Origin of the sequence: Brevibacillus sp. FSL K6-2834, assembly GCF_038592925.1 — a bacterium.
Taxonomy (GTDB): domain Bacteria; phylum Bacillota; class Bacilli; order Brevibacillales; family Brevibacillaceae; genus Brevibacillus; species Brevibacillus borstelensis.
Genome location: NZ_CP151945.1, coordinates 2,559,249 through 2,616,919 on the forward strand (window position 1 = coordinate 2,559,249; position 57,671 = coordinate 2,616,919).

A 57,671-nucleotide genomic window follows, 5' to 3' on the forward strand; every position below is an offset into this window, starting at 1 on the left:
CCATGCTATCGTAAGTGAAACCGTACGTCCCGGTTCAGTCTCCCAGGTGACGCTTAGCCCTCGCGGCAAAGCATTGGGATACGTCCGGCAAAATCCGATGGAAGACCGGTACTTGTACACGAAGGAAGCCTTGGAAAAGCAGATTATGGTATGCTTGGGCGGGGCCGTGGCTGAGGAAATCTACTACGGCGGCCGCAGCACAGGCTCCAAGAACGACTTCGAGCAGGCGCTGAATATGGCACAGGAGATCGTGCAGAGCGGCATGTCCGGATTGGGCATCGTTCACCTGCAGTACGTGGCCAAGGAACGGGTTCACGACGAGGTGGAGCGCATACTCGAAGACCTTCTGGAGAAAACCCGAACGCTGCTAAGCAAGTACGACTCTGTTTTTCAAGAGGGTCTTCATACGTTGCTTCAAGCGGAGGTTTTGCATGGCGATGCTTTTCGCAGCTTGCTTGCCTCTGTATCCACCCCTGAAAAGGAGCTGGCGGTATAACGCCGGCTTCTTTTTTTTCTTTGCATTATTTTATATTGACGGTGCCCAATGAGCGGTCTGGTGAATATCCTACAGAAGGACATGGACGATTTCAGGAGGGAAGAATATACCATGGCGAAGGTGAACCGTCGAAAAGTAAGCAAACCGTTGGGGAAAAGGTCAGATAGGCTGGAACTCCCTTTGCTGCACAACGATATTGACGTGGACTGGCTCGAGGATTTGGAGTCAGACCGGCAGTTGGCCAGCGGGGGACAAGAGTCATTTACTGTATCAAGCGTGAAAAAGGAGCCTGTCAGTGTCAATCCGCCTCTGCAAAAAATCCCGAAACAGCAAGTCAATTCAAACCAGACGACTTTTTCCAAAGTCCTCAAGGAACGTCGGGATGAGACGAACAATTCGGTGGTCTATACGGATGATTTGACCGATCAGGCTGTCACTACCGAAAAAATCGCCAATCGGGCAGTTGACGCTTCCAAAATCAAACCGGGAACGATCGACAACAATTTGCTGAAAGATTACGCTGTGGACAGTTCCAAGCTGGCAGACAGGGCAGTAACGTCGAACAAGATTGCACCTGAAGCAATCCAATCCACACATATCGGCAAGAATGTGATCGGTGGCGACATGCTCCAGGACCGTTCCATTTCGGGCGACAAGCTGCAAAACAACAGCATTACGTCTGAGAAGCTTGCCGACAAGACGATTGACGCAATCAAATTTGCTGAAAGTTCCATTCAGACGAAGCATATCCAGGAGCAGGCCATCACGACAGAGCTCATCCAGGATCAAGCGATTACCGCAGAGAAAATCAAGATGGGTACCATCCAAAAAGGAAATTTGGCCAACTACATTATCAACTCTGTCAAATTGGAAGACAACGCTGTCAGCAATGAAAAAATTCGCGATGGAGCAGTCACCGGCAGCAAAATCGACGAGGATGCCATTGAGTCGCACCATATCAAACGCGGTGCGATCCAGCACGAACATTTGAATGACAGAGCCGTTGACGCCAGCAATATCATGCCGGGCAGCATCCAGGACCAACATCTGGCTTCCTTCAGTGTCCAATCACAGCACTTGTCGCCAGAGTCGGTTACGGGCCAAAAAGTGGCACCTTATGCCATCACAACCGAACACCTTGATGAGAACAGCGTGACCTCAAGCAAACTGGCTAAAGAATCGGTAGCCAGCGTTCATTTGCAACCATCCGTCATTCAAACGGCCCATCTCCAGGACAACAGTGTCACACATAAGAAAATAGGCGATGCCCAGGTCACGACCGCAAAGCTTGCTGACAAGGCAGTGAATGCCGACAAGTTGGCCCCGCGTTCCGTGAACAGCCACCACATAAACGAGGGAACGATCGATGCAAAGCATTTGGCTGACGGTTCGATCACCAAGGATAAACTGGCGAAGGGCGTGATCGATGCCACCCATTTGGGTGAACGGGTTGTCAGCAATATTCATTTGAAGGACAATATTGTGCAAACGCATAATTTGGCCGACCACGTCATTACGACCTCCAAGCTTGCGGCAGAATCCGTGTCGACCGACAAAGTGACGGAGCTGAGCATAACGACGACCAAACTGGCTGACGGCGCCATCACCTCCGCGAAACTGGCCAGCGAATCGGTCAAAGCAAGACATCTCTCCCGAAATATCGTTACAGAGGAGAAGCTGGCCGACAAAGCTATACAGTCAAGGCATCTGACGAATAACGCCGTTCAAACCGAGCACTTGCAAAATCAAGCAGTCACGTCTGAAAAGCTTGCACCCAGCAGTGTAACGCGGGAAAAACTGGTTGCTCGCAGCGTGGACGGCACCAGGCTTGAGCTGCAGTCGGTAACAGGTGGCCATGTAGAGAAAAACACCCTGAGCGGAGAGCATCTCATCGCTGGCGCCATTACGTCCGACCATCTGGCTCCAGGGAGCGTACATGGCATTCACATTGCCAACAAAGCCGTCGACTCGCAGCATCTAAAACCGCTTTCCATTACGACAGAGAAGCTTGGCGAGGAAGCAGTCGTTACTTCGAAAATAGCGATACGCAGCGTAACCGGAGAAAAGATCAGCCTGTTTGCGATCTCGACTGATCACATCGAGGATCGGTCGATCACGAGGGACAAAATTACGCCAGGAGCGATCAGAGCAGAACACCTCCTGGATAATTCTATCGGCAGCGAGCAGTTGATGGAAAGAAGTGTAGGCGCCAAACATCTGAAGACCGAAAGCGTAGCAGGCGAACATATCGTCGACGGAGCGATCACGGCTAACCATCTGGCGGACGGCACCGTTACAATGGATAAACTGGCGTTTGTTCCGGTGGAGACCAGCAGGCCGCAAGGGGTCACTTTGCAGCAATTCGGGTTCCTTTCCTTCCGGATCCCTGCCAGCAAAAAGTCAGTTGACGTAACGATACGGCTCGACGCTCCGTTCGCAAATGCCGACTATTGTCTGGTGGCAATGACAAACCGGATGGGCTGCCATGTTTCCTTTAAATACGGCAATCGGACTTCTGCAGTAGTCACTGTGTTTCGAAATCGCTCCGGACAAGAGGAAAAAGGAGTGATTCAGTGGATTGCAGTCGGAGAGAAAGGTGGCACCATCACCGGTGAGATGAGGGAATATTTCGAGCAGGAGCTGGAGGAGAATGATCTGCTCGAAGCACTCGAAGAGGATGGCGAGATCGCACAGGAAGAGTTAAGTGCAGAAGATAAGGACGAGGAAGAGAATGCCGTCCTGTATGTGCATGATGATGGCGAGCATGAGTCAAACGGGGACGCTGATCAGGAATTTGCAGATGAGGATGCCATCGAGTCCAGGAGGGCAGCGCAAAGACATCGGAACAAGGGCCGCAATCGGGAGGAATTAACCATTAGCGAAGAGATTGATGAGGATTACGAAGACTAAATCGAAGCGCAGCCATTCAGAGTGTGGGCAACAGACCGTCAACTCTTTGCGTGGCTGTTGACGAATAGGAGTGTCGGACAGATATACAGGCAAAGGCCAGGCTCCCGGCGGAGCAGGGCCTTTTATTTTGGTGCGCCCAGCATGGGCGATAGCTATAGGGTGAAAGTCCCGAACGGGGGTTGGCTGTACCAACCGTTAGCTCAAGGCAAGGGTGTCGACCGCGAGGTCGAATCTGAAGGAAGCCGGCGGCAAAATCCCGACCTGAGGTACACGAACCCAATTTGAGGCTGTTGTATCCGGGCGAGTCTGCCAAACAAGACAAAGCCCCATACAGCCAAGGGATACAGTAGTAAACTTGGGCAGGTACATGGGATGAAAGTTATCGTTCTTACCTGGGGAGGTCTGCATGAAACGCCTTCAACTGTTGGTAACCGTCTCCGTAAGGAGACGCTGAACATGCAGAAGTCAGCAGAGGCCATAGTACCCGAGTAGAGGACGCTTGAATGGGGAAGGGCCGAACATCAAGCCAGCATGCGATCCATGTCTTTTGATACGGTACGTCGAAGCAGAATTCTGTCAAGGAACTACTTTTGAAGAGCAGGGGTGAAGCCCCGAGGGTACAAAAGAGGGCTGAGTATCGTACAGCAAGCACGGAGTCCGCATGTGCGAAGGAAGGAACATCATTATGGATTTGCTGGAAAAAGTCTTATCACGGGAAAACTTACGGATGGCACTCCAACGAGTGGAGGAAAACAAAGGTGTCGGTGGAGTCGATGGTGTTTCAACCGAACAACTACGCGATTATCTACGTGAACACTGGCAAGCCATCCGCGAGAAGATGGAAAGGGGAACCTATAGACCTTCACCTGTTCGCAGAGTCGAAATCCCGAAACCTGACGGTGGTGTAAGGTTATTAGGCATTCCCACCGTGGTAGACCGCTTTATTCAGCAGGCCATCCTCCAAGTGTTAACGCCGATCTTCGACCCCACCTTCTCGGAATCTAGCTATGGGTTCCGTCCAAAACGTAGCGCTCACATGGCAGTAAGGAAAGCGCAAGCGTATATCTCCGAAGGATATCGTTTCGTGGTGGACATCGATCTAGAGAAATTCTTTGATCGCGTAAATCATGATATTCTAATGAGCCGTGTGGCTCGAAAAGTTCAGGACAAGAGAATTTTAAGACTGATTCGTTCCTACTTGAATGCGGGGATCATGATAAATGGCGTCTGTACAACATCAAGTGAAGGAACACCGCAAGGTGGGCCGTTAAGCCCACTTTTGGCAAATATCCTACTTGATGATTTGGACAAGGAACTCGAAAAGAGAGGCCACCGTTTCTGCCGCTACGCAGACGATTGTAATATCTACGTGAAAACAAAACGGGCAGGGGAACGAGTAAAGAAGAGTATTCAAAACCACTTGGAGAAGGTACTAAGGCTAAAAGTAAATGAGGAGAAAAGCGCGATAGACCGACCATGGAAACGAAAATTCTTGGGCTTTAGTTTTACCTTTGCAAAACAGACAAGGATTCGCATCCACCCCAAATCCCTCCTCAAGCTAAAAGAGAAAATCCGCACGATCACGAATCCGGTGTGGAGCATCTCGATGGAGAAGCGGATTGAAAGAATAAATCAGTACCTCATGGGCTGGATTGGATATTTCGCCCTTGCAGACGCGAAGGGCATTCTACAATCCATTGAGGAATGGACAAGGCGCAGGCTCCGTCTTTGTTTGTGGATGCAGTGGAAACGCGTGAGAACCAGATATCGAGAACTTCGTTCTCTTGGCATATCTCACGTAAAAGCCATTGAAATTGCAAATACCCGCAAGGGTGCATGGCGTACCACAAAATCTCCGCATATACACAAAGCCCTCGGCATTGCCTACTGGCAACAACAAGGGCTGAAAAGCTTAGTGCAACGATATTCTCAAATTCGTCAAGCTTGGTGAACCGCCGTATACCGAACGGTACGTACGGTGGTGTGAGAGGACGGGGGTTAGTCGCCCCCTCCTACTCGATTATAATGGAGTCCGGTTTTTTGCTTTGATGAAGGGCTATAAAGTTGTCATAAAAATATTATGGTAAACTAACAGGCGCAGACTCTCATTGAATTCAACTACGCTGAATAGTATAATTGATTCGATATCAAGTAGTATGGATTTTGTGTTGCAATGGCAAATGGAGGGAAACAAGCCGATGATGACGACCATTGCCCAGTTGGGGCAGCATGTGGGACAAGAAGTACGATTGGGCTGTTGGCTTTTTAACAAGCGCAGCAGTGGAAAAATACAATTTTTGCAGCTGCGCGACGGCTCCGGATTCATTCAGGGAGTAGTCGTCAAAGCAGAAGTATCGGAAGACGTATGGGAAGCAGCATCGCAATTGACACAGGAGAGCTCTTTGTACATAAACGGCATCGTTCGGGCAGATGACCGTGCGCCGAGCGGCTATGAATTGACCGTGACCGGCATTGAAATTATTCAAATCTCCCACGATTACCCGATTTCGCTGAAGGAGCACGGGGTTGACTTCCTGATGGACCACCGCCACCTGTGGCTGAGAAGCCCTCGCCAGAGAGCGGTTATGTCGATCCGTTCCGAAGTGATTCGTGCGGTAAACGAATATTTTCACCAAAACGGCTTTTACAAAGTAGATCCGCCGATTTTGACTCCTACCTCTGCGGAGGGGACGACAAACCTCTTCCATACGAAGTATTTTGACGAGGACGCCTATCTTTCCCAATCCGGCCAGTTGTACATGGAAGCTGCTGCGATGGCTCTGGGACGGGTATACTCCTTTGGTCCGACCTTCCGTGCCGAAAAATCCAAAACGCGCCGTCACCTGATCGAGTTTTGGATGATCGAGCCCGAGATGGCCTTCGTCGATCACGAAGAAAACCTGCGCATTCAAGAAGAGTTTGTGTCTCATGTCGTACAGTCTGTTTTGAAAAACTGCCAGCGCGAGCTGAAAACACTGGAGCGCGACACGACCAAGCTGCAAAATGTCGTCGGACCGTTCCCGCGGATTTCTTATGATGACGCGATCAAACTGCTTCAGGAAAAAGGAAGCGAGATCAAATGGGGCGATGATTTCGGCGCTCCTGACGAGACGGCGATTGCCGAGCATTTTGACAAACCGGTATTTATTACCCACTACCCGACAGAAATCAAGGCGTTCTATATGAAGCCAGATCCGAACAGACCAGAGGTTGTCCTCTGTGCCGATCTGATCGCACCGGAGGGATATGGGGAAATCATTGGCGGAAGCCAGCGTATTGACGATCCTGTCCTTTTGGAAGAGCGGTTCAAAGAACATGAACTGTCTGAAGAAGCGTATAAATGGTATCTCGATCTGCGCAAATACGGGACTGTGCCTCACTCCGGATTTGGTTTGGGACTGGAGCGCACAATCGCCTGGATTTGCGGTTTGGACCACGTCCGCGAAACGATTCCGTTCCCGCGCATGCTTTATCGCCTCTACCCGTAACCCGCTGCTTTTTTGGCGGTTACACGCTCAGTATCTTACACCCTGCTGCCGGAGGGCGGCAGGGTATTTACGTTCTTCAAACCAACGCGAACAGCACGCCAGCATGCAATCATGGCGATGAGGTGAAAATGTCTCATGGAATCACAACTATTACAGATTTTGCAAGAAGGAGCCACATCGATTTCCAACCTCCTTTTAAAAATGTACAAGCAAACATCGCTCTCTGATGAAGAAATGATTCTCATTATCCATTTGTTATCCTTTCAGCAAGAGGGAAATCGCTTTCCGACGATTCAGGAGCTGGAGGATCGGATGTCGATGTCATCAACCAGACTGATCCAGACATTGCAAAAGCTTTTGAAGGAAGAATGGATCAGCATTGACGAATACATCGATCCCGAGACAGGGATGCGTCATGAGCTGTACAATCTGACTCCCTTGTATCGCAAGCTTTATCAAAGCTGGCGGGAGCAGCGCAGCGTATCCCGGATGATTGACCCGGTGGTAGAGCCTTTTGCCGAAATGGCCAGTACATTGGAAGGCGAGCAGACGGGATTGTACACCCGCTTTGAACAGGCGTTTGGCCGTCCGCTATCGCCGTTTGAGCTGGAGACGATCCACATCTGGACCAATCAGGACGGTTATTCGGATGAACTGATTCTGACAGCATTGCGGGAGGCAGCTACGGTCGGCAAGCTGCACATCCGCTATATCGACCGAATTCTTTTGGAATGGCAAAAGCAAAAGATAACAAGCGTCGAAGAAGCAAGGCACTATAGTCTCCGTTTCAGGCGCCATACGCCTGTAAGCGATCAGCGTCAGCCGCTGTGAGGAAATCCCTCGCAGCGGTTTTTTCTTTTCCCCTGTACATGTACCTATTTGGGATCTTGTTCATACCATAAAAAGAGCGAAAGCTGTCGGAATGATTGACTTGGTCAAGCGAATCTTGATGTCGGATTGGTCTGGAGGTCATGAAGCATGGAAAAGCGAAAAAAAGGTGAGACCACACATTGGATTATGCCGGGAGTGTTTTCTGGCGAATTCGTGGTGGATGAAGCTGTTGAACGCGTTCAATTGAAAAAACTGGGAGACCAACGGGACGCCGCGGAAACGCTGTGGAAAGAGAGGGCGGAAGAAATTCAAAAAGAGCTTGCGGCTCTCAAAGAAGCGGTGTCACGCTGGGAAGAACGGTTTAAGGTACTGCAGGAAGAGCAGAAGCGCGAGCGAGAGTACCTGTACCAGGTCGTTCTTTCTTTAAAACAGGAGTGGGAGCGGGAGCGAAATGAAAATCGCCATCATTAGTCCCGGCCCCTTCTCTGTGCCGCCGGTCAAGGGCAGCTCAGTAGAGCATGATATCGATGAAGTGAGCAAGATGTTTGGGCCGGAGCATCAAGTGACCATCTACACGCGAACGTGCCCGACCTACCCTCGTTCGAGCTTTGAAGAGGGGAGAGACATTATCCGTTTTCCTTATAAGGGTCCCGGCCCTTATCTCAAGCGAATCATCGGCGATTTGAAAAGACGAAGTCCCGATGTGATCCTGGTGGAGAATCGCCCCAATTTCGTGCCTGCTTTGCGGAGAAAATTTCCATCAGTTCCGATCTATGTGAATATGCACTCTCACGTATACGCCGCCAAATGGTTTATCAGTCCGGAGAAAATGAGACAAATCGTACGGCTCGCAGATGGGTTTATCACCAACAGTGAATATCTGCGTCAGCATTTTATAGAAAAGCATCGTATCCCCCCAGACAAAGTCCATGCGGTTCACCTGGGGGTAGACGTGACGCCTTATCAGCTAGCAAAAATCAATTTCGGAGTAAGAAATTTGCGGCGGAAGCTGGGACTCAGACATGATGATCGGATCATGTTCTACGCAGGCAGGCTGATGAGGGCAAAAGGCGTCCACGTCCTGCTCAAGGCATTCCGGAAGGTGTGCGAACAGGATCCAAAGGCCAAGCTCATCATCGTGGGAGGAACTGGCTATGGAAGCAATCGAATGAACCCGTATGTCCGGTATTTGCACCAGCTGGCGAAACCACTGGGCGACCGGGTGAAATTTGTGAACTTTATCCCGAGCCAGGAGATGCCCCTGTACTACCAGATCGGCGATATTGTGGCAACGCCTTCCGTCTGGCAAGAGCCGTTTTGCCGGGTCAACCTGGAAGCGATGGCATCCGGAAAGCCGGTGATTACGACACCGAGAGGCGGGATCGGGGAGGTCGTCATACACGAGGACTCGGGTTACGTGATCTCTCCCAAGGAATGGGAAAAGGAACTGCCCAGGATTTGGGATGAGCTATGGAGCATTCCTCACTTGCGAAATCAGATGGGAAAACGCGCATTGGTCCGGGCGAAGCAATTTTCTTGGTACGCCACAGCCCAAGGCTATTTACAGGCTTTTGAAAAGGGGGCTGACAAACGGGCAAGAGTCGCAGCAGCTTACAAAAAGGTCGGATAAATCGGGCGCGAATCAGACTGGGTGGTCGCCCTTTCTGCCCCGGTTGTGGACTTCTGCCCTGTCCAGATACGGCGGGACGCATACCTTATAAGTATCGCTAGAAGCACAACTGGGGAGTGATTTTTGTGAAAGGGTTAATCTTATGCGCCGGACGTGGCACGAGACTCCATCCATTTTCCTATTCGCAACCAAAAACCCTCCTCCCTGTGGCTAATCAACCGGTTCTATTCTACTGCATTCGCAAGCTGATTGAAGTGGGTGTCCGTGACATCGGAATCGTCATTCACCCTTCCCAAGTGCAGATTTCAGGATACGTAGGCGATGGTAGTCAATTTGGGGTTACCATTACCTATATCGAGCAGGAATCGCCGCTTGGGATTGCTCATGCAGTGAATATTTCACAGCCATTCCTCCAAGACGAACCGTTTATCCTTTTGTTAGGCGATAACTTGCTTATGGATTCCTTGCACAATCTCGTTCGCAGATTCCAGGACAATCGTGCAGACGGAATCGTCATGCTGAGCGAGGTAGAAAAGCCGCAGGACTACGGGATCGCAGAGGTACACGAGGGGCGTCTTATCTCCGTGGTGGAAAAACCTGTTGTGCCAAAAAGCAATCTCGCAGTGATTGGTGCTTACTTATTTACAAGGCCGATCTTTGAGGCGATCGCCTCGCTGAGCCCTTCTTCTCGCGGAGAGTACGAGATTACGGATGCGATCCAGACGATGATCGATCGTGGATCTTTCATTGCGCATACGACAACAAACGGGAAATACACCGACGTAGGGACGATAGAGCGTTGGCTGGAGGCGAATCGGTGGATGCTTTCCCGGGAGTTGGGAGAAAAATTGGCAATCGGAGAGGGCAGCGTCGTACAACATTGCGAGATTGTCGGTCCGGTTTTAATAGGGAAAGGATGTCATATCGAGAACTGTCGGCTAGGGCCGTACGTTTCCATTCAGGATGGTGTCCAGATATCGAATTGTACGCACATCGAGAACAGTATTTTATTGGAAAACAGCTCTATTCATGATGTGTCATGGCAAATGAAAGACAGTGTCTTCGGACGCGAGTCTTTTTTCAAAGGAAGCAGTGATCGAAAAGCCAGTATGTTTATTTTGAGTGACAAATCCTCCATCCAGCTTCCCTCTACGGGAGGTGACAGTGAATGACCAATCCAACTCCGTTGTTTACCGTAGTGATTCCCGCTTACAATCGCGCCAAATACATTCGCAAAGCAATTTCCAGTGTCATGAAGCAGACGTGCAAGGACTGGAAGCTGCTGATCATGGATGATGCGTCGACAGACAAAACAAGACATAAGGTAGAACGCTATCTGTTCAATCCAAACGTTCAATATTACCGGATGGAAGAGAACTCGGGCATCTCCAAAGTGATGAACAAGGCTTTGACAATGGTTGATACGCCTTTTCTGGTTCAGCTTGATTCTGATGACTGGCTTCCGAAACGCTCCCTTGCGATCTTGAAAAAGCATATCCTGCGCGACAAGAAGAACAAGCGCGCACTCTTCTATGGAAACGTCAAAATCTGGCGTGTGAGAAGAGGCAAGTACGTCAATCCATTTTTGGTCAAACACAAGCAGTTCAACACGAAATATCAATTTCTCAAATACAACCATTGGATGGTGGCTCCCCGCTGTTACCGCGTTTCGGCCCTGCAAAAGGTGGGGGGCTGGGATACTTCCGACAAGTATGAAGGCAGGATCATGGAGGACAGAAGGATTATCCTCCGCCTGATCGAGCGGTATCGGGTGAAGTGGATTAATCGAAAGCTGTACAATCGGACCAAACACAGAGGCCAGTTGACAGACAACAAGATGAAGCGGAAGCGCAACGAGCTGCGCAGAAAAACGTTCCGGTATTATCTGAAACGCTGGGGCAACAAGTACAAGGCCGTATACGGTTATAAGAACGGGTACTTGATTATCAAGCGATTGAAAAAGAAAAAGGGAAGGAGGAGACGGCGGCGATGAGAAAGGTGCTCATTACAGGCTGTGCTGGATTTATCGGGTCCCATTTGACTCAGCGCCTGCTGCAGGAGGGTCATCATGTCGTCGGAGTCGACGGTTTTATCGACAACTATGATGTGGCCTGTAAATTACGCAATCTCTCGCTGATCGGTCAACATTCCCTGTTTACGTTTCACTCGGCCCTGCTATCGGAAAAGCGCTGGGAGGAATGGCTGGATGAGGTTGATCTGGTATTCCATCTGGCTGCTCTTCCGGGCGTCCGTACCAGTTGGGGGAAGGCATTTTCCGACTATCTGGCACACAACCTGCTTGCAACACAAGAATTGCTCGATGCCTGTACGCGTCTAAAGACTGCTCCAAAGGTGATCATTTCCTCCTCGTCCTCTGTGTACGGAACGATGCGGGAAGGAATGACCGATGAGCAATCCCCCATTCATCCGATTTCCCCTTACGGCGTCACCAAGGCGGCCATGGAGCAGATTTGTCGTGTCTACGTCGAGGCGTACGGTCTTCCTGTCGTCATGCTGCGATACTTTACCGTCTACGGCCCGAGACAGCGGCCGGATATGGCTTTTCACCGATTTTTCAAGCAATTGCTGCGCGGTGAGCCGATAACCGTTTACGGGGACGGTCTTCAGAGCCGCGATTTTACATTTGTCTCGGATGCGGTCGAGGCCAATCTGCTGGCGGAAAAATACGCTGGACCAGGCGACGTGTACAACATTGGCGGGGACAGGGAAATCAAGCTGATGGAAGTGCTGGAGCTGATGGGCCAACTGACCTCTACAGTACCGGCTGTTGTGCATTTGCCTGCGATCGCGGGAGATTCCCGGCGAACAAGCGCCGACATCCGATTGGCCCAATCCAAACTCGGCTACCACCCGAAGGTGAAACTGGAAGAGGGATTGCGATTGCAGCTGGAAGATATTCGAGCCCAGTTAAAAGGGTAAAACGGGAGGTTTGACATGCAACGGGTACTAGTCTACCGCCGCAAGTTTCTCCCTAAAAGCGAAACGTTTATTTATGAGCAATTGATCGGACACAAGCGCGTACAGACTGCCGTATTGGCCCGGCAAAAGCACTTTAACCGAAAGCAGTTTCCGTATTCCCCGGTATATGTGAAAAAGCGGTTCAAGGGACTTGCCCAGTGGTTGAAAAAAAAGAAATTCGGCTGTTTGCACGCCAGGTTCGGTCCGGCTGGAGTGGAAATACTTCCCTATGCCCGCAAGGCAAAGCTGCCGTTGATCACCTCCTTTCACGGCTTCGATGCAACGAAGCGCGTCAGGGAAAGCAGCTCCTACCGCCGTCAATTAAAAAAGCTGTTTCGCAAAGGAACAGCTTTTACCGTCGTCAGCGACCATATGAAAAAACGTCTCGTTCGGCTCGGTTGTCCGAAACACAAGATCACATTGATTCGCTCCGGCATTGACTTCAATAAATTCCCGATGCAACCGCAGCATCCTGTAAAAAATGGGGCTTTTCGTCTTTTGAGCGTCGGTCGTCTGACGGAGAAGAAGGGAATGGATACGCTGATCAAAGCGTTTTCCCGTGTGGTGCGTCAATACCCGAACGCGACGCTGACGATTGTCGGAGACGGTGAAGAGAAACAAAAGCTGCGGCGAATGATTAAAAAGCGAAATCTTGGCGGGAGCGTCAAGCTTCGCGGCGCGATGCCCCATCGGGAGGTCCAGCGAGAGCTGGCGAACTGCCATCTTTTCGTGATCGCATGCAAGACAGCCAAAAACGGCAATCAAGAGGGGATTCCCAATGTTTTGATGGAAGCGATGGCAAGCGGACGTCCGGTCATCTCGACCTATCATGCCGGTATTCCGGAATTGGTTGAGCACGAGGTTACCGGTTATCTGGTGCCGGAAAAGTCCCCCGGCCGTTTGGCAAAGATGATTCAGCATGTGTTGGGCCGAACGGATGAGTGGCCAGCCATTGCCGCAAGGGCCAGAGCCAAGGTAGAAAGCAATCACGACATTCAAAAACAGCGCGCCAGGCTGGAAGATTTATATGTGAGCGTGCTGAAAAAACGATGAGGTGAAGGAATGAATGTAGCCGTCATTGGAACGGGTTATGTCGGATTAAACACGGCTGTTTCCCTTGCCTTGCACGGTCATCGAGTCGTCGGAATCGACGTGGACGAAGAAAAAGTAAAGCAATTAAAGCAGCGACACTGCCCCATCTATGAGCCGGGGCTGGAAGAGGCCATGCGATCCGTGATGGATCAGGGGAATCTTCACTTTGACCATACATTGAATGGGGAAGCCAAGGAAGCGGACATTTTGTTTATCTGCGTGGGGACCCCTGAATCGGCAGACGGTTCGGCTGATCTCGGGTATCTGTTTGCCGTGGTAGAAGATGTGAGGGCCGTGTACGCCAGCAATCCGGTGAGACGAGGAGTCGTCATCAAAAGCACAGTACCGGTGGGGACGGGAGACCGGGTGGCGGAGCTTCTCGGAGATTGCAAGGAGCTCCACGTCATTTCGAATCCGGAGTTTTTGCGCGAGGGAAGTGCCCTGCAGGATGCCTTGAACCCGTCGCGCATCGTGATCGGAGCAGAGTCGGCGGCAGCGTTTTCCTTGATGGATGAACTCTACGAAGGCTATTCTTGCCCTATGGTAAAAACGACCCGCCGAACTGCCGAGCTGATCAAGTACGCGTCCAATGCGTTTCTTGCCACACGCATTTCCTTCATGAACGAATTGGCCCGGCTCAGTACGGTATTGGGCACGGACATCGAGACGGTCGCACGCGGGATGGGGCTGGACAGCCGGATCGGCCCCGAGTTTTTGCGAGCCGGGATCGGTTATGGCGGATCATGCTTTCCGAAAGACACCATAGCCCTCTTGCAAGTGGGAAAAAGAAACGGAGTGAAATTGAGCATTCTCGAACAGGTGCGAGAAGTAAACCGCACACAGCCGGAATGGTGCGTTCAGCTTATCCGTGAACAATTGGGCGGCTTGCATGGGAAACGGGTTGCCGTTTTGGGGCTGTCTTTTAAGCCGGATACGGACGACATCCGTGAATCGCGGTCACTCCCTATCATCAAGCAGCTGCTGCACGAAGGGGCAATCGTTTCCGCGTATGACCCGATCTCGATGGAGACGGTGGCAAAGCTGTATCCACAGGTCAGCTATGCAGACGACATCTACGCCACGCTGACTGGTGCAGATGCAGCATTGCTCGCTACGGAATGGAAGCAATGCGTGAACCTCGATTGGCAAAAAGCAAAAGCCGTGATGGCCAAACCGGTGCTATTCGACGGAAGGAATGCCTGGCCGTCGGAGCTTGTCAAGCAGTACGGTTTTGCCTATCAGGGAGTGGGAAGAAGCTGACTTTGCCTCCATGGAAAGTCGGCTTCTTGCTCGTATATTGATTTGAACCCGGTGCAAGAATACGCTACGATAATACATATGGATTGTTTTGCCACCCGAAACGAATGCGAGGAGTGAGTGATATTGAATAAAAGCAAAACGTTGCCAAAGCGCAATGAGGTGCCTGCGGAATTCAAATGGCGTTTGGAAGATATATACGCGAGCGACAGCGATTGGGAAAAAGACGTGCAAACAGTGAAGCAACTGGCCGAGAGAATCGCTACCCAAAAAGGCAAGCTGGGCAGCTCCGGACAACAGTTGCTCGAAACGCTGCGCCTCCAGGATGAACTGCTGAAGACGCTTGACCAGGTATACGTTTACGCCCGGATGCGCCGCGACGAGGACAATACGAACAGCACCTACCAGGCGCTGACGGATCGGGCGACGACGCTCAGTACACAAGTATACGGAGCCATTTCGTACATACAGCCGGAGATTTTGGGCATTCCGCAAGAAGAGCTGGAGAAATGGCTGAAAGAAGTGCCAGGTCTCGAGCATTACCGCATTCTTCTGGAGGAAATCACGCGGTTCAAACCGCATACGCTTTCGGCTGAAGAAGAGGCGATTATGGCCAATGTAAGCGAGCTTGCTTCCGCGCCCTCCAAAATTTACGGCATGCTGAACAATGCAGACATCAAATTTCCGATGATCACGGATGAAAACGGGGAAGAAGTCGAACTGACCAAAGGCCGCTATGTGCAGTTTATGGAAAGCAAGGACCGCCGCGTCCGCCGTGAAGCGTTCGAGGCTCTGTATGCCACATACGGGAAGCATCGCAATACGATTGCAGCCTCCCTCACGTCCGCAGTCAAGGCTGACGTGTTTTACGCCCGCACGCGCAAGTACCCGTCGGCCATTTACGCGGCCCTGTTTGCCGACAACGTCGATCTGTCCGTCTACGACAACCTCATTTCTACGATTCGCGAGCATCTGCCGCTCATGCATCGCTACATCGCGCTGAGAAAGAAAATGCTGGCGGTAGATGAGCTGCACATGTACGATTTGTATGTTCCCATTGTCCCTGAGGTTGATATGAAGATCCCGTACGAGCAAGCCGTGGAGACGATCAAGGAAGCGCTCAAGCCGCTCGGAGATGAGTACGGCAGCGTGCTGGCTGAAGGGTTTTCAAATGGCTGGGTCGATGTCTACGAAAACGAAGGAAAGACGAGCGGAGCGTACTCCTGGGGTGCGTACACATCTCACCCGTACGTCCTGATGAACTACCAGGACAACGTCAACAACATGTTTACGCTAGCCCACGAAATGGGGCATGCCCTGCACAGCTACTACTCCCATAAGGAACAGCCGTACACCTATTCGGACTACAAGATTTTTGTCGCAGAGGTGGCTTCCACGCTGAATGAAGCTCTGCTCATGGACCATCTGCTGGAAACGACGACTGACAAGCAGCAGCGGATGTATTTGCTCAACTACTACCTGGAGCAGTTCCGCGGGACTGTGTTCCGGCAGACGATGTTTGCCGAATTTGAAAAGCTCGTGCATGCCAAGACAGAGCAGGAAGAACCGCTTACCGCAGACAGCTTGAGCGAATTGTACAGAGAGCTGAATGTCGCCTACCACGGTTCAGATATGATCGTTGACAAGGAAATCGATCTGGAATGGGCGAGAATTCCTCACTTCTATCGCAACTTTTACGTCTATAAGTACGCTACCGGCTTCTCGGCAGCGACCTCCCTCGCCAAGCAAATTCTTGAGGAGGGCAAGCCCGCTGTAGACCGCTATCTGCAATTCCTCAAAAGCGGAAGCTCCGACTATCCGCTGGAATTGTTGAAGAAAGCTGGCGTGGACATGACGTCTCCGGAACCGATCCGCGAAGCGTTGGCTGTGTTCGCAAAGAGACTGGAAGAGATGGAACAGCTCATCGGCCAAGCATAACCGCTATTAGGCAGCAAAAACGATAAACGAGTGTAAAACCAGGGAATTGTCCCTGGTTTCAGCCTGTAGACAAAGTTCCGTAAGGAACAGGGTCTGCAGGCTTTTTTGTTGAATATAGAACATGTTACGTTTTCAAAAGTTATTTTTTAGAGGTGGCATTATGCTTAATAAGCAAGAGGCCGAAGGGCGTTATCAGATATCTGCATTCTCGCTAGATGAGTTGGTGCCAGAAGATCATCTCGTAAGAAAAATTGAAAATGCAATCGACTTTTCGTTCATCTATGACTTGGTGGAAAGCCTTTACTGTCATGACAATGGCAGACCCAGTGTTGACCCTGTAGTCTTAGTTAAAATTGCTTTCATCCAATATATTTTTGGAATTCGTTCCATGCGACAAACGATTAAAGAGATCGAAACCAATGTTGCCTATCGGTGGTTTATTGGCTATGATTTCAGTCAGCCCATTCCCCATTTCACGACCCTAGGCAAGAACTATGTTCGCCGTTTTCGGGATACTCAACTCTTCGAGTCGATCTTCCTTCGAATATTGGAGGAGGCGGTTCATCATGGATTCGTGAAGCCTGATGTGCTTTTCATTGATGCTACGCATGTAAAAGCCAGTGCGAATAAGCATAAATACGTGAAAGAAATCGTTGAAGAACAAGCGAAGAAATATCAAGAGCTGCTGGACGAAGAAATCAATCAGGATCGTATTGCACATGGAAAGAAGCCCCTTGAAAAAAAGACAGAAACTTCGAAGAAGGAGGTGAAAGTCAGCACAACTGACCCGGATTGCGGATTGTTTGTAAAAGGGGAAAAGGAACGTGTATTTGCTTATAGTTTTCATACAGCATGTGATCGAAATGGATTTGTGCTTGGTGCCAAGGTAACGCCAGGCAATGTGCATGACAGTCAGGTTTTTGAGGATGTTTTGAATCAAGTGCGAAAGACGTTTGCACAGCCTCAAGCTGTGGCAGTGGACTCGGGATACAAGACGCCTTACATCAGTAAAACACTCCTTGATGACCAGATTCGCCCCGTTATGCCCTACACAAGACCACGCACCAAAGAAGGTTTTTTTAAAAAGCACGAATATGTGTATGATGAATATTTCGACTGCTACATCTGCCCGAACGAGCAAATCTTAACATATGAGACAACAAACAAGGATGGGTACCGTATCTATCGATCAAATTCTCAAGTTTGCCGAAGTTGTCCGTTCTTGAAACAATGCACGGAAAGTAAAGACTACACAAAGAGAGTGAGTCGCCACATCTGGGCTGATTACCTCGAAGAGGTAGACCACCTCCGGCATACCGAGGAAAACAAACAAATCTATAGCAAACGGAAAGAAACGATTGAACGTGTATTCGCTGATATGAAGGAAAAGCATGGCATGCGTTGGACGACCTTACGAGGACTGGAGAAGGTCACGATGCAGGCGATGCTTGTTTTCGCTGCCATGAACTTGAAAAAAATGGCGACCTGGCTATGGAAATCAGGTCGCCAAAAGGTGAACGATCAAAACACCTTCGGTATTTTCATCAAATTATTAAACAAACTCCCTCTGCTGTTCGTTCAGCGAGGGAGTTTGTCTGCAACCTGAAACCAGGGAATTGTCCCTGGTTTTTTTATTTCTTAACGCGAAACGACACAAATCAGACACATTTTTGGAGAGAAGAGGTAATTTTTCAAGTATCTATTTCGTAATGACTGAAGGGGAAAGGATACCAGAGCCCCTCCGTCTCAAGGCGGAGACGAAGTTCCATCCGCTGGCTGTTTTGAAAAGGATGGAAAAACTGGCACAATACCCTTGGGAATGATTGTTACGATTTGGAGGAATTTTCGTGAAGAGACGCGCATCCATTCTACTGGCCATCGTTGTACTAACGACCGCCGGGTGCGGGCCGGGAGCTTCCGAACCGGCAGCACAGCAAGAAACAAAAGCAAAAGTAGTCGAAGTATTTACAGTCAGGAAGTCGACAGACCCCGTACTGTTGACGACGACGGGGTTGGTGGAAGCCAAAAGAGAGGCGATTCTGCAGTTCGGCACTTCAGGAACCGTTTCTTCACTTCCAGTTGGCAAGGGGAGCAAAGTTTCGCAAGGCCAGTTGCTGGCCAGCCTCGATACCCGCTATTACCAGAAAGAAGTGGAAGCGGCTGCCGGCCAGGTGGAAGAAGCAAATGCCCGCAAGGTAAAAACACTGAAAGGCGCATCGGAAGAATCCATTCAAAAACAGCGGCTGCAGGTCCAAAGCTCCCAGCAGGATTTTGACAAAGCCAGCCAGGATGTCCTGCTGGGAGAAAAGCTGTTCGCCGGAGGAGCCATTTCCCAAAGTGAGCTTGACGATCGTCGACGGGCCAAAGACCAGGCGCAAATACAATTGCAGAACGACAAGCTCGCTCTGGAAGAGCTCCTGCGTGGCGCAGAGCCGGAGGATGTGATTGTCGCCAATGCCTCCATCAAGCAGGCTGCGGGGCAAGTAGAACGGGCGAAAAAGACGCTTAATGATACAAAAATTGTCGCTCCGTTCGCAGGCATGGTTGTGGATGTTTCCAAGCAAGTCGGGGAGCTGGCATCTCCGGGCGAGCAAGTGATTCAGATCGTCGACCTGTCCGATGTGAAAGTCACGCTGGATGTCGCGAACGACGTCATCGGCCAGTACCAGGAAAACGCGAAAGTCCAGGTCGTGGGAGAGGACGGCAAAAAAAGTGAAGGAACGATCAGCTTTGTATCACCTGTCGTTGACAAACAGACGGGAAAATACCGTGTCGAGGTAACTGTGCCCAACCCGCAAGGCCAATGGAAGGGCGGAATGGTGGCAACGGTTGAAATTCCCCGCAAGCTGAACGGCTTTCTCGTACCGCTTGAAAGCGTCGGGGTCTCCCAATCCGAGTATTACGTCATGGCTGTTGAAAATGGATTGACCGTTAAGCGGCCGGTCAAAACGGGCCAGATGGTGGGAGATCGGATCGAGGTGCTGTCGGGAGTCAATGATGGCGACCAGCTTCTGCGCTCCGGCATCACGTTCTATGTAGAAGGGCAAAAAGTGGAGGCGAAAGGGGAATAGGCATGGAAAAGATTATTCTCTTTTTGCTGAAACGACGGCTGATTGTCTATCTGTTCACCTTTCTCATCACTATTGCCGGTCTCGGCGCCTTGTTTAGCTTTAATATCGAGCTCGTACCGAAAACCAATTTGCCGCAGATCTCCGTCCGGATATCCGGAGGGTCGCTGCCTCCTGAAGAAATGGAGGAAAAGATCACCAAGAAGGTCGAGCAGGAGATCAAGTCAATGGCAGGCGTGAAAGAATACTCCTCGACAACAGGCACCGGCTCGGTCACAATCCGGGTTACCGCCGAGGAAGGGGAAGGAGAACGCGTCAAGCAGGACGTTCAAAACGCCGTTAACAGGCTTCGCAATAATTTTCCTAAAAACGTAGATACCGTCAATGTCATGCAAGACAACCTGGGTGACGAGATGTTGATTGAATACGCCATGGTCGGAGCAGAACCGAAGGCGATGCTCAGTTTGGCAAAAACATCAATCAAGGATCGGATCGAGGATGTTCCCGGGGTAAAGGAAGTCGAAGTATCGGATCGAAGCTTTGAAAACAAGATTACGGTCACGTTGCGACCAGAGCGCTTGGCTGCTTATCACGCCACTCCGTCGGGGGTAATTGACCAGCTCCAGGCAACCAACTGGAAGCAAGCGGTGGGGACCCTCGAAAATACCGGGTTCGATACAGTCGTAATGATTGACAACTCGTACACGACAGCTCAGGAATTTAGTCAACTTGCGATCGATACACCAAAAGGAACCGTTACGTTGGACCAATTGGCGATAATCGATGACATGCGCGGAAAAGTAAAGGACTTCGTCGCCTTGACGGATGGACAGGTGTTTGTAAACCTCAGCGTCAAACGCGCGGAAGGCAGCGACTTGATCTCCACGCAGGCAAAAGTGGAAGAGGTTGTCAAACAAATCAACGCCGAAGCAAACGGGCAGTATCAGCTAAAGGTGATGATCGAAGCTGTCTCCTATATCGATCACGCTGTCACCAATTTGAGCCGTGATGTGATCATCGGCGGTGCTCTGGCCATTTTGGTCTTGCTCGTTTTTCTGCGCAATTGGCGGGTGACATTGGTGATCGCCACGACCCTGCCCTTGTCGGCCATGATGACCTTTATCGCGATGAAGGCAGGCGGCTACAATATCGATATGATCAGCTTGCTCTCGCTCAGCTTGTCCGTAGGTCTGATCGTCGACGCCGCGATCGTGGTTCTGGAATCCATTTATCAGTTTCGGGAAAAAGGGGAGCCCATCACCCAGGCGATTGTAAAAGGGACTCGCGAGGTCATGACTCCCGTGTTTACCTCCCAGCTGACGATCATTGTCGTATTTTTGCCGCTCGTGCTGGCGGATTTTGAAAGCTGGCTCAAGCCGATTTTAGGTGCCATCGCTTTTACGGTTACGGCTGCAATCACAGCTTCGACATTGGCCGCGTTCTTCTTTGTTCCTGTCTTCTCTGACCGTTTCCTCAAGAACGACAAGAAGGTATCTTTGGAAGGAGAAGGCAAGGAGCACTTCATTGTCCGGGCGTTTACGAATCTGTTGAGAAAAGCGCTGCGTCACCGGATCAAGACGATCATGCTTGCCGTGAGCCTGTTTGTCGGTTCCTTTTTCTTGATGCCGTTCATGAAGATGGGGCAGGGCATCAATCCAAATGAAAATATGGTGTTCGCTTCGATCACCATGCCGACAGGCTCGACGCTGGAGAACACCCAGAGAGCCGCTCTGGACGCGGAAACAACGCTTCGCGAGCTGCCGGACGTCAAGGATGTCTTCTTTTTCGCAAGCAAAGAAAACGCAGAGCTGTTTTTGATGCTGAAAGGAAAAAAAGAGAGACAGCAAGGGAAAGACGAGCTGACGCTGGAGATAAATGAGCGGCTTCAAGCGATTCAGGGAATCGAGAGCATTACCACCTCTTTTGGCAGCCAGGGAGGAGCTGCACCGGTACAGCTCGATATTACCGGAGAGGACATGGAGAAAATGCGTCAAATCGCAGGCGAAGTGGAAGGCATGCTTGCGACGATACCAGGCGTCTCCAATATCCGCAATGACTTTAAAGAAGGCAAAGAAAAAGTCACTCTGCTCCCGAAGCAGGAGGCGTTGGCCCGGATGCAGGTCGATCATCGCTCGCTTCTGCAGCAGATCAGCATGTTGATCGGGGATCAGCCGGTGACGACCATTACGACAGATGGCATTGAAGTAGATGTGGTAGCCAAAATGCCGGAGGGCTGGCTAAAGCATCCGGAGCAGCTCAATCAGATCATGATCACGTCCAAAACAGGCGCAGAGGTGCCTTTGGGCGATCTGGTAGAATGGCGCTACAGCAAATCGCCGGTTACGATCACGCATGAAAAAGGCGAGCGGATCGTCACTGTCTCCGCGGAGCTGCTGGGCAGCGACCTGGGTACGGTCGGCCGGCAGATCAACGAAAAGCTTCCGCAGCTTGCCGTCCCGGCAGGGTATCAAGTGGAGATTGCCGGCAAACTGAAGGAGCAAAGCTCTACCATGACCCAAGGTCTCTTTGTCTTCCTCGGTGTGATCGCGCTGATTTACGTGATCATGGTGGCCCAGTTCGGCCGCATGTCTCAACCGTTCATTATTATGCTGACCATTCCGATGGCCTTAGTCGGTGTGATTCTCGGGTTCGTGCTGACCCAGCGCGTCTTTGGGGAGATGGCCATGATCGGGATGATCATGCTGGTCGGTATCGTAGTGTCCAACGCCATCCTGCTCATTGACCGGATCAATCTGCTTCGCGAGCGGGGAATGGAATTGGGAGAAGCGATCGTCCAAGGGACAAAAGACAGGGTGCGTCCCGTTATCATGACCAAGCTGACTGCCATCCTGGGCATGCTGCCGATGGGGCTGGCAGTAGCGGAGGGCTCCGATCTGGAAGCGCCGCTTGCCACAGCGGTCATATCCGGTTTGGTCTTCCATACGATCGTGACACTCGTATTGGTGCCGGTGCTCTACTCGCTGTTCGAGAACGCGAAAGCGCGGCGCCTGGCTCGCAAGCAGACTCGTGAGGCCAAACGCTTGGCCAAACGACTGTCCAAGGCAGAAATACAGCCGACGGACATTTAGCTGCTTGGATGTGAAAAAGAAATGGATGTAAAAAAGAAACGAATAATAGTGAAGAAGCGGAGCGACAGTTCCGCTTCTTTTCTTCTTTTCGGAAGTACAGTTCCTGCGTTTCCTGTACTAGGCGTTTGTCAGATATTTCTGTAGAATGAAGAAAGAAAATGGCAGCATGCCAAATTGTAGCTGGGAGGGGAAAGGTTTCATGGATCTTCATTTGCAAGGAAAGACAGCGATTGTTTTGGCTTCGACGAAAGGTTTGGGAAAAGCGACAGCGCTTTGTCTTGCCGCTGAAGGCGCCCATGTTGCGATTTGCGGGCGGGATGAAGCAGCATTATCCGCTACATAGGGGCTGCTGAACAGATAAAAAATCCGGTAACCACAAGGGTTTCGCCTCGTTTTCATCGAACTCATGTGCAAGGAAATCAACGATTTCCCTTCAAATTCCTTGCACATGGAGCGGATCTGAATGTACGAATTTCTCTCTCATCGTGAAAATCAACTGCTTCTCCCTGATGATTTCTTCTTGCCGTTTGGCGGCAAGTTGAATAAAGAAAATCGCTGGGTCAAGCTGGCTCAGTTGGTACCGTGGGCATATGCAGAGAAAAAGTATGCCAAGTCCTTCCGCAAATCGTTTCGTGGACAAAAAGCGGTTTCCATACGTGTCGCCCTTGGGGCGCTTATCATTCAGGAACGCTTGCAACTGTCGGACCGTGAAACGGTCCAGCAGATTGTCGAAAACCCGTATCTGCAATATTTCATCGGGCTGGAAGGCTATCAGGATCATCCGCCGTTCCATCCGTCTCTCATGACGCATTTTCGTAAGCGTCTGAGCGAGCAGATCCTCCGTGAAATCAACGAGATCATCGCGGTCGAAGCCGCCAAAACCACACAAGATTCCGACCGTGACAATGAACCAAAATCAGGTACAAAATCCAAAGGCAAGCGTACGACCAAGCGTCGCTCAACAACCGAAGAAGATCCGAACCAGGGTGTCTTGTTGCTGGATGCCACATGTACCCCGGCGGATGTGGCGTACCCTACCGATTTGAACTTGCTGAACGAGGCGCGTGAGAAACTGGAGGAGATCATCGATACGTTACATGCTCCACAGATTGGTCGTGCCCGCAAACCACGGACTTATCGGGATAAAGCCCGAAAGGAGTACCTGGCCGTGGCCAAACAGCGTCGTGTAAACGGCAAGGTGATTCGTCGAGCGATCGGCAAGCAACTCCGGTATGTAGCACGTAACCTTCACATTATCCGCAAACTGGCCTCACGGCAGCCGTTGACACTTTTGAGCCGGAAACAATATCGCGACTTGCTTGTGATTCAGGAACTGTATCGACAGCAACGCATGATGTTTGAACGCAAAACGCATCAGATCGAAGATCGAATCGTGAGCATCCACCAACCGCACGTCCGCCCCGTCGTACGCGGCAAAGCGAAAGCGCGAGTAGAGTTTGGCGCCAAAGTGTCGGTCAGCATGGTGAACGGCTATGCTTTTCTGGAGCGTCTATCATGGGACAGCTTCAACGAAGGGGTGACGCTGATCGAATCTGTAGAAGCATACAAGAGACGCTTTGGTTGTTACCCGAAGGCGGTACTTGCCGATCAAATCTATCGCACCCGGCAAAACAGGGCATTTTGCAAAGCGCATGGCATTCGTTTGAGCGGTCCGGCGCTTGGCCGTCCCGTACAAGGCGAAGAAGCGACAGAACAACGGCGAGTCGCAAGACAAGATGCACGAAAACGCAACGCCATAGAAGGCAAATTTGGTGAGGGCAAGCGCAGGTATGGGCTTGGCCGTATTCGAGCATGCCTTGCGAAAACAAGTGAAACCGTCATCGCGCTTCAGCTCCTGGTGATGAACCTCGAGCGTAGGCTGCGGGATTTTTTTGTCTCCTGGTTAAACCGTCTTCTTTCCTATAGAATTCCTGCTTTTGGAAACATTTTTGAAGTTTGAAAACCGTTCAGCAGCCCCTACATACGAAGAAATTCGGGAGGCCACCGGAAAAGAAGCGCTGGCGGTCGTCGCCGACGTGACCAAATCGGAGGACATCGAGCACCTGGTCAAGGAGACAGTCGCCCGCTTTGGAACGGTGGACATACTGATCAACAACGCAGGCGGCCCTGCAGCAGGCACGTTTGATCAAATGACTGATGAGCATTGGCAGGCCGCTTTTGAATTGAACCTGCTCAGCTTTGTTCGCGCAATCAGAGCCGTTTTGCCGCATATGCGCCAGCAGAAATTCGGCAGGATCGTCAATTTCGCCTCCTCGTCGTTTAAACAGCCGTTGGAGAATTTGATCCTGTCCAACACCTTTCGCACGGGAGTCCTCGGCTTGGCCAAAAGCTTGGCATCCGAGCTTGGGCCGGACGGTATTCTCATCAATACGATCGGCCCTGGCCGCATTGCCACCGACCGTGTCGCTTCCCTGGATAAGCTGCGGGCGCAGTCACTTGAGATTGATCCGGAAGACGTAAAAAAGAGCATGGAAGCGATGATCCCGCTGGGACGCTACGGCGATCCCGAAGAATTCGCGCGGATGGCAACGTTCCTCGCTTCTCCCGCCAACAGCTATGTGACGGGTCAAGCGTTTCTCGTAGACGGAGGTTTGGTAAAAGCGATTTGATAGTCATTTGGTAGTAGGAATTTTGTGAAAAAGGGGAATCCGAATGAGTAAAGAGAGCTCTTTCGATATTGTTTCCAAAGTAGATCTGGCAGAAGTGACGAATGCGATCCATACCGCTTTGAAAGAGATTGAGACGCGCTTTGATTTCAAAGGGAGCAAAAGCAGCATCAGTTTGGAGAAAGAAGAGATCGTTCTCATCTCTGATGACGAGTTCAAGCTCGGCCAGGTCAAAGATATTCTCATCGGCAAGCTGGTGAAGCGCAATGTTCCGGTGAAAAATCTCGAGTACGGAAAAATGGAACCGGCGGCAGGGGGGACGGTTCGGCAGCGTGTCAAGCTTGTGCAGGGCATCGACAAGGACAATGCCAAGAAGATCGCCAGCATTATCAAAGAAACGGGCGTAAAGGTAAAGTCCCAGATTCAGGATGACCAGGTCCGCGTCGTCGGAAAAAGCAAGGACGAGCTTCAACTGGTGATCGCTGCGATTCGCAAGGCGGATCTGCCTATCGAGGTGCAATTTATCAATTACCGCTAAAAGTTTCGCTTCTATCTCTCTTTCTTTCTGCGTATGCATGTACTAATTGGTGGTGACAAGCATTTGCGAAAGGGAGAGTAGAATATGAAGGTCTTTATCGTCAGTTTGCGAAACCTTATTTTGGGCGGCATTGTATTTCTGATCGTACTGGTTGCCGGCATTGTACTGTTGGTGAAGGACCCGCTTAATGTCTCTGATTCCTACAGGATGCAAGATCCCGGTATCCCTGCTTCTGCTATGCCCATAACCCAGCCTGCAGGTACAGAAAAACCATCGCTCAATCTGGATATCCAGGTAGAGGGGAACACAGCGGAAGTTTCGCTCCTGACGCAGAACTTCCAATTCGTGGATGATAAAGGGGAGCTGGAACCGCAGGCGGTTTTTGGCCAAGGCCACGCTCATCTCTATCTGAACGGAGAAGCCAAGGGAATGATTTATCAGCCGGAATTTCTGCTGAAAAAACTCCCCAAAGGCACGCACGAGCTCCGGGTAGAGCTGAATTACAGCAATCACTTGCCCTACAAGATCGAAGCAGTCAAAACATTCGAGGTCAAATAAGGGAGCGTTCCGCCAGGGGACGCTTTTCTTTTTGCGCCCGAGAAGGAATAAGCTGGGAGGAGAGCGAATCAAATGAAAAATAATGCGGAATAGTCAGAAAAAATGAATGGAGGGCTATGAATGCTGCGTTCCATCACGATTGGCGACCTGTTGGATGAGACGGCAGGACGGTTCCCGCAAAAGGATGCCGTCGTCTACCCAGAGAAGGGGCTCCGTTACTCCTACGCCCAGTTTCAGGAGATTTGCAATCAGGCTGCCAGAGGCTTTCTTTCACTCGGGATCAACAGAGGGGAGAATATTGCGATCTGGGCGACGAATGTCCCGGAGTGGGTAATCTCTCAATTTGCGACGGCGAAAATAGGCGGCGTCCTGGTGACGGTAAACACCAGCTATCGGGTGCACGAGCTGGAGTATCTCCTGCATCAATCAGAGGCCACCACCTTGCTTTTGATCGATTCGTACCGAGATGCCAGCTATCTGGAAATGATCAAGGAAATATGTCCGGAGCTGGATCACTGCAAGCCAGGGGAGCTGCGGTCGGAACGCCTGCCCCATCTGCGAAACGTCATTTATTTGGGCGAGGAGCGCCAGCCGGGCATGTTCCTGTGGAGCGATATTCTGAGTCTCGGAGCCGAAGCCTCCGACGAGGAAAGGATAGCCCGCCAGCAGTCGCTTCATCCCGATGACGTGATCAATATGCAGTACACCTCGGGAACGACAGGTTTTCCGAAGGGCGTCATGCTGTCTCACGTCAATATTGTCAATAATGCGATCAAGGTGGCGGAATGCCAGCGGCTGGATGAAACAGACCGTATCTGCATTCCCGTGCCTTTTTTCCACTGCTTCGGCTGCGTGATGGGAACGCTTGCGAGCGTAGCGACTGGAGCGACGATGGTTCCTGTCATCGCGTTTGATCCGGAAATCGTGCTGGATGTCGTAGAGCAGGAGCGGTGTACGGCGTTGTACGGGGTTCCGACGATGTTTATCGCCGAACTGAATCATCCTTCTTTTCCCGGGCGCGACTTGAGCTCGCTTCGCACCGGCATCATGGCTGGCTCGCCATGTCCCATCGAGGTGATGAAAAATGTGGTAGAGAAAATGGGAATCCGCGAAATTACGATTGCCTATGGACAGACGGAATCTTCGCCGGTCATTACACAGACGAGGCCGGATGATTCCATCGAGCGTCGCGTTACGACAGTCGGGCGGGCCCATGATGAAGTAGAGGTCAAAATCATCGACCCGGTCACCGGAGAAACTGTGCCGCCCGGTGTGCAGGGAGAGCTTTGCACGAGGGGCTATTTGGTGATGAAGGGGTATTACAACATGCCCGAGCATACCGCAAAAGCGATCGACCACGAGGGCTGGCTGCATACGGGAGATTTGGCTACCGTGGATGAAGACGGATACTATCGGATCACGGGCCGGTTAAAGGATATGATTATCCGCGGAGGGGAAAACATCTACCCGCGGGAAATCGAGGAGTTCCTGTACACACATCCAAAGGTGCTGGATGTGCAGGTTGTCGGGGTCCCGGACGCCAAGTACGGAGAGCAGGTGTTGGCCTGCATCAAGGTGAAGCCGGGAGAAGAATTGACGGAGGAAGAGCTGCTCGCCTACTGCGAAGGGAAGATAGCCCGTTTCAAGGTGCCGCGCTATATCCAGTTTGTGTCGGAATACCCGATGACGGCGTCAGGCAAGATTCAGAAGTATAAGCTGCGTGAACAGGCGATTTCCGCATTCGGTCTGGAAACGGAGGACGGGATCGAGACTGCCTGACGGGGAAGGGGAGCGGACTTTACTTTCTCGCAAGACTCTTCTATGATGATGATGGTAAAAAACAGCGAAGGCAAGGAGTATCCTTTGCCTTCGCACTGTTTTTTTGCGCGATTATGCGCGTTTTTTCGCTTCGTATGCAGCAATCTTGTCTTCGTACTGAAGCGTGATGCCGATATCGTCAAGACCGTTCAGCAAGCAGTAACGGCGGTAGGAGTCCACCTCGAACGGATAGGACAGGCCGTCGCTATCCTTGACCACTTGCTCCTGCAGGTCGATTGTCAGTTCGTAGTTGTCCTTGCTTTGCGCACGGGAGAACAGCTCTTGCACTTGCTCTTCACTCAGTTTGATCGGCAAAATGCCGTTCTTGAAGCAGTTGTTGTAGAAAATATCAGCAAACGACGGCGCGATGACAACGCGGAAGCCGTAGTCGAGCAAAGCCCAGGGGGCATGTTCCCGGGAAGAGCCGCAGCCGAAGTTGTTCCGGGCCAAAAGCACGGTAGAGTTTGCGTATTTCGGTTGATTGAGCACAAAAGAATCAATAGGCTGGCCGTCAGCAGTAAAGCGCCATTCGTAGAAGAGGAATTGGCCAAAGCCAGTGCGTTCGATGCGCTTCAGAAATTGCTTCGGAATGATCGCGTCTGTATCCACGTTTACACGATCGAGCGGTGCTACCAGTCCTGTATGGATGACAAATGGGTTCATTGGAATACCTCCTTGTTCACGCCTTCACGCTTCCATTCGCGTACGTCTACGAAGTGGCCGGCAATCGCCGCAGCGGCAGCCATTTCCGGACTGACCAGATGGGTACGGCCGCCGCGTCCCTGACGACCCTCGAAGTTGCGGTTGGAGGTGGAAGCGCAGCGCTCGCCTTCTTGCAAAATGTCCGGGTTCATCGCAAGACACATGGAGCAGCCGGATTCGCGCCATTCAAAGCCAGCTTCTTGAAAAATCAGGTGGAGTCCTTCTTGCTCGGCTGCCTGCTTGACGGCCTGGGAGCCGGGGACGACCATCGCGTGTACGTGGGAAGAGACTTTGCGGCCTTTTGCCACTTCAGCTGCACGGCGCAGGTCTTCAATACGGCCGTTCGTACAGGAACCGATAAAGACGCGGTCGATCTTGATCTCACTCATCGGAGTCCCAGGCGTCAGCCCCATGTAGGAGAGGGCGTCCTGAGCAGCCTTGCGCTGTGCTGCCGTCTCAAAAGAATCAGGATGCGGCACTGTGCTGGTGATGTCTGTACCCATTCCCGGGCTGGTTCCCCAAGTGACCTGCGGGGCGATTTGGCTCGCGTCGATTTCCACGCAGTGATCGTAAGTCGCTCCCGGATCTGTGCAGAGCTGTTTCCACTGTTCGACTGCAGCCAGGAAATCTTCTCCCTGCGGTACGTGGCGCTTGCCCTTCAGATAGGCAAAAGTGGTTTCGTCAGGAGCGATCAGACCAGCGCGGGCACCGGCCTCAATAGACATATTGCATACAGTCATGCGCTCTTCCATCGTCAGCTTGCGAATGGCATCGCCGGTGTATTCGATGACGTATCCGGTCGCGAAGTCTGTTCCGTATTTTGCGATGATGGCCAAAATTAAGTCTTTTGCGCTTACTCCATACGGCAGATCGCCCACTACACGGACTTCAAGCGTTTTCGGTTTGGACTGCTGCAGGCATTGCGTGGCCAGCACGTGCTCTACTTCGCTGGTGCCAATCCCGAAAGCGAGTGCGCCAAACGCGCCGTGCGTGGAGGTATGGCTGTCGCCGCACACGATCGTTTTTCCCGGGTGTGTCAGGCCAAGCTCGGGACCGATGACGTGCACAATCCCTTGATCAGGGCTGTTCAGGTCGGCGAGCGTAATTCCGAATTCTTTGCAGTTTGCGGTCAGCGTCTCCATTTGCTGACGAGAGATCGGATCTTTGACATTGAAGCGGTCCGCTGTCGGGACGTTGTGGTCCATCGTAGCGAATGTCAGATCCGGGCGGCGGACTTTTCGTCCGGCGAGGCGGAGACCCTCGAAAGCTTGGGGCGAAGTCACTTCGTGTACGAGGTGCAGGTCGATATACAGAAGACTTGGTTTGCCGGCTTCCTCATGGATTACATGAGAGTCCCAGATTTTCTCAAACATAGTGCGAGGTTTCATAAGGGTAATCCTCCTTCGTTCAAAACTCTTATCAAGGTTGTATCATGGCAATAGAAATAGTTCAAAGATATAATTATTATGAGATGGATAGTTTTTGCCTATTGGGAGGTCCTCATGGAGTTACGACAGATTCGTTATGTGCTCGCAGTCGCGGAAGAACGGAGCTTTTCACGCGCTGCCAGCCGTTTGCATTTGGCACAGCCTTCGCTTAGCCAGCAAATCGCCAAATTGGAAAAAATACTGGGAGTTCCCCTGTTTCACCGCCTGCCTCAGCACGTAGAGCTGACCGATGCCGGACAGAGGTTTGTCCAGGTTGCCCAAACATTGGTCGACATGGCGGAGGGCCTGGAGAGGGAAATGCGCTCCTATGCTGTAGGAGAGAGCGGGAAGCTGCTGGTCGGCAGCCTGCCGATTACGGGGGCGTATGTCTTGCCGAGAGTCATTCCCGATTTTACCCGCCAGTTTCCCGGCGTAGAGCTTCAATTGATTGAAGAAACCTCCAGCCATCTCGAGCATTTGCTCGTACGGGGAAAGATAGATATCAGTCTGCTGACGATGCCGATCACTGATCCTACACTGGAGACGATACCGGCGATTCACGAAGAGATATTTCTCGCCGTCCCGCCGCAGCATCCGATCGCAGGGCAAAAGGAAGTGGATCTGGCAGAGCTTGCGGGACAGCCGTTTATCCTGCTGAAGGAAGGTCAAGGTTTTCGCACGATTTCGCTCAGGCTTTGCGAAGAGGCGGGATTCCGCCCGCGAATCGTCTTTGAAAGCACCAACATCCAGACGGTACAGTCGCTCGTAGCAGCGGGCATGGGACTTTCTTTTGCGCCACGGATGATTTCGCTCGCTCCCGGAACGACCGAGCATCCTGTTTACGTGCGGTTGGCGAGAAGGCCGTTTCGCACGCTCGTCGTGGCATACCGCAAGGACCGGCCGTTGTCCCGACCGGCGGAAGCCTTTGTGAAATGCCTGGTTGAACAAAAAAACCATTTTTAAACGACACTTCACGCTTCCAGAAAAAAGACAAACATGTTTAGCTGTGCTACACTATAGCCAGATAAAACCAGAGGAGGGCAAGTTCGATGAAAGAAATCAAGACAGAAGCTGAATTTCAAGAACAAATTGCTCAGGAAAAACCGGTTGTCGTGAAATTTTATACGGATTGGTGCCCGGATTGCCATCGAATCGATCCGTTCATGCCTGCTGTCGAAGAGGCGTATAAGGACAAGCTGGATATGGTAGCAATCAATCGGGATACATTGCCAGAGCTGTCACAGCAGCTGGAGGTGTTTGGCATCCCGAGCTTTATCGCGTTCTCCAAAGGAAAAGAACTCGTCAGATTCGTAAGCAAGCTCGGCAAGAGCCGCGAAGAGATCGAGCATTTCCTCGATCGGGCGATTCAGGTGAGCGAGACGCTGGAATAACCGAGACGAAGAGATCGGCTGTGGGGGATAACCTCTGATGATAGCAATGAAAAAACAAGGAGAATGGCTGATCGGGACGATCCCCGATGAAGTCGACGGACTTGGAATCGGCAGCTTGCTCCGGGAACACTGGAAGTGGCCGAAAAAGCAGGTTCATCTGCTTTTTCAGCATAAAGAGGTTTGGCTGGAAGGAAATCCGGCTGCCCAACACGTCAAGGTAGCGGCCGGGCAGGAAATCAAGGTCAGGGCCTGTGCGCCGGAACCTTTTGGTCTGGACCCCTCGCCAGAAAAGCTGCAGGTACTGTATGAAGACGATCATCTGCTGATCGTAAACAAGCCGGCAGGGATGCTGCTGCACCCGACGGAGAAATTCCATAAAAAAACGTTGGATCATCTTGTCGCCGGCCATTTTGAACGGACTGGCGTCGCGGCGCGTGTCCGCCATGTTCATCGGCTTGATCAGGAGACGTCAGGGGTTGTGATGTACGCCAAGCATGCACTCGCCTCTGCTCTATTGGACGAACATCTGCGCGAGCGAAAAATCAAGCGGCACTACATTGCCTATGTTCACGGGAGGCTGTCAAAGGAAAGGGGCACGATCTCCGAGCCGATCGGGAAGGATCGCTTTTACTCCAACCGCAGGAGAGTGACCCCCACCGGGGATGCTGCAGTCACTCACTATCGGGTAACAGAGCGCTTCGAAACGGCGACAAAGCTGGAATGCGAGCTGGAGACGGGACGAACCCATCAGATACGGGTCCATCTCAGCTATGTGGGCTTTCCGTTGATCGGAGATACGCTCTATGGCGGAAAGGAAATGTTCGTGAAACGGCAGGCGCTGCATGCAGCAATTCTCAGGTTTTCCCATCCGTTCGGAATGGAGACGCTCGAAGTATCTGCAGCCCTGCCGCCCGACCTGCAGCAGCTAGAGTCCAGGCTTCGTCATTCGCCAATGCAAGGGTAGCTGAATAAACTGCCAGGGAAGGAAGCAGAAAGGGTGTTGAGATGAAACGACCCATTATTGGCATACTGACCTGGCGGGAGGGCAAGTCTTTTGCAGAACCGAGCTATTTTCGCAAAATGATTCGGGCAGGGGAGGAGCTCGGGTGTACCGTGTTTTTGTTCTCGCCCCCGGACGTATCGGCAAACGGAAAGCAAATTCGCGGATTCATCCCTGCGGCTCGCGGCTGGCAGGCGCGAATCTTTCCCCGACCGGATGCCGTGATCGACCGGTATCGCTACACGCCGACAGACGCTTTCAAACGGTATGTGGCATTCCGCCGAACAAGCGACCTGTTGTATACAAACAATCGGCTCGCGAACAAGTGGAAGGTTCACGAGGTACTGGTGAAAGACAGCCGGATGCACCGGTGGCTGCCGGAAACGGTTCTGTACAATCGGCTTAACTTGCAGAAAATGTTGGCGCGCCACCCGTTGCTCTATGTGAAGCCGGCAAATGGAACGGGCGGACGCAATATCCTCAGTGTCGAAAAGACCTCGCAGGGCTACCATCTGCTGGGAAGGGATAAGCAGCGGGCCAAGGTGTCCATGGTGATCAAGCAGCTGGAGTCTGTCCAAGCCAGAGTGAAAAGCTGGGCAACCCGCGACAAGTATATCGTACAGCAAGGGCTTTATCTTAATCTGGTACCCGGCAGGGCTGTCGACATGAGGCTTCTGATCCAGAAAAACGGAGAGGGCTTGTGGAGCATTACAGGCGCGGGGATGCGGGTCGGCGGAGCGAAGAGCGCCACCTCCAATCTCCACGGCGGCGGCAGGGCGGTTCCCGTAAAGTCGTTCCTTGCAGCTACATTTGGCGAGCAAAAGACGAATGAAATTATACGAGATTGTGAGCAGCTAGCGTACCAGACAGTCGAGACGCTGGAAAATCACTTTGGGCGCATGATGGAGATGGGATTGGACATCGGGATCGATGTCAAGGGACGCGCATGGTTGATTGAGGTAAATCCGAAGCCGGGAAGAGAAATCTTCCGCGAAATGGGCATGCTTGGCCAATACAAGGACGCAATCAAAAGACCGATCCAGTACGCCATGCATCTAGCAAAGACCCAGTCGGGAAAAAGAGCGGCAACCAACTGACAAAGCGGCGCGATCACAGCGCCGTTTTTCCATTGAATAGCGTCCCTGGCTATGAGGAGCGTCCTTGGGTATGAGAGCATCGGCAAAAGGGAGAACGACTGTCCGGTGCTTGCTTCTGTTTCTCGCAAAAAATGGGGCGTGGAATCGTATTTTTGTAACAAACAGGCCTCTTATTCGTAATTGATAACAGAACGTGCAACTTAGATTCGCTTTTGACCAGCAAGCTTTCGAAAAGATGATTTAGCCGCGCTCCCTTTTGGACAGAATGGGAAAGAAGGAGTTGATCGACATGGAGCAGCTGATCCAATTGGCAACAGATTACTGGCCGATCGCGGTAGGCGCTGTACTGGTTATTGTGATCCTGCAAATGATTGTGAAGAGTTTGTTTCGGATCGTCTCAGTCGTGGTCGCGATCGGTGTCATACTCGTACTCGTTTTTGAGTTTTCCCCCGAACAGGTGATCGATATGGGGCGGTCTGCCGTTCAGACGACGCAGGACGCCTTGGAGAAGACCGTCGTTCCGTTGCTGGAGAAGGAGCTGAAGGATGCGGCGATCACGTTCCACGAGGACGGCAGCTATGTAATGAAGACAAAGAGCATCCAGATTACGGGGAAAAAGGGAGATTCGAAGGCGACGATCCAATACGGTGACAACAGCTGGGAAGCGGATGTCAGCATTCTGGGGGAATTGTTCCAGGACAAGCTGAACAAGGCGGAATCCTCGCTAAAAACGATGTAGAACAGATAGGACTGTTCTTGTGAGTAACAAAACGGGGCTGGTTTGGACAGGGTCATAAGACCGTCCAGACAAGCCCTGTTTGTTTTTTAGGCAGTTGCTGGCTACCCTTGTAATTGAGGCGGAACCCGCAGCAAGCTCGCCTGTTCAAACGAGTACCCGATGCGGATCAGAAGAGGCTCGCTGTACGCTCTGCCCGTAAACATGATGCCGAATGGATTCCCTGATGGTTCATAGCCGGCAGGCAGGGAGATGGAGGGGTATCCGGCCTTGGCAGCGATATCCGCGCCAAAATCATGGGGGAAGAGCAGGCAGTCCAATTGGTGCTGGTCAAAAGCAGCGTCCAATCCTTCCGTACGGGATTGCCTCAGATCCCGGAGGCGACTGTCCAAGTATTCCGCTTCAGTCAAGCTGCCGCCCGTTTGATCCGCTTTTTCCAGGATGTCTTGGCCGTAGCGCAAGGCTGCATCAGCGTTTTCCTTGTTCCATTCGATTATGTCGCCAAGCGTTCGTATGGAAAAAGAGGCGGGAAGTCGGGACAAATAAGCGTTTACGCCTGATTTAAACTCGTAGTAGAGAACACTAGAGTCCCATGTTTCCTGTTCGGAGGGAATGCGGATATTCTCGACCAATATTGCTCCCTGCTCCTGAAGAATGCGAAGGACCGCTTCAAATAATGGCCTTTGGTCATCTGTCATCACGTCGTCGGCAAAAGTACGGACGACGCCGATGCGAGCGCCGCGCAAGCCGCTTTTGTCCAAAAACGGGGTGTAGTCCGTATATGAGCGTCCCGCGCTTGCTCCCGTAGCAGGATCCTCGCTGTCTACTCCTGTCAATGCACCAAGCAGAATCGCTGCATCTTCAACGCAAAGGGCCATCGGTCCAGCCGTATCCTGGCTCGTGGCGATCGGGATGATTCCTGTTCGGCTGACAAGACCCAATGTTGGTTTGATTCCGACAAGCGAGTGGTTGGCAGATGGATTGAGGATCGAGCCTGACGTTTCTGTCCCGACTGCAGCGGCAGCAAAGCCTGCTGCGATGGCGGCTCCCGAACCGGAGCTGGAGCCTCCCGTGTCAAATCGACCGGGGCCGTATGGGTTGCGTACCTGTCCACCGCGCGAGCTGTAGCCGTTGGGCATGGCAGTCGAGATGAAATTGGCCCACTCGGTCATGTTTGTCTTGCCGAGAATAATCGCTCCGGCTGATCGCAACTGCTGCACGACGAATGCATCGCGTCCGGCGTAGGAGTCTGCGAGGGCAAGCGAGCCTGCTGACGTTTGCATCTGATCGGCTGTCGCAATATTGTCTTTGATCAAGACGGGAATGCCATGCAACGGGCTGCGTGGTCCGCGGATCAGCCGCTCTCTGTCCAAAGCGTCGGCGATATGCACGGCATCGGGATTAAGCTCAGAAATGGCATTCAGGCCCGCTCCTCGTTTATCATGGGCTGCTATGCGCTCCAAATAGGCAAGAGTGAGTTCTCTGCTTGTCGTGAAGCCGCCGGCAAGCGCCTTTTGCAGTGTTCGAATACCGGCTTCCAGCAGATCATTCATTGGAACTCCCCCTTTCATAAGGTCATTTGTATTATGTAAATCTTCGGGACGGAAGGTCAGAAAACCTTTTTGAGAGAGAGGAAAGAGGGCAGGTCTGTAAAAAACGAAAAGGCTGATCATCTTTTCGACGATCAGCCTCACATATTTATTCCTTTGCGCCAGCCGCTTGCAGGTTGGCTTTTTCTTCTTCGACGTATCGGTTGCGCGGATGCTCGCGGCACTCGTCGGAGCAGGAGCGCTTGTATTTGACTTCACACTCGGTGCAGCAGAAGTGCTGCTTGTTGCAGAACGGGTTGGCACAGTTGACATAGCGGTCTTCCGGCTTCCCGCAGTAGTAGCAGGAACTGATCACGACATCTTCTTCTGTCTGGTTGATCTTGACGGAGATGCGCTCGTCGAATACGTAGCACTTGCCGTCCCACAGACGTCCCTTCACCTCAGGGTCTTTTCCGTAAGTGACAATGCCGCCATGAAGCTGGTACACCTCTTCAAAGCCTTCCTTCATCAGAACACCGGTCAATTTTTCACAGCGGATACCGCCTGTGCAGTAGGTGAGAACCTTTTTGTCCTTGAATTGGCTCATGTTCTCGCGAATCCACTCGGGAAACTCGCGGGAAGATTCGACTTTCGGACGAATCGCTCCGCGGAAGTGGCCAAGCTCGTATTCGTATTCATTGCGGCCGTCCAGTACGACGACGTCGTCACGCTGGAGCATTTCATAAAATTCTTTCGGGCTCAAGTATTTTCCGGTCAGTTCAGTCGGATGGAAATCATCCTTGAGACGCCAGGTTACCAATTCTTTTTTCGCACGAACGAACATCTTTTTGAAAGCGTGTCCGTCGGCTTCATCTATTTTAAACCAGATGTCCGCAAAACGCGGATCTTTTCGGACAAATTCCATGTAAGCGTCGGTTTGTTCCACGGTTCCGGAAACAGTTCCGTTCAATCCTTCAGGGGCAACGATGATGCGTCCCTTCAGGCCGAGTTCTTTACAAAAAGCGAGATGCTCAGCTGCATACTCCTCGTAATTGTCGAGATGGACATACTTGTAGTAAAGCAAAACGCGATACGGTTTTTGTACTTGCAATGTACAATTCACCCTTTCCAGTCTATTTGATTTTAATGGTGCAACCGTGATTATAGCACAGGTAAAAAGATTTTGCTGAGAAAAAGGCTGGATGGAAGTGATTTTTTTTTGACAATCGACTCTGATTGTGAAAGTGGAGAGGAAAACTTGGCAGCATGTGGAAACGAAAAGGAGGGTGGCTTGCGTCTAAGCCTATGAAGGCAATTGCAAGCCATTGGAAAGCTTAGAAATATAAGCCGGCGATACTTTTTCGTACATGTGGGGGGATAGCGCACATGAAGTCAGACAAAAAGGAAAACACGGAAAATAGGAGAGGGAGACTTGGTCAGGATGAGCCGGAAGTAACGGCAAAGCGGCAGAGGACGATAAAGCCGATCCTCTATGCGCTCGCAATCATCGTCCTGCTTGCACTGGCGAATCTCGCTTTTTCATCGATCGCAAACAAGGAGGACGAAGCGCAAGCGACAAATGCTCCTCTAGCGGATGCTCCGACGTTTGCCGTCGACTTTCTCAACGCCAAAGGATACAAGATCGAAGCCAGCCAAGGTTTGGTCTCCTCGTACACCTTAACAAAGGATTATCTGGCTAATGACGGGAGCCACGCATGGGCTTATCAGGCAGTAAACCCCGATGATTATCTGGGAAAAGAAATCAGCCTGTACAGGTTCATCGTATCCAACCATCCGCTCGATCTGGAGCTTCCGAATGACGAATACGACAAGACAGTCATCGTCTTGATGACCAGCGGCACTGAAGTAATCGGCGGCACCTCTATGCCGGACTCAAAAGAACCATTGGCAGGCGGTCCCTACAGCCTCGACGGGAAGACGCTGGAGGAAGTGACCGGGCTTTCGTTCCCGGAGTGGAGGGAAAAGTGGACACAGAAATACGGATCGCGTAAGTATATCAGTGAGTAAATCGAACCCGCTTCTACATTTTTGGTAGAGGCGGTTTTATTGTCTGCTCCTGAAACGAAAGGGACATTCAAGCATAGCGATGACAAGTCAACCAGAAATGAGACTCTTGTCCTGTATCTTTTTTCTTCGTCTTGTGGTACATACACGCAGAGATGGATGTAATCAATATATAGTATTTGATTTGTCGAAAAATTTAATCCCTTGCTATATATAGTGGTCTCTTGTACACTGATAAAAGGTTTTGAGACTCAAAATCTACCAAATATTGATCCCGTCATTATACCCAATTCTACCAGAGAGAAAATTACGGGGGAGTAAGGAGTTGCGGCATGAACGCTGTTACCACCATTCAAATAGTGAAACGAAACGGAGAGCAGGAAGACCTGCGCATCGACAAGCTGAAAAAAGTGATCGGCTATGCTTGCAAGGACTATCCGGCATGCGATCCGCTTGAGCTGGAGATGGATGCTTGCATTCAATTTCGCGATGGGATGACCACCAAAGAGATTCAGCGGATCGTGATGCAGACCGCTGTGGAAAAGACCAGCGTGGAAACTCCGGAATGGCAATTCGTGGCAGCCAGACTGCTCGCTTACGATTTGTACAAAGACGCAGCGATCAATCGCGGATACCGCGGCCATTTTGGCTACGGCGACTTTACTGAGTTGGTACATACATTGACTGAAAAAGGACTGTACGGTTCGTATTTGCTGGAAACGTACAGTGATGAAGAGATTCAAGAGCTGCAGGCTTATCTAAAGCCGGAGAGGGACGAGCTGTTCAACTACGCCGGACTTCGCCTGCTGGCTGACCGCTATTTGATCAAAGACTACGACAAAGGGGTCATGGAGCTGCCCCAGGAGCGGTTCATGATCATTGCGATGCACCTGGCGATGAAGGAGCAGGACAAGCTGAAACACGCCAAGGACTTCTACGACATCTTGTCCAAGCTGGAGATCACCGTCGCCACGCCGACGCTCGCCAACGCGGGAACGCCACATCACCAGCTGTCGTCATGCTTCATCGACACGGTAGATGACTCTCTCTCAGGAATTATGAATACGGCCGGTGCGACCTCCATGGTCTCCAAATTCGGCGGCGGTGTCGGCATTTATCTGGGGAAAGTGCGCAGCCGCGGCTCGTCCATTCGCGGACACAAGGGAGCTTCCGGCGGCATTGTGCCGTGGACAAGGCTCTACAACCAGATTGCGATCAGCGTCGATCAGCTCGGTACACGGGCAGGAGCATTCGCTATCTACCTGGATGTATGGCATGCAGACATCCTCGACTTCCTCTTGCTTAAAACAAACAACGGAGACGACCGGATGAAAGCCCATGATATTTTCCCGGGCGTGTGCATTCCCGACCTGTTCATGGAGCGCGTAAAAGAGCGGGGCATGTGGTATTTGTTCGATCCGCATGAGGTTCGCGAGGTGATGGGTTTCTCTCTGGAGGACTCCTACGGTGAAGAGTTCGCCCGCCGCTACGAGCTGTGCGTCCAGGAAGAGAAGCTGACGATCAAGACGGAGATACCGGCCATTGAGATCATGAAGCGCATCATGGCCAGCGCTTTTGAAACGGGAACGCCGTTCATCTTTTTCCGCGATACGGTAAACAGAGCAAATCCAAACAAGCATGCAGGCATGGTGTACTCCTCCAACCTCTGCACGGAGATCATGCAGAACATGAGCCCGACCGTGTTCGTCAGCGAAGAGCTGGAGGACGGAGAGGTCGTATACCGTTACAGACCGGGCGATTTCGTCGTCTGCAACCTTTCCTCGCTGAATCTGGGACGCTTGCAATCAACAGAGGACATTGCCCGAATCGTCCCGATCCAGATGCGGATGCTGGACAATGTGATTGATTTGAACTACTATCCGGTAAAGCAGGCGGAAGCCACCAACCAGAAATACCGTGCGGTGGGTCTCGGAACGAGCGGCTACCATCAGTACCTGGCACAAAACGGAATCAAGTGGGAGAGCGAAGAGCACATAGAGGCGGCCGACAAGCTGTACGAGGAAATTGCTTATCAAGCGATTAAAACATCGATGGAGCTGGCACGCGAAAAGGGAACGTATCGCGTATTTGAAGGCAGCGAATGGCAGACCGGAGAGTACTTCGAACGGAGAGGCTACACGGATGAACGGTGGACTTCGTTGAAAGAGGATGTCGCCCGGTACGGCATGCGCAATGCCTGGACCTTTGCCGTGGCGCCGACGGGCACGACCAGCCTGATCGCTGGCTCCACAGCGTCTACCGATCCGGTTTACGCAAAGTTTTTCGTAGAGGAAAAGCGCAGCGGAAACATCCCGCAAACGGCGCCGAATCTGAATGAAAACACATTCTTTTACTACAAGGAGGCCCATCGCATCGATCAGCAGTGGTCGATCCGTGCAGCCGGAGCGAGACAGGTCCACATTGACCAGGCCCAATCGTTCAACCTGTACATCACGCCGCAAATCACAGCGCCCGAATTTCTCGACCTGTACATACAGGCGTGGGAAAACGGATTGAAGACGATTTACTACGTCCGCAATCAATCTGTTGAAGTAGAGGACTGTGTAAGCTGCTCGGCATAACAAACAAAATCAAAAGAGCAAACCTGACTCCCCGGTCCGACAGGCCGGGGACGTTACTTGCTCATAGGAGTGTGAACACGCATGCAACTGGAAAAAAAGCGTTTATTCAATGAAGAAGGCCAGCGCGGCACGCAGCGCATGATCGGCGGAAACACCACCAACCTAAGAGAGTGGAACCGGATCAAGTATCCGTGGGCTGCCAAGCTGTATCGGACGATGCTCAACAACTTCTGGATTCCGGAAGAGGTGCCGCTCGCAAACGACGCCAAGCAATTCGACTCGCTCTCTCCGGCCGAGCGAAGGGCTTTTGACAAGACGATCTCGTTCCTGAACTTTTTGGACTCGCTCCAATCGGTCAATTTGCCGAACATCTCCGACTATGTGACGGCGCCGGAGGTCTGCTCCCTATTGAATATCCAGACATTCCAGGAGGAGATTCACGCGCAGTCGTACAGCTACGTACTGGATTCGGTATGTTCCCCGCAAACGCGAGACAATATTTACGACGAATGGCGCAATGACGTTCACCTGATGGAGCGAAACAAGTTCATCGCCGATTTGTACCAGCAGTTCGTCGACAATCCGAATGACGTGAACTTCGTCAAAACCGTAATCGCCAACTACTTGCTGGAATCGCTCTATTTTTACTCCGGCTTCTCTTTCTTTTACACGCTGGCGCGTCAAGGAAAAATGACGGGAACCGCGACGATGATCAAATACATCCAGCGGGACGAGCTTACACACGTGGTGTTGTTCCAGAACATGTTCCGCGAGCTGCGGGCAGAGAACCCGGATATCTTTACGCCTGAATTGATCGAAGAGCTGCGCGGCATGTTCCATACGGCTGCCTCTCACGAAATCCGCTGGGGACAGTATGTGACCAACAATGAAATTCTCGGAATCAACAACGACATTTTGGAGCGCTATATCAAATATTTGGCCAACCAGCGTCTAAAAGGACTCGATTTGGAGATTCTGTACCCTGATCACCTGGAGCACCCGATGAAATGGGTAGACAGCTTCGCCAACCTGAATCAAACCAAGACCGACTTCTTCGAGCAAAAGGTGACCAATTATACTAAATCGAGCGGATTGAACCTGGGCGACCTCTAATCCGCACCAGTCAGCAAAGGAGAGACGAGAAATGACAAACACGTTTAAACGGCCTGTGGCTCCTGTGAAGATCAAACAACTGCATGCAGATGCCGTCATTCCGAGATACGCCCGTGCCTTCGACGCGGGATTTGATCTTGTAGCAGTCGAAGATGTGATTATTCTGCCAGGGGAGACAGCCAAAATTCCGACCGGGCTGGCCTTTGCCCTGCCCGATGGATATGAGCTGCAGGTTCGCCCGCGTTCCGGAATCAGCGCAAAGTCAAAGCTGCGGATCAGCAACGCTCCAGGTACTGTTGATGCCGGCTACCGCGGGGAAGTATGCGTCCTGATCGACAATATCCGCACACCGTCTGGCGAGAGCGGCAAAACGTGTATGGACGTCAGCGACAAGCCGGTTGAAGTAGATCGGGAAGTGGACCGCCACGCCTATCTCATCCGCAAGGGAGACCGGATCGCGCAGGGAGTGCTGGCGATTGTGCCGATAGCTGACTTCGAGGTAGTGGAGGAGCTGGACGAAACTGAACGCGGAGCGGGCGGCTTCGGCAGCAGCGGCGTACAGTAGGAGGAAAGAATAGATAGATGAAAAGACCCTGAAGACGGCAGGATGCCTATTGGACATCACTGCCTGCTCCAGGGTCTTTTTCTCCCTCGGGGTGTTGTTCTTTATACGTGCGAGGCAAGGTACTTCCGGATCTTCTCCATGTCCTCGTCCGTCAGAGAGGTGCCATCCGCTTTTACAAATACGCAGGGACCATACACCCAGTCGAGGAAACCGTCTGTCGTGACCGGAAAATTGTTCGCTGCCACTCCGCGCAAGTCCTCGTTTACGAGCAGAGATACTCCGTCCAGACGATCATCCGCAAGCACCTCGAAGTCGCCGCCGACGAGCCGGGTGACATCGTCGGTATCCTTGATTTGTATCGGGGCGACATCCTCGTGGGGATGTTTGATCAAAACGGTAATCACACCAATCAACTCCTTCTTTCTATCATCATAAACGATGCGGCTGACGGAAGCGAGAGTGAGTAATTATCGGTAGATTCAGACAAAGGGCCCGAACCGTCATCTGTGGTACAATAATGAAAAAACTGGAAGGACGAGCGAGAGAGATGCAACTGGTATCCATCAATGTGGGCAAGCCGCAAACGGTCATGCATAATGGCAAAGAAGTAAGTACGGCAATTTGGAAATACCCCGTCACGGATCGCAGATTTCTGGATTGGGAACAGCTCGACGGGGACGGACAAGCCGATCGCCGCTTTCACGGCGGCAAGGACAAAGCATTGATGGTGTACAGCTACGATCATTATTCGTTCTGGGAGGAGAAGCTTGGTCAGGAGCTGGCTCCCGGTGCATTTGGTGAAAATGTGACAGTTCGCGGGTTGGACGAGTCCACCGTGTCTATCGGCGACATTTTTCAATTGGGTGAGGCAGTCGTGCAGGTAAGCCAGCCGAGGCAGCCCTGTTTCAAACTGGATGTACGGCTGCAGCGCAGCGACATGGTCTCGCTCATTCAACAGACAGGGTACAGCGGCTTTTATATGCGCGTGCTCGAGACGGGAATGATCGGCCAGGATATGGAGTTTCGTCTGCTGGAGAATAGCAGTCATAACGTGACGGTCGCTTTTATCAATCAGATCAAGTACCACAAAAAGGACAATCTGGAGGCCATTCGGCGGATTTTGGCGGTGAAAGAGCTGGCTGACAGCTGGCGGCCTTCGCTGGAAAAGCGTTTAACAACATAAGCGGTTCATGAACAAAGCTGGCATTTGCCGGCTTTTTTTTATTTTCGGGCTAGGTCCGATGAACGGCGCCCAAGCGTCAGACATACGGTAAAATTGGCGGGCTGCGAACACATTGGCGGGCTGAGAGCACAAAGATTGGGCGATTGGACCAAAACAAGTTGACACAAAGTAGGCAGTAGCCACAATACAATGAATTATATTCCGATGCATTTACTGAGAATTAGAAAAGGAGAAAGTCAGATGAGTGGACGTTATTGGTTTTTGCGACCCGTTTCTGTGTATGCAGTAGCCATTGTTTTGTGTCTTGGTCTGATTGGATGCACAGCCTCGAATTCGGCAACAGACAGCAAACAACAGACACAGGTGGAGCTGCTCAATGTGTCCTATGATCCGACGCGTGAGCTGTATCAGGAGGTCAACCAGCGATTCGCCGAGTACTGGAAGACAAAGACAGGGCAAACCGTCACCATCAAACAGTCGCATGGCGGCTCCGGCAAGCAGTCGAGGTCTGTTATCGACGGATTGGAAGCGGATGTGGTCACTCTCGCGCTGGCCTATGATATCGATGCCATCGCTGAGCGGGGATACATGCCCAAGGAGTGGCAGAGCAGGCTGCCGGATAACAGCTCTCCATACACCTCCACGATCGTGTTTCTTGTGCGAAAAGGGAATCCCAAGCAGATCAAGGATTGGGATGATCTGGTCAAGCAGGACGTGTCCGTCATCACACCCAATCCCAAGACCTCAGGCGGGGCCCGTTGGAACTACCTGGCAGCATGGGGCTATGCCTTGAAGAAAAACAATGGGGATGAAGGGAAGGCCAAGGACTTCGTGAACCGCCTGTTCAAAAACGTTCCCGTCCTGGATTCCGGCGCACGCGGCTCGACCACCACTTTTGTCGAGCGGGGTATCGGAGATGTCCTCATCGCCTGGGAAAACGAAGCCTATCTGGCCATCAATGAACTGGGGAAAGACAAGTTTGACATCGTCAATCCTTCGCTCAGCATACTGGCCGAACCTCCTGTCGCCATAGTCGACAAGAACGTCGACAAGCGTCAAACTCGTGAGCTGGCGACGGAATACCTTCAGTTTCTGTATACAAAAGAAGCACAGGAAATTGCCGCCAAGCATTACTACAGGCCCCGCTTAGCCGAAGTGAAAGCGGCCCACCAGCCGCCGTTCCCCGAAATTGAGCTGTTTACCATCCAGGAAGTATTCGGAGGCTGGGCCAAAGCGCAGCAGGTTCATTTCGCAGACGGAGGCGTTTTTGATCAGATTTATCAGGCCCAAAAAGAGTGACGGAACAGCTATTGATCCTTCACTTCCGTTGCTGCAAGGGGGCTGCTTTGCAAAGAAAACAAACTGTCAACCTGCGGGAGAGTCAACCATGGGAAAACGTATGAAATCAAAAGGAATCTTACCGGGCTTTGGGCTTACCATTGGGTACACGCTGGTCTACCTGAGCCTGCTTGTCTTGATCCCTCTTTCGATCCTTTTTCTCCAGACAGCCAGCATGACCTGGGAGCAGTTTTGGCTGACGGTGACGGACCAGCGCGTCCTCGCTTCCTTTCAGGTCAGCTTTTTGACCGCCTTTTTTGCAGCTTGCATGAATGCAGTATTTGGGGTGCTGGTCGCATGGGTGCTGGTACGGTACCACTTCCCGGGAAAACGGTTCATTGACGGTATCGTCGATCTGCCGTTTGCCCTGCCGACAGCAGTAGCCGGTATCGCCCTTGCCTCGATATATTCGGAGAACGGCTGGATCGGTCAGTTGTTTGCGGCGTGGGGGATGAAAATCGCGTATACGCCTGTCGGGATATTTGTCGCTTTGACCTTTATCGGACTCCCCTTTGTCGTCCGGACGGTACAGCCTGTTCTTCAGGATTGGGACCGCCAGGTAGAGGAAGCCGCTGCCACCTTGGGAGCATCCCGGCTGCAAACGTTCCTGCGCGTGATTCTTCCTCATTTGCTCCCGGCGATCCTGACCGGCTTTGCCCTGGCCTTTGCCCGCGCCTTGGGCGAATACGGCTCCGTCGTCTTCATCTCGGGCAACATGCCGTTCCAGACCGAAATCGTTCCGCTTTTGATCATGACAAAGCTGGAGCAATTCGACTATACAGGAGCGACGGCGATCGCTTCGGTCATGCTCGTCGCGTCCTTTTTCATGCTGCTGGTGATCAACTTTTTTCAGTGGAAGACGAACAAATTGGATGCTGCACGATAGGAGGGATATGGATTGACTGATACGAGCGAACCCGGGTATGTTCGCTGGCTCTTGATTGCAGTAGCCTTGATCTTCATGGGATTGTTTCTGGTCGTTCCGCTGATTGCCGTCTTTTCCGAAGCTTTCAGCGAGGGAATCGGCTTGTTTCTCCAGGCTGTAAAAGAGCCGGATACCCTTTCTGCCGTCAAGCTTACGCTGCTGACTGCGGCGATCAGTGTCCCTGCCAATGTTGTTTTCGGCGTGGCCGCGGCTTGGGCCATTGCGAAGTTTTCCTTTCGAGGCAAAAACCTGCTTTTGACGCTGATCGATCTGCCTTTTGCCGTGTCTCCAGTCATTTCCGGCCTGATATTTGTTCTGCTGTTCGGCACGCAAGGAGTTCTCGGCCCTTGGCTTGCAGCGCATGATATCAAGATTATTTTCGCTGTTCCGGGAATTGTTTTGGCGACAACCTTTGTGACCTTTCCCTTTGTGGCGAGAGAGTTGATACCGGTGATGGAAGCGCAAGGGAAGGATGAGGAGGAAGCGGCGATCTCGCTTGGAGCAAGCGGTTGGCAGACCTTTTGGCGGATCACCCTGCCCAATATCAAGTGGGGGCTGTTATACGGAGTCATTTTGTGCAATGCCCGGGCGATGGGGGAATTTGGAGCGGTATCCGTCGTCTCGGGGCACATCAGGGGCATGACCAATACACTGCCGCTCCACGTGGAGATTTTGTACAACGAATATCAGTTTGTCGCCGCGTTTGCTGCCGCTACCTTGCTCGCTGTCCTGGCGTTGGTCACGCTCGTCTTGAAAAGCCTGATCGAGTGGAAAACGGAAGGACAGCAGCGAGAAAACGAGGCGTTGCCGGAAATCATAAGGGAGGCCAGCGCATGAGTATTGAAATTTGCGGCATCAGCAAGTCATATGGAAGCTTTACTGCACTGCGCGACGTTCAGCTGGAGATTCCGACAGGACAGCTGGTCGCTCTCTTGGGGCCTTCTGGTTCCGGCAAAACAACGCTACTGCGATTGATCGCGGGGCTGGAGCCAGCCGATTCAGGCCAGGTGTTTTTCAACGGAGAGGACCATACACATCGTGACGTGCGGGAACGGGGAGTGGGATTTGTCTTTCAGCACTACGCCCTGTTTCGGCATATGGATATTTTTGACAATATCGCCTTTGGACTGACTGTCCGGCCGCGCAAGCAGAGGCCGACCAAGGCGGAGATCAAAGAACGGGTTCACTCATTGCTGCGTCTGGTGCAGTTGGAAGGGCTTGCGCATCGGTACCCTTCGCAATTGTCCGGGGGGCAGAGACAACGAGTGGCGCTGGCGAGAGCGCTGGCCGTGGAGCCAAAATTTTTGCTGCTGGATGAGCCGTTCGGTGCCCTCGATGCAAAAGTGCGACAGGAGCTCAGACGTTGGCTGAGACGGCTGCACGAAAAGCTGGGACTGACGATTGTCTTTGTCACGCACGATCAGGAAGAGGCGTTGGAGCTCGCGGACCGGGTCGTGGTGATGAACGAGGGGAGAGTCGAGCAGACCGGTTCGCCCCAGGAGGTCTACAATAATCCCTCAAATCCGTTTGTGTACAGCTTCCTCGGGCGCGTCAACTTCTTTCGCGGGCGGATTGCAGACGGCAAGGTGAAGCTGGGAGAGGCGGAATTTCCTGTGGATTGGGCATCAGAGGATGACAATGTGCCGGCGGTCGGCTACGTAAGGCCGCACGATGTGGATGTTAGTCGGTCGCCGCAAAATCCGCAGTCCGTGTCGGCGGAGCTGATCTACGTTTACAATCTGGGCTCTGTAGTCCGCCTTGAGCTAAGACGGATGGATACGGGGGAAATCTTCGAAGCCGAAATGAGCCGGCGCCGCTTTGCAGAACTTTCCCTCCAGTCCGGCGATTTGCTGTATGTACACCTGAAGCATGTTGCCTTTTACGTGGGCGGACATCTGATCCATGCGTAGACATGAAATGAAGGGACAGACAATGACACAAGCCATGAAGAAATGGGCAACAAACGAACGGTACCGACGATTAGAAAAAATGACACCCGAACAAAAGTCAGCCGGTCTTTTTTTGATAGACCGGCTTTTCCTGTTCTGCTTGCAGAGCGTTGCTAGGCCAGGCAGCAGAGATTGCTACTCTCCGCGCTGCTTGGAACGAGTCTCTTCTTTGCTGATCGTATTCGAAGCTCGTGTCTGAGAAGGATTTTCCTTGTTTCCCATTTCATTTTTTACGCCGTTTTTCTTTGACATGACTTAGGTCCTCCTTTCGAAAAACCGTTGTGGGTCCATGCATAGCTTTCCCGAGAAAGGCCATCTCTATCAACGGAAACCTCCTTTTCCGGATTGTCTTGAAAAGCTGTAAAACAAACGGGGAGAGGCGGTCCCTTCTCAACTTGCGATATTTTGCGAAAAGTCTTCTTTTCTGATATGATTAGTGTTTGAATGAGTGAAAAAAGGCAGGTATTGTGATGATAAGTACTCAGAATGTTACATTGCGCTACGGAAAACGCGCATTGTTTGAAGATGTAACCATCAAGTTTACGCCCGGCAACTGTTATGGTTTGATCGGTGCCAACGGTGCCGGCAAATCAACCTTTTTAAAAATCCTCTCCGGTGAAATCGAGCCTACCAGCGGACATGTTTCGATCACGCCGGGAGAGCGGATCGCCGTTTTGAAGCAAAACCACTTTGAATTCGATGAATTTGAAGTACTCAAAACAGTGATTATGGGTCACCGCCGTCTGTACGAAATCATGGAAGAAAAGAACGCGCTGTACATGAAAGAGGATTTTTCTGAAGCGGACGGCATGCGCGCATCCCAGTTGGAAGGCGAGTTTGAAGAGCTGAACGGGTGGATGGCCGAAGCGGATGCGGCTGAGTTGCTGACAGGTCTCGGAATTCCTGCAGAACTGCACGACAAGCAGATGAAGGACCTGCAGGGCAACGAGAAAGTACGGGTTTTGCTCGCACAAGCCCTGTTTGGCAATCCGCACGTCCTGCTCCTGGACGAGCCGACGAACCACCTGGACATCGAATCGATCCGCTGGCTGGAAAACTTTCTGGCCGATTACGAGAACACCGTCATCGTCGTATCCCATGACCGCCACTTCCTGAACAAGGTTTGTACGCACATCGCGGATATCGACTTTGGCAAAATCCAGCTGTACGTCGGCAACTACGACTTCTGGTACGAATCCAGCCAGCTGGCGCTGAAAATGGCCCGCGAACAGAACAAGAAAAAAGAAGAGAAAATCAAGGAGCTGCAAGAGTTTATTGCACGCTTCAGCGCCAATGCGTCCAAGTCGAAGCAGGCGACCTCGCGGAAAAAGCTGCTGGAGAAAATTTCTTTGGAAGACATCAAGCCGTCCAGCCGCCGTTATCCGTACATCAATTTCAAGCCGGAGCGGGAGGCGGGCAAGAATCTCCTGATGATCGAAGGCCTCAGCAAAACGCTCGAAGGCGAGAAGCTGTTTGAAAATCTGAATTTGACCATCAACAAAGGGGACAAAGTCGCGTTCGTCGGACCGAATGAGCTGGCCAAAACGACCTTGTTCCGCATCCTGATGGGAGAGGTCGAAGCAGACAGCGGTACGTTTGAGTGGGGAGTGACGACCTCCCAGGCGTACTTCCCGAAAGACAACTCGGAGTATTTCAATACGGACCTGTCCTTGGTCGATTGGCTGCGCCAGTACTCCAAAGAGCAGGATGAAACGTTTATCCGCAGCTATTTGGGCCGGATGCTCTTCTCCGGCGACGAGTCGCTGAAGAAAGCGAACGTCCTGTCCGGTGGAGAAAAAGTCCGCTGCATGCTGGCGAAAATGATGCTGGCCCAGGCCAACGTGTTGATCATGGATGAGCCGACCAACCACTTGGATCTGGAGTCGATTACGGCTTTGAACAATGGCTTGATCGAATACGACGGAACACTTCTGTTCGTTTCCCATGACCATCAATTCGTACAGACGATTGCAAACCGGATTATCGAATTTACGCCAAAAGGCATCATCGACAAGATGATTACGTACGATGAATACCTGGAAAGCGAAGAAATCCAGCGGCTTCGCGAGCAACACTACGCGTAAGACGATTGAGCAAATGCAAAAACCTCTGGTCTGAGTTAGGCCAGAGGTTTTTTGATTTTCCGGAAGGTTTCATTGCAGAGCCTTGTCATTTCATCGTGTGAACCTGTCAGTTATTCCAGAACGCGAAACGGACGGCATCTTTACACCACCGGGCTGTCTTTGTAAGCGGTCAAAGCGATACGAAATAACAGTTGATCATGACCTTTCTCGGGGTGAAGTCCAGTCAAATCCCGGATGATCTGCAGCCTGTATTTGACTGTGTTTTTATGGACGTACAATTTCTTGGCAGCTTCGGCGTGATTGCCATCGCAGGCCAAAAACATACGGAGGGTGTCGATCAGCTGGCCCTTGCGCTCCCGGTCGTATTCGGCCAGCGCGGACAGGCACTCATCAGCCAACTGGCGGGCTTCTTGATCGGGGGACTCGGCAAACAAAATACGCTCGATGCCGAGTGACGAAAATTGGCGGATCGTCAGGGCAGATTTTGCACCCGCGACGGAATTGGGCGGGGCACCTTCTCTCGCAGCCCGACAGCTGATCACCGCTTCATGGTAGCTCTGGGCAATGCCACCCAAGCCGGGATAGGAACGGCCAATACCGATGGACATGGAGCGCTGCCTGTTTTTCTGTATCAACATCTCCAGGCTGGCGAGCAGCTCTTCGGAAGGCTGAACCACCGTATCAGCCTGCACCGGAAAGAGCAGCAATATCCGATGCTCGCGATCCAGCCCGCACAAGATCGGGGGCCGATGGGTTTCCCAGTGGTTCCGAATTGTCTCAAGCACAGCTTCATGCTCACTCCAGGCCTTCATGTCGCTGGCGGAACCGGCTGTAGCCTGCATGACAGAAGCTACATAGCGGTCCGCCAGCTCCCAATCGAGCTCCTCCGCCTTGCGTATGAGCAGGTCAGTCGATTGCTCTTTTCCGGATACAAGAAGCTGGAGAAAATCATTGCGAAAACGCTGGTACGTCGATACGACGGTGTAGTGACGCTCGATTTCCAGCGAAAGCAGGGCAGCTGTCTGTTCCAGCGCAACGTTTTCCCAGGGAAACAGCTCGCGTGTGACGTTCCACAGGACAACAGCTCCCTCCCGGCGATTGTTATGTACAAGCCAGCGAATGAGATGCTGGTCGCGATAACGGGACAGTTGCGAGTGCATCCGGGCGTTTCGGGTCGATGTCAGCAATTCTTCCAGTCCGGGCGAATGTTCGATAGGGGCAGGCACATGCCAATTCCATTTGGGGGTTCTGGCGTAAATACTGACAGGCGTTTGCAGGATATCGTGGAGCAGCTCGGCCAAATTTTCGACACTGCCGTTTCTGGTGAGATGGCGGTGAAACACCTCGTAGATGGCATGGGTCCGATCCAGCTCCTCCCGCTGCTTGGCGTTTATGTAGTGCGCGACAGGGATAATGATGTCCGACCAGGCCTTGTCCATCGGAAAGGAGAGGATCGGCATCTGCCTTTCGTTGGCCCGCTCTATGACGCGGGCGGGGAGCTCGTCGATGTATCGGCCCAGCTTGATGGCAAAGCCGGGGGTGCCGATCTCGGCCAGCTCGTCAATTAGCCGCAGCAGCCTTGCTTCGCGCGTCTGCCTGTCTGTGACAAACGGATAGCCGGTTGTCAGGACAAATTCGCCTTTGTGAAGCCACTTGTATCCGTCGGGGGAATCAAACGACGTAACGGCGATAAGCTCTTTGTCCAAAAAGGATTCGCCTGCCAGCACGGCATTGGGTCCCCAGCCGACGACAGAGATGAGTTCACGTACGGTTATCATGCGATCCCTCCACATGTTTAGTAAATGGAACAAAAAAACCATCCGCTTTCTGGAAACGTGGACAAAGGAAAAGATTGAATCTTTCGATAATAATACCATACATGTTCGATCGGCCGATCGGCAAGCAACCAACATCCATTTGATTGGGGGTAGGGTGAGTGAAAGCGAAGGATTGGTTGGGGTTCGTACCGTTCGTTGGGATGCTCGGCGGAATCCCGTTTGTGAACCGCGTCGAGCCTTATGTTTTGGGGATGCCTTTCGTTCTTTTCTGGATCGTGATGTGGGTCGTTTTGACCTCGGGCATCATGGCCCTTGTCAACAAGCTGGACCCGGTCAACAGAGAGGAGGAAGAAGGATGAACCATGCGCTGTTAATCATCTTCGCATCCCTGCTTGCCGCTCTTTATTTCGGCATTCGCGCCCAAAAGGGAAAAGACATGAACATGGAGCAGTGGACCGTAGGCGGACGCGGCTTTGGCACGATCTTCATCTTTTTGCTGGTGGCAGGCGAAATCTATACGACCTTCACCTTCCTCGGGGGCAGCGGATGGGCCTATTCCAAGGGAGCTCCGGCCTACTATGTGCTTGCCTACATCTCGCTCGCATACGTCCTCTCCTATTGGCTGCTTCCTCCCATCTGGCGGTACGCCAAGGAACACAAGCTTGTTTCCCAGTCCGATTTTTTTGTAAGCAAATACAAAAGCCCGGTTCTCGGCATCCTCGTTGCGACTGTCGGCGTACTCGCGATCATTCCTTATCTGGTCCTCCAGTTTAAAGGGCTGGGAATCATCGTCTCGGAAGCATCATACGGCTCCATCTCTCCCTCTGCGGCTGTATGGATCGGCGTGCTCGCCGTGACCGCCTACGTCATGATCTCGGGCATACACGGCTCGGCCTGGACTGCGGCCATCAAGGACATCATGATCTTCTTTGTCGTGGTCTTTCTCGGTCTGTACCTGCCGTATCATTACTATGGAGGCATCAGGCCGATGTTCGAAGCCGTTCACGCTGCCAATCCCGGTTTCCTGACCTTTCCCAAAGAAGGAATGAGCATTTCCTGGTTTATCTCGACTGTCCTGTTGACGGTGCTGGGCTTTTACATGTGGCCGCATACGTTCGGTTCCATTTTTTCGGCGAAAAGCGCCCGTGTATTCCGAAAAAACACCGTCATGCTTCCGCTCTATACGCTGATGCTGCTGTTCGTCTTTTTCGTCGGCTTTACCGCAATCCTGCAGGTGCCAGGCCTGAAAGGAGCAGACGGCGATTTGTCGCTTCTCCGGCTGTCGATCCAGACCTTTGACCCGTGGATCGTCGGACTGATCGGCGCTGCCGGTTTGCTGACAGCGCTCGTTCCGGGCTCGATGCTGCTGATGACGGCGGCGACCCTTCTTTCGAAAAACGTGATCAAGGTTCTGCTGCCAAGTGTGGGCGACAAGCAGCTTCCCTGGCTTGCCAAAAGCCTGGTGCCGGTTTTATCGCTGATCAGCCTGTACTTTACGCTCAGCGGAGGAGATACGCTCGTCACCCTGCTGCTGATGGGGTACAGCCTCGTTACACAGCTATTTCCCGCTCTGCTGTTCTGCGTGCCTGCACGTCCGCTCGTCAACAAATACGGCGCTTTCGCCGGAATCGCGAGCGGGGTGTTGACCGTCGCTTATGTGACTATCGCCCAGGTCAGTGTCGGGACGCTGTTTCCCTCGCTGCCCTCTGTTGTCAAAGACCTGAACGTCGGAGTAATCGCTCTTTTTATCAACCTGGTTGTCATGTTCGCGGTGCATGTCATTACGCAGCGTATCGTTCAGGCGAGAGAGAAAGATGCCATCGCCGGAGACGAAACACACCAGCCGGTATAAGCTAAAAGGAGGAGACTTTTTTATGGCAGATACAGTATTTCTCAACGGACAAGTGATCACGGTAGATCGGTACGAACGCATTGTGGAGGCGGTTGCTGTCAGCGGCAACCGTATTTCGGCAGTGGGCACGAATGAAGAAGTCAGCAAATACATAGGCCCGCTGACACGGGTAATCGATTTGGAAGGCAAAAGCTTGCTGCCCGGTTTTATTGATTCCCATCTGCACATCACCATTTACGGGACCAACAAGCTGGGCGTCGACTGCAAGGCAAGAGGAATCGACTCGATCGAAGACCTGCTGGAAGCCTTGCGGGAGCAAGCATCCCGCACACCGGAAGGAAAGTGGGTGCGGGCCTGCGGTTTTGACGAGAACCGTATGCGCGAAAAGCGGTTCCCGACTCGCCAGGAGCTGGACAGCGTTTCGGAAAAGCATCCGGTCTTTGTCATGCGGACCTGTGCCCATCACTCCATCGTCAATACGGAAGCGCTAGGCAGGGCAGGGTTTGACGAGCATACGCCCGATCCGCAGGGGGGCAGATTGGACCGTGATGAACAAGGAGTACTAACAGGGCTGCTTGTGGAGACGGCGCATATGCAAATGTTTGAGGCTGCTGCCTTTTCGGAGGAGGAGTACCGGGAAGGGCTTCGACTCGCCTCCGAAGACTTTGTCGCCGCGGGAATCACGAGCGTGCACGATGCAGGCGGGTACGGGCCGGACAATTTGCGGGCCATGCAAAAGGCCGTACAGGCCGGCGATGTCAAGGTGCGCATCTATGCGATGATTTGCGCGCTAAATCAATCGGACGCCTTTGTCCGCAAAGTCATCGATGCCGGGATTGTCACCGGTCTTGGGGACGAGCGCTTCCGAATCGGACCGGCAAAAGTGTTCGTCGACGGTGCCAGCATCGCACCGACAATGGCGATGCGCGAGCCGTTTGCGAGCAGGCCGGGGGACAGCGGAATCCTCTACTATTCCCGGGACGAATTGAATAGGATTTTGGGAGAAGCGCATGAGAAGGGATTCCAGATTACAGCCCACGCTCAGGGAGACCGGGCCATTGAGCTGCTGCTCGCCTGCTTTGAAGAAGCGCTCGAAAAGCATCCTCGCCAGAACCATCGCCATCGGATCGAGCATGCTGGCGTATCCGCCCCTGATCTGGTGCAGCGGATGGCAAAGCTGGGTGTCATTCCGACACCGAATCCGGCCTTTTTGTACGAGTACGGGGAGAGCTATCTGAAGAATCTCGGAGAACGCTCGGCATACATGTATCCGGTCGGTGACTTCTTCCGGAATGGCATCATCGCCGCGGGTGCATCCGATTGTCCGGTAACAGGCTATTCTCCTCTCGTCGGCATCCATGCCGCTGTCAATCGCAAGAGCAGAAACGGGGCAACGGTAGGAGAGCAGCAAGCAGTCAGCGTCATGGACGCCATCAAAATGTTTACCATTCACGGTGCGTACGCCAGCTTTGAAGAAGGGCTGAAAGGGAGCATCGAAGCGGGAAAGCTGGCCGATCTGGTCGTCGTCAACGGGAGAATGCTGGATGTGCCGAAGGAAGCCATCAAGGATTTGCAAGTTAGCCTAACGATGATTGACGGAGAGGTCGTGTATGCCAGTCAGGAAGCCATGGCGAAGTAAGCACCTCTTTCGTCCATTCCTTTCGTGAAAAACGGCAAACCGTTCTTTTGCGAGAATCAAAAGGAGGTCGCGGAAAATGAACGTGGAGACCAGGCAGCTCCAGATCAATCAGGAGCGCTTGAAGCAAAGGATTGAGGCATTGGCCCGGATCGGCAAGATCGGGGAAACAGGAGTATGCCGTCTGGCCCTTTCCCCGGAGGACCGGGCGGGAGTGGAATTGGTCAAAAGCTGGATGGAGGAAGCAGGACTTTCCGCCCGAATCGACCAGTTCGGCAACCTGATCGGTCGGCTTGAGGGACAAAACCCGGCTGTTCCCGTGCTGATGATCGGCTCCCATATCGATTCGCAGCCGTATGGAGGGCGATTCGACGGGACGATCGGCGTATTGGGCGGGCTGGAGGCTGTTCAGACACTCAAGGAACAGGGACTGCGGCCAGAGCAGACGATTGAGGTCGTCGCCTTCTGCGATGAGGAGGGCTGTCGTTTTCAAAAGGGCTTGTTCGGGTCGCGGGGGATACTCGGCAAGCTGGAGGAAGGCGAGCTTGCGCGTACGGACAAAAACGGCGTGTCCCGGAGCCAAGCGCTGCAGGAATTCGGCTGTGACCCCGAGCGCCTGCAGGAGTCTGTCTATCCCGAAGGCAGCATCGGCGCTTTTTTGGAGCTTCATATTGAACAAGGACCGATCCTCGATCAGATTGAGGAGCCTGTAGGCATCGTCAGCGGCATCTCCGGTCCGCTTTGGTGGACGGTCGAGTTTGAAGGCTTTGCCGGTCACGCCGGTTCTGTACCGATGCGGATGAGAAAGGATGCATTGGTAGGGGCGGCCAAAGTCATCACGGCCTTGCATGAAATTGCCAAATCCGACCCGGAGGCTCCAACAGTGGGGACCGTCGGCCATCTGGAGGTATTTCCCGACTCGCGCAATATCATCCCGGAGCGCGTTCGCTTTTCCATCGATCTCAGGGATATCGACCTTTTGAGACGCAATCAGCGGGAGCGGGAATTGCGGGCCGCGATCGAGCAGGCCGCACAAGAAGGTGGACTTCGTTATACGATTACGGAGGATACCAACAGCGAACCCCGGTACTGCGCCGACTGGATCAAAGCGATCATGCGGGAAGAGAGCGGCGCTCTGGGATTCAATCCTCCCGAGCTGATGAGCGGCCCCTTCCACGATGCCCTGGCGCTTTCGTACGTCTGTGATTACGGCATGATTTTCGTCCGCTGCAAAGACGGTATCAGCCACAATCCGCAGGAGTTTTCGACGTATGAAGATATTGCGCTTGGCACCGAGCTGCTGTACCGGACCGTTGTTCGAATGGCGGCAAACAAATAACGATTCGGCTCAAACGGCCTTCTGACAAAAGAGAAGGCCGTTTCTGCTGCCAGAAAAGGAGCCTGGTTTACTTGTGTGAACCTTAAAATCTGGTACAAAAGAACCGATACGGAAGAGAGAGTTGCGAGCCAAGGTGTCAGCGAAGGCATCGTCTTGCATTTTAGCTGCAAATAAGAGAGACTTTACCCGCTTTTTTTGCTATCATTTACCGTATATCTACGTACTTAGCTGCGTGCTGCAAGGAGGTTTCCCATGAAGATGCGCGTTTCTGCCGTGCAGTATCATCTGCATACCATTCATAGCTTTGAGGAGTTTGCCAATCAGGTTGAGCATTACGTAAAGACGGCTGAGGAGTATGAAACCGAGTTTTTGCTGTTTCCCGAGCTGTTCACGACCCAGTTGATGTCCATCGGAGACGGGCAAGGAAACGCGCTGACGATCAATGACCTCCCGTCGTTTACGGAGGCGTACATACATTTGTTTACCACGCTGGCACAGCGTCATCAGATGCATATCGTCGGGGGCACGCACATTATCCAGGAAAACGGGCGTCTGTACAATACGGCGTTCCTGTTTTACCCTGATGGCCGCGTCGGTCAGCAAAAAAAGATTCACATCACGCCTTGGGAGATCAAAGGCTGGAATATGGGCGCCGGCGACGACCTGCACATTTTTGAGACAGACAAGGGCAAAGTGGCGATGATCATCTGCTATGACATCGAGTTTCCCGAACTGGTGCGGATGGCGAAAGCCCGTGGCGCCGACGTGATATTCTGTCCATCCTGCACGGACGATCGCCACGCGTTTCACCGCGTCCGTTACACCAGCCATGCCCGAACCATCGAGAACCAGGTGTACGTGGTTGTGACGGGAACCGTGGGATCGCTGCCGACAGTCGACTTCATGCGGGCGAATTTTGGGCAGGCGGCAGTGCTCACGCCAAACGACATTCCATTCCCGCCGCAGGGCGTCCTTGTCGAGGGCGAGCTCAACAACGATATGCTGGTGACAGCGGATTTGGACCTGCAGCTGTTGTATGACGTAAGGGAAAAAGGCTCCGTCACGACCTGGCGCGATCGCAGGATCGATTTGTATCCCGAT

General features: G+C 52.2%; 47 protein-coding genes and 1 pseudogene (2 of these 48 cut by a window edge). 42 read left to right on the forward strand and 6 right to left on the reverse strand.

Annotation, left to right across the window (positions count from 1 at the left end; genetic code table 11):
• The 22 genes and pseudogenes from NST96_RS12720 to NST96_RS12825 form a co-directional block, all read left to right on the forward strand.
• A protein-coding gene (locus tag NST96_RS12720) for an AAA family ATPase (protein ID WP_024985016.1) crosses the window boundary here: on the forward strand, positions 1 to 496 show its final stretch. It extends 1,016 nt beyond the left edge of the window; only the last 496 of its 1,512 coding nucleotides appear in the window; the start codon falls outside the window, past its left edge; it ends in the stop codon at positions 494 to 496.
• Positions 497 to 607: 111 nt separating this feature from the next.
• Positions 608 to 3,406, forward strand: a complete 2,799-nt coding sequence (locus NST96_RS12725) for a WIAG-tail domain (RefSeq protein WP_024985017.1) — start codon at positions 608 to 610, stop codon at positions 3,404 to 3,406.
• Positions 3,407 to 4,091: 685 nt separating this feature from the next.
• Positions 4,092 to 5,357, forward strand: coding sequence for a group II intron reverse transcriptase/maturase (ltrA, locus tag NST96_RS12730; protein ID WP_024985202.1), 1,266 nt, complete (start codon positions 4,092 to 4,094; stop codon positions 5,355 to 5,357).
• A 247-nt stretch (positions 5,358 to 5,604) separates the two neighbouring features.
• Positions 5,605 to 6,894, forward strand: a complete 1,290-nt coding sequence (gene asnS, locus NST96_RS12735) for an asparagine--tRNA ligase (RefSeq protein WP_003387030.1) — start codon at positions 5,605 to 5,607, stop codon at positions 6,892 to 6,894.
• Between the two features lie 135 nt (positions 6,895 to 7,029).
• Positions 7,030 to 7,725 (forward strand): DnaD domain protein, encoded by a 696-nt coding sequence (locus NST96_RS12740; protein ID WP_024985018.1) that lies wholly within the window; start codon positions 7,030 to 7,032, stop codon positions 7,723 to 7,725.
• A gap of 147 nt (positions 7,726 to 7,872) precedes the next feature.
• Complete coding sequence (locus tag NST96_RS12745; RefSeq protein WP_003387028.1) at positions 7,873 to 8,196, forward strand: hypothetical protein; 324 nt, start codon at positions 7,873 to 7,875, stop codon at positions 8,194 to 8,196.
• Entirely contained in the window at positions 8,177 to 9,355 is a 1,179-nt protein-coding gene (locus tag NST96_RS12750) for a glycosyltransferase family 4 protein (RefSeq protein ID WP_341072891.1), read from the forward strand. Before NST96_RS12745 ends, NST96_RS12750 begins: the two co-directional genes overlap by 20 nt.
• A gap of 125 nt (positions 9,356 to 9,480) precedes the next feature.
• Positions 9,481 to 10,527: a glucose-1-phosphate thymidylyltransferase gene (locus NST96_RS12755; RefSeq protein WP_342406485.1), complete on the forward strand. Its 1,047-nt coding sequence runs from the start codon at positions 9,481 to 9,483 to the stop codon at positions 10,525 to 10,527.
• The gene (locus NST96_RS12760; RefSeq protein ID WP_003387022.1) at positions 10,524 to 11,348 is read left to right on the forward strand and encodes a glycosyltransferase family 2 protein; all 825 of its coding nucleotides are present in this window, start codon (positions 10,524 to 10,526) and stop codon (positions 11,346 to 11,348) included. Before NST96_RS12755 ends, NST96_RS12760 begins: the two co-directional genes overlap by 4 nt.
• A complete protein-coding gene (locus tag NST96_RS12765) occupies positions 11,345 to 12,295 on the forward strand; it encodes an NAD-dependent epimerase/dehydratase family protein (RefSeq protein ID WP_003387020.1) in 951 nt (316 codons plus the stop codon). Before NST96_RS12760 ends, NST96_RS12765 begins: the two co-directional genes overlap by 4 nt.
• A gap of 15 nt (positions 12,296 to 12,310) precedes the next feature.
• A complete protein-coding gene (locus NST96_RS12770; protein ID WP_031933278.1) occupies positions 12,311 to 13,387 on the forward strand; it encodes a glycosyltransferase in 1,077 nt (358 codons plus the stop codon).
• Positions 13,388 to 13,396: 9 nt separating this feature from the next.
• The gene (locus tag NST96_RS12775) at positions 13,397 to 14,686 is read left to right on the forward strand and encodes a UDP-glucose/GDP-mannose dehydrogenase family protein (protein WP_003387017.1); all 1,290 of its coding nucleotides are present in this window, start codon (positions 13,397 to 13,399) and stop codon (positions 14,684 to 14,686) included.
• A gap of 123 nt (positions 14,687 to 14,809) precedes the next feature.
• Positions 14,810 to 16,621: an oligoendopeptidase F gene (pepF, locus tag NST96_RS12780; protein ID WP_342406486.1), complete on the forward strand. Its 1,812-nt coding sequence runs from the start codon at positions 14,810 to 14,812 to the stop codon at positions 16,619 to 16,621.
• A gap of 160 nt (positions 16,622 to 16,781) precedes the next feature.
• Positions 16,782 to 18,227, forward strand: a complete 1,446-nt coding sequence (locus NST96_RS12785; RefSeq protein ID WP_024985259.1) for an IS1182 family transposase — start codon at positions 16,782 to 16,784, stop codon at positions 18,225 to 18,227.
• Between the two features lie 241 nt (positions 18,228 to 18,468).
• Positions 18,469 to 19,692, forward strand: coding sequence for an efflux RND transporter periplasmic adaptor subunit (locus NST96_RS12790; protein WP_003387015.1), 1,224 nt, complete (start codon positions 18,469 to 18,471; stop codon positions 19,690 to 19,692).
• A 2-nt stretch (positions 19,693 to 19,694) separates the two neighbouring features.
• On the forward strand, positions 19,695 to 22,778 hold the full coding sequence (locus tag NST96_RS12795; protein ID WP_342406487.1) for an efflux RND transporter permease subunit: 3,084 nt from the start codon (positions 19,695 to 19,697) through the stop codon (positions 22,776 to 22,778).
• A gap of 199 nt (positions 22,779 to 22,977) precedes the next feature.
• A pseudogene (locus NST96_RS12800) lies at positions 22,978 to 23,109 on the forward strand (3-oxoacyl-ACP reductase); the annotation flags it as partial.
• 132 nt (positions 23,110 to 23,241) lie between these two features.
• Positions 23,242 to 24,738: an IS5 family transposase gene (locus NST96_RS12805; RefSeq protein ID WP_342405632.1), complete on the forward strand. Its 1,497-nt coding sequence runs from the start codon at positions 23,242 to 23,244 to the stop codon at positions 24,736 to 24,738.
• The gene (locus NST96_RS12810) at positions 24,716 to 25,408 is read left to right on the forward strand and encodes an SDR family oxidoreductase (RefSeq protein ID WP_342406488.1); all 693 of its coding nucleotides are present in this window, start codon (positions 24,716 to 24,718) and stop codon (positions 25,406 to 25,408) included. Before NST96_RS12805 ends, NST96_RS12810 begins: the two co-directional genes overlap by 23 nt.
• Before the next feature lie 43 nt (positions 25,409 to 25,451).
• Positions 25,452 to 25,943 (forward strand): YajQ family cyclic di-GMP-binding protein, encoded by a 492-nt coding sequence (locus NST96_RS12815; protein WP_003387012.1) that lies wholly within the window; start codon positions 25,452 to 25,454, stop codon positions 25,941 to 25,943.
• An 84-nt stretch (positions 25,944 to 26,027) separates the two neighbouring features.
• A complete protein-coding gene (locus tag NST96_RS12820; RefSeq protein WP_003387011.1) occupies positions 26,028 to 26,501 on the forward strand; it encodes a hypothetical protein in 474 nt (157 codons plus the stop codon).
• Positions 26,502 to 26,621: 120 nt separating this feature from the next.
• The gene (locus NST96_RS12825) at positions 26,622 to 28,280 is read left to right on the forward strand and encodes an AMP-binding protein (RefSeq protein ID WP_003387009.1); all 1,659 of its coding nucleotides are present in this window, start codon (positions 26,622 to 26,624) and stop codon (positions 28,278 to 28,280) included.
• A 111-nt stretch (positions 28,281 to 28,391) separates the two neighbouring features.
• On the opposite strand, the gene leuD is transcribed toward NST96_RS12825, so the two are convergent.
• Positions 28,392 to 28,982 carry a 3-isopropylmalate dehydratase small subunit gene (gene leuD / locus NST96_RS12830; RefSeq protein ID WP_003387008.1) on the reverse strand — a complete coding sequence of 197 codons (591 nt, stop codon included), beginning with the start codon at positions 28,980 to 28,982 and terminating at the stop codon, positions 28,392 to 28,394.
• On the reverse strand, positions 28,979 to 30,409 hold the full coding sequence (leuC, locus tag NST96_RS12835; RefSeq protein ID WP_039071329.1) for a 3-isopropylmalate dehydratase large subunit: 1,431 nt from the start codon (positions 30,407 to 30,409) through the stop codon (positions 28,979 to 28,981). Before leuC ends, leuD begins: the two co-directional genes overlap by 4 nt.
• A gap of 114 nt (positions 30,410 to 30,523) precedes the next feature.
• Here leuC and NST96_RS12840 point away from each other — a divergent pair, with 114 nt between their 5' ends.
• From NST96_RS12840 to NST96_RS12860, 5 genes are all read left to right on the forward strand, one after another.
• A complete protein-coding gene (locus tag NST96_RS12840; RefSeq protein WP_003387006.1) occupies positions 30,524 to 31,411 on the forward strand; it encodes a LysR family transcriptional regulator in 888 nt (295 codons plus the stop codon).
• A gap of 86 nt (positions 31,412 to 31,497) precedes the next feature.
• Positions 31,498 to 31,839, forward strand: a complete 342-nt coding sequence (locus NST96_RS12845) for a thioredoxin family protein (protein WP_003387005.1) — start codon at positions 31,498 to 31,500, stop codon at positions 31,837 to 31,839.
• A gap of 37 nt (positions 31,840 to 31,876) precedes the next feature.
• Positions 31,877 to 32,803, forward strand: a complete 927-nt coding sequence (locus tag NST96_RS12850) for an RluA family pseudouridine synthase (protein ID WP_003387004.1) — start codon at positions 31,877 to 31,879, stop codon at positions 32,801 to 32,803.
• 41 nt (positions 32,804 to 32,844) lie between these two features.
• Positions 32,845 to 33,936: a YheC/YheD family protein gene (locus tag NST96_RS12855; RefSeq protein WP_003387003.1), complete on the forward strand. Its 1,092-nt coding sequence runs from the start codon at positions 32,845 to 32,847 to the stop codon at positions 33,934 to 33,936.
• Between the two features lie 289 nt (positions 33,937 to 34,225).
• The gene (locus NST96_RS12860) at positions 34,226 to 34,675 is read left to right on the forward strand and encodes a hypothetical protein (RefSeq protein WP_342406489.1); all 450 of its coding nucleotides are present in this window, start codon (positions 34,226 to 34,228) and stop codon (positions 34,673 to 34,675) included.
• Between the two features lie 101 nt (positions 34,676 to 34,776).
• Here the strand turns inward: NST96_RS12860 and NST96_RS12865 are convergent, their stop codons facing one another.
• Together NST96_RS12865 and NST96_RS12870 are read right to left on the reverse strand one after the other, a co-directional pair.
• Positions 34,777 to 36,225 (reverse strand): amidase family protein, encoded by a 1,449-nt coding sequence (locus NST96_RS12865; RefSeq protein ID WP_243014015.1) that lies wholly within the window; start codon positions 36,223 to 36,225, stop codon positions 34,777 to 34,779.
• Between the two features lie 145 nt (positions 36,226 to 36,370).
• Positions 36,371 to 37,312, reverse strand: coding sequence for a rhodanese-related sulfurtransferase (locus NST96_RS12870; RefSeq protein WP_024985028.1), 942 nt, complete (start codon positions 37,310 to 37,312; stop codon positions 36,371 to 36,373).
• Between the two features lie 275 nt (positions 37,313 to 37,587).
• Between NST96_RS12870 and NST96_RS12875 the strand changes: the two genes are divergently transcribed.
• The 4 genes from NST96_RS12875 (at position 37,588) to NST96_RS12890 (ending at position 42,486) form a co-directional block, all read left to right on the forward strand.
• Positions 37,588 to 38,229, forward strand: a complete 642-nt coding sequence (locus NST96_RS12875; RefSeq protein WP_227278026.1) for a hypothetical protein — start codon at positions 37,588 to 37,590, stop codon at positions 38,227 to 38,229.
• 329 nt (positions 38,230 to 38,558) lie between these two features.
• The gene (locus tag NST96_RS12880) at positions 38,559 to 40,808 is read left to right on the forward strand and encodes a ribonucleoside-diphosphate reductase subunit alpha (RefSeq protein ID WP_003386998.1); all 2,250 of its coding nucleotides are present in this window, start codon (positions 38,559 to 38,561) and stop codon (positions 40,806 to 40,808) included.
• An 81-nt stretch (positions 40,809 to 40,889) separates the two neighbouring features.
• Complete coding sequence (locus NST96_RS12885; RefSeq protein WP_003386996.1) at positions 40,890 to 41,921, forward strand: ribonucleotide-diphosphate reductase subunit beta; 1,032 nt, start codon at positions 40,890 to 40,892, stop codon at positions 41,919 to 41,921.
• A gap of 31 nt (positions 41,922 to 41,952) precedes the next feature.
• On the forward strand, positions 41,953 to 42,486 hold the full coding sequence (locus NST96_RS12890) for a deoxyuridine 5'-triphosphate nucleotidohydrolase (protein ID WP_003386995.1): 534 nt from the start codon (positions 41,953 to 41,955) through the stop codon (positions 42,484 to 42,486).
• A gap of 101 nt (positions 42,487 to 42,587) precedes the next feature.
• On the opposite strand, the gene NST96_RS12895 is transcribed toward NST96_RS12890, so the two are convergent.
• Entirely contained in the window at positions 42,588 to 42,890 is a 303-nt protein-coding gene (locus tag NST96_RS12895; RefSeq protein WP_003386994.1) for a hypothetical protein, read from the reverse strand.
• A gap of 143 nt (positions 42,891 to 43,033) precedes the next feature.
• On the opposite strand from NST96_RS12895, the gene NST96_RS12900 reads away from it, so the two are divergent.
• The 6 genes from NST96_RS12900 to NST96_RS12925 all read left to right on the forward strand — a co-directional run bounded on the left by NST96_RS12900 (position 43,034) and on the right by NST96_RS12925 (position 49,965).
• On the forward strand, positions 43,034 to 43,669 hold the full coding sequence (locus NST96_RS12900) for an MOSC domain-containing protein (protein ID WP_039071334.1): 636 nt from the start codon (positions 43,034 to 43,036) through the stop codon (positions 43,667 to 43,669).
• A gap of 240 nt (positions 43,670 to 43,909) precedes the next feature.
• Entirely contained in the window at positions 43,910 to 44,968 is a 1,059-nt protein-coding gene (locus NST96_RS12905) for a sulfate ABC transporter substrate-binding protein (protein ID WP_003386992.1), read from the forward strand.
• 88 nt (positions 44,969 to 45,056) lie between these two features.
• Positions 45,057 to 45,893 carry a sulfate ABC transporter permease subunit CysT gene (gene cysT / locus NST96_RS12910; RefSeq protein ID WP_003386991.1) on the forward strand — a complete coding sequence of 279 codons (837 nt, stop codon included), beginning with the start codon at positions 45,057 to 45,059 and terminating at the stop codon, positions 45,891 to 45,893.
• Positions 45,894 to 45,905: 12 nt separating this feature from the next.
• The gene (cysW, locus tag NST96_RS12915) at positions 45,906 to 46,769 is read left to right on the forward strand and encodes a sulfate ABC transporter permease subunit CysW (RefSeq protein WP_031933284.1); all 864 of its coding nucleotides are present in this window, start codon (positions 45,906 to 45,908) and stop codon (positions 46,767 to 46,769) included.
• A complete protein-coding gene (locus NST96_RS12920; RefSeq protein ID WP_227278027.1) occupies positions 46,766 to 47,842 on the forward strand; it encodes a sulfate ABC transporter ATP-binding protein in 1,077 nt (358 codons plus the stop codon). Before cysW ends, NST96_RS12920 begins: the two co-directional genes overlap by 4 nt.
• 509 nt (positions 47,843 to 48,351) lie before the next feature.
• Positions 48,352 to 49,965, forward strand: a complete 1,614-nt coding sequence (locus NST96_RS12925; RefSeq protein WP_003386987.1) for an ATP-binding cassette domain-containing protein — start codon at positions 48,352 to 48,354, stop codon at positions 49,963 to 49,965.
• A gap of 140 nt (positions 49,966 to 50,105) precedes the next feature.
• Here NST96_RS12925 and NST96_RS12930 read toward each other — a convergent pair whose 3' ends face one another.
• Positions 50,106 to 51,743 carry a PucR family transcriptional regulator ligand-binding domain-containing protein gene (locus NST96_RS12930; protein WP_341072916.1) on the reverse strand — a complete coding sequence of 546 codons (1,638 nt, stop codon included), beginning with the start codon at positions 51,741 to 51,743 and terminating at the stop codon, positions 50,106 to 50,108.
• Positions 51,744 to 51,901: 158 nt separating this feature from the next.
• Between NST96_RS12930 and NST96_RS12935 the strand changes: the two genes are divergently transcribed.
• The 5 genes from NST96_RS12935 to NST96_RS12955 all read left to right on the forward strand — a co-directional run.
• On the forward strand, positions 51,902 to 52,102 hold the full coding sequence (locus NST96_RS12935) for a DUF3311 domain-containing protein (protein ID WP_003386984.1): 201 nt from the start codon (positions 51,902 to 51,904) through the stop codon (positions 52,100 to 52,102).
• On the forward strand, positions 52,099 to 53,595 hold the full coding sequence (locus tag NST96_RS12940; RefSeq protein WP_003386983.1) for a sodium:solute symporter: 1,497 nt from the start codon (positions 52,099 to 52,101) through the stop codon (positions 53,593 to 53,595). Before NST96_RS12935 ends, NST96_RS12940 begins: the two co-directional genes overlap by 4 nt.
• 22 nt (positions 53,596 to 53,617) lie before the next feature.
• Entirely contained in the window at positions 53,618 to 55,234 is a 1,617-nt protein-coding gene (locus tag NST96_RS12945) for an amidohydrolase (protein ID WP_342406492.1), read from the forward strand.
• Positions 55,235 to 55,310: 76 nt separating this feature from the next.
• On the forward strand, positions 55,311 to 56,570 hold the full coding sequence (locus NST96_RS12950; RefSeq protein WP_122958568.1) for a M20 family metallo-hydrolase: 1,260 nt from the start codon (positions 55,311 to 55,313) through the stop codon (positions 56,568 to 56,570).
• 252 nt (positions 56,571 to 56,822) lie between these two features.
• A protein-coding gene (locus NST96_RS12955; protein WP_122958569.1) for a carbon-nitrogen hydrolase family protein crosses the window boundary here: on the forward strand, positions 56,823 to 57,671 show its 5' portion. The gene runs 9 nt beyond the window's last position; 849 of the gene's 858 nt are visible here — the first part of the coding sequence; the start codon lies at positions 56,823 to 56,825; the stop codon falls past the right edge of the window.

What these genes read in the sequence shown, in the direction of transcription:
- NST96_RS12725 (WP_024985017.1), top strand. Translation starts at nt 608, where the DNA reads ATGGCGAAGGTGAACCGTCGAAAAGTAAGCAAACCGTTGGGGAAAAGG.
- ltrA (WP_024985202.1), top strand. Translation starts at nt 4,092, where the DNA reads ATGGATTTGCTGGAAAAAGTCTTATCACGGGAAAACTTACGGATGGCA.
- asnS (WP_003387030.1), top strand. Translation starts at nt 5,605, where the DNA reads ATGATGACGACCATTGCCCAGTTGGGGCAGCATGTGGGACAAGAAGTA.
- NST96_RS12740 (WP_024985018.1), top strand. Translation starts at nt 7,030, where the DNA reads ATGGAATCACAACTATTACAGATTTTGCAAGAAGGAGCCACATCGATT.
- NST96_RS12745 (WP_003387028.1), top strand. Translation starts at nt 7,873, where the DNA reads ATGGAAAAGCGAAAAAAAGGTGAGACCACACATTGGATTATGCCGGGA.
- NST96_RS12750 (WP_341072891.1), top strand. Translation starts at nt 8,177, where the DNA reads ATGAAAATCGCCATCATTAGTCCCGGCCCCTTCTCTGTGCCGCCGGTC.
- NST96_RS12760 (WP_003387022.1), top strand. Translation starts at nt 10,524, where the DNA reads ATGACCAATCCAACTCCGTTGTTTACCGTAGTGATTCCCGCTTACAAT.
- NST96_RS12765 (WP_003387020.1), top strand. Translation starts at nt 11,345, where the DNA reads ATGAGAAAGGTGCTCATTACAGGCTGTGCTGGATTTATCGGGTCCCAT.
- NST96_RS12770 (WP_031933278.1), top strand. Translation starts at nt 12,311, where the DNA reads ATGCAACGGGTACTAGTCTACCGCCGCAAGTTTCTCCCTAAAAGCGAA.
- NST96_RS12775 (WP_003387017.1), top strand. Translation starts at nt 13,397, where the DNA reads ATGAATGTAGCCGTCATTGGAACGGGTTATGTCGGATTAAACACGGCT.
- NST96_RS12785 (WP_024985259.1), top strand. Translation starts at nt 16,782, where the DNA reads ATGCTTAATAAGCAAGAGGCCGAAGGGCGTTATCAGATATCTGCATTC.
- NST96_RS12795 (WP_342406487.1), top strand. Translation starts at nt 19,695, where the DNA reads ATGGAAAAGATTATTCTCTTTTTGCTGAAACGACGGCTGATTGTCTAT.
- NST96_RS12805 (WP_342405632.1), top strand. Translation starts at nt 23,242, where the DNA reads ATGTACGAATTTCTCTCTCATCGTGAAAATCAACTGCTTCTCCCTGAT.
- NST96_RS12815 (WP_003387012.1), top strand. Translation starts at nt 25,452, where the DNA reads ATGAGTAAAGAGAGCTCTTTCGATATTGTTTCCAAAGTAGATCTGGCA.
- NST96_RS12820 (WP_003387011.1), top strand. Translation starts at nt 26,028, where the DNA reads ATGAAGGTCTTTATCGTCAGTTTGCGAAACCTTATTTTGGGCGGCATT.
- NST96_RS12825 (WP_003387009.1), top strand. Translation starts at nt 26,622, where the DNA reads ATGCTGCGTTCCATCACGATTGGCGACCTGTTGGATGAGACGGCAGGA.
- leuD (WP_003387008.1), bottom strand. Translation starts at nt 28,982, where the DNA reads ATGAACCCATTTGTCATCCATACAGGACTGGTAGCACCGCTCGATCGT.
- leuC (WP_039071329.1), bottom strand. Translation starts at nt 30,409, where the DNA reads ATGAAACCTCGCACTATGTTTGAGAAAATCTGGGACTCTCATGTAATC.
- NST96_RS12840 (WP_003387006.1), top strand. Translation starts at nt 30,524, where the DNA reads ATGGAGTTACGACAGATTCGTTATGTGCTCGCAGTCGCGGAAGAACGG.
- NST96_RS12845 (WP_003387005.1), top strand. Translation starts at nt 31,498, where the DNA reads ATGAAAGAAATCAAGACAGAAGCTGAATTTCAAGAACAAATTGCTCAG.
- NST96_RS12850 (WP_003387004.1), top strand. Translation starts at nt 31,877, where the DNA reads ATGATAGCAATGAAAAAACAAGGAGAATGGCTGATCGGGACGATCCCC.
- NST96_RS12855 (WP_003387003.1), top strand. Translation starts at nt 32,845, where the DNA reads ATGAAACGACCCATTATTGGCATACTGACCTGGCGGGAGGGCAAGTCT.
- NST96_RS12860 (WP_342406489.1), top strand. Translation starts at nt 34,226, where the DNA reads ATGGAGCAGCTGATCCAATTGGCAACAGATTACTGGCCGATCGCGGTA.
- NST96_RS12865 (WP_243014015.1), bottom strand. Translation starts at nt 36,225, where the DNA reads ATGAATGATCTGCTGGAAGCCGGTATTCGAACACTGCAAAAGGCGCTT.
- NST96_RS12875 (WP_227278026.1), top strand. Translation starts at nt 37,588, where the DNA reads ATGAAGTCAGACAAAAAGGAAAACACGGAAAATAGGAGAGGGAGACTT.
- NST96_RS12880 (WP_003386998.1), top strand. Translation starts at nt 38,559, where the DNA reads ATGAACGCTGTTACCACCATTCAAATAGTGAAACGAAACGGAGAGCAG.
- NST96_RS12885 (WP_003386996.1), top strand. Translation starts at nt 40,890, where the DNA reads ATGCAACTGGAAAAAAAGCGTTTATTCAATGAAGAAGGCCAGCGCGGC.
- NST96_RS12890 (WP_003386995.1), top strand. Translation starts at nt 41,953, where the DNA reads ATGACAAACACGTTTAAACGGCCTGTGGCTCCTGTGAAGATCAAACAA.
- NST96_RS12900 (WP_039071334.1), top strand. Translation starts at nt 43,034, where the DNA reads ATGCAACTGGTATCCATCAATGTGGGCAAGCCGCAAACGGTCATGCAT.
- NST96_RS12905 (WP_003386992.1), top strand. Translation starts at nt 43,910, where the DNA reads ATGAGTGGACGTTATTGGTTTTTGCGACCCGTTTCTGTGTATGCAGTA.
- cysT (WP_003386991.1), top strand. Translation starts at nt 45,057, where the DNA reads ATGGGAAAACGTATGAAATCAAAAGGAATCTTACCGGGCTTTGGGCTT.
- NST96_RS12920 (WP_227278027.1), top strand. Translation starts at nt 46,766, where the DNA reads ATGAGTATTGAAATTTGCGGCATCAGCAAGTCATATGGAAGCTTTACT.
- NST96_RS12925 (WP_003386987.1), top strand. Translation starts at nt 48,352, where the DNA reads ATGATAAGTACTCAGAATGTTACATTGCGCTACGGAAAACGCGCATTG.
- NST96_RS12930 (WP_341072916.1), bottom strand. Translation starts at nt 51,743, where the DNA reads ATGATAACCGTACGTGAACTCATCTCTGTCGTCGGCTGGGGACCCAAT.
- NST96_RS12940 (WP_003386983.1), top strand. Translation starts at nt 52,099, where the DNA reads ATGAACCATGCGCTGTTAATCATCTTCGCATCCCTGCTTGCCGCTCTT.
- NST96_RS12945 (WP_342406492.1), top strand. Translation starts at nt 53,618, where the DNA reads ATGGCAGATACAGTATTTCTCAACGGACAAGTGATCACGGTAGATCGG.
- NST96_RS12950 (WP_122958568.1), top strand. Translation starts at nt 55,311, where the DNA reads ATGAACGTGGAGACCAGGCAGCTCCAGATCAATCAGGAGCGCTTGAAG.